This window comes from Xenorhabdus indica (genome assembly GCF_014467235.1).
GTDB classification, from domain to species: Bacteria; Pseudomonadota; Gammaproteobacteria; order Enterobacterales; family Enterobacteriaceae; genus Xenorhabdus; species Xenorhabdus indica.
The window spans coordinates 1-57,671 of the sequence record NZ_NKHP01000014.1 but is presented as its reverse complement, the minus strand read 5'-3'; the positions used below and the strand labels follow the sequence as shown (position 1 = coordinate 57,671).

Annotated in this window: 49 protein-coding genes; 23 read left to right on the top strand and 26 right to left on the bottom strand. The window is 42.1% G+C overall.

Annotated features, from left to right (window positions below; all coding sequences use genetic code 11):
- Window positions 1–18: 18 nt before the first annotated feature.
- Window positions 19–600, bottom strand: coding sequence for a YceI family protein (locus Xind_RS12105; protein ID WP_047680854.1), 582 nt, complete (start codon window positions 598–600; stop codon window positions 19–21).
- 16 nt (window positions 601–616) lie between these two features.
- On the bottom strand, window positions 617–1,177 hold the full coding sequence (locus Xind_RS12100; protein WP_047680852.1) for a cytochrome b: 561 nt from the start codon (window positions 1,175–1,177) through the stop codon (window positions 617–619).
- Window positions 1,178–1,709: 532 nt separating this feature from the next.
- Here Xind_RS12100 and Xind_RS12095 point away from each other — a divergent pair.
- Together Xind_RS12095 and Xind_RS12090 are read left to right on the top strand one after the other, a co-directional pair.
- On the top strand, window positions 1,710–2,339 hold the full coding sequence (locus tag Xind_RS12095) for a glutathione S-transferase family protein (protein WP_187650123.1): 630 nt from the start codon (window positions 1,710–1,712) through the stop codon (window positions 2,337–2,339).
- Between the two features lie 386 nt (window positions 2,340–2,725).
- Window positions 2,726–3,466, top strand: coding sequence for a 4'-phosphopantetheinyl transferase family protein (locus Xind_RS12090; RefSeq protein WP_187650122.1), 741 nt, complete (start codon window positions 2,726–2,728; stop codon window positions 3,464–3,466).
- Between the two features lie 131 nt (window positions 3,467–3,597).
- On the opposite strand, the gene Xind_RS12085 is transcribed toward Xind_RS12090, so the two are convergent.
- Together Xind_RS12085 and Xind_RS12080 are read right to left on the bottom strand one after the other, a co-directional pair.
- Window positions 3,598–4,179 carry a LeuD/DmdB family oxidoreductase small subunit gene (locus tag Xind_RS12085; protein WP_231571388.1) on the bottom strand — a complete coding sequence of 194 codons (582 nt, stop codon included), beginning with the start codon at window positions 4,177–4,179 and terminating at the stop codon, window positions 3,598–3,600.
- Window positions 4,176–5,474: a 3-isopropylmalate dehydratase large subunit gene (locus Xind_RS12080; protein ID WP_187650121.1), complete on the bottom strand. Its 1,299-nt coding sequence runs from the start codon at window positions 5,472–5,474 to the stop codon at window positions 4,176–4,178. The genes Xind_RS12085 and Xind_RS12080 overlap by 4 nt, the downstream gene beginning before the upstream one ends.
- Before the next feature lie 223 nt (window positions 5,475–5,697).
- On the opposite strand from Xind_RS12080, the gene Xind_RS12075 reads away from it, so the two are divergent.
- Window positions 5,698–6,615: a LysR family transcriptional regulator gene (locus Xind_RS12075; protein WP_047680888.1), complete on the top strand. Its 918-nt coding sequence runs from the start codon at window positions 5,698–5,700 to the stop codon at window positions 6,613–6,615.
- A 99-nt stretch (window positions 6,616–6,714) separates the two neighbouring features.
- Here Xind_RS12075 and Xind_RS12070 read toward each other — a convergent pair whose 3' ends face one another.
- The 5 genes from Xind_RS12070 to speA all read right to left on the bottom strand — a co-directional run bounded on the left by Xind_RS12070 (window position 6,715) and on the right by speA (window position 12,425).
- Window positions 6,715–7,494, bottom strand: a complete 780-nt coding sequence (locus Xind_RS12070; RefSeq protein WP_187650120.1) for an L-threonylcarbamoyladenylate synthase — start codon at window positions 7,492–7,494, stop codon at window positions 6,715–6,717.
- 43 nt (window positions 7,495–7,537) lie between these two features.
- Window positions 7,538–8,023 (bottom strand): YbhB/YbcL family Raf kinase inhibitor-like protein, encoded by a 486-nt coding sequence (locus Xind_RS12065; protein ID WP_047680837.1) that lies wholly within the window; start codon window positions 8,021–8,023, stop codon window positions 7,538–7,540.
- A gap of 231 nt (window positions 8,024–8,254) precedes the next feature.
- The gene (speB, locus tag Xind_RS12060; protein WP_187650119.1) at window positions 8,255–9,181 is read right to left on the bottom strand and encodes an agmatinase; all 927 of its coding nucleotides are present in this window, start codon (window positions 9,179–9,181) and stop codon (window positions 8,255–8,257) included.
- Between the two features lie 564 nt (window positions 9,182–9,745).
- Complete coding sequence (locus Xind_RS12055) at window positions 9,746–10,333, bottom strand: GrpB family protein (protein WP_187650118.1); 588 nt, start codon at window positions 10,331–10,333, stop codon at window positions 9,746–9,748.
- 181 nt (window positions 10,334–10,514) lie between these two features.
- Window positions 10,515–12,425 (bottom strand): biosynthetic arginine decarboxylase, encoded by a 1,911-nt coding sequence (gene speA / locus Xind_RS12050; protein WP_187650117.1) that lies wholly within the window; start codon window positions 12,423–12,425, stop codon window positions 10,515–10,517.
- Window positions 12,426–13,108: 683 nt separating this feature from the next.
- Between speA and metK the strand changes: the two genes are divergently transcribed.
- Both metK and Xind_RS12040 read left to right on the top strand, forming a co-directional pair.
- On the top strand, window positions 13,109–14,263 hold the full coding sequence (metK, locus tag Xind_RS12045) for a methionine adenosyltransferase (protein WP_047681271.1): 1,155 nt from the start codon (window positions 13,109–13,111) through the stop codon (window positions 14,261–14,263).
- A gap of 109 nt (window positions 14,264–14,372) precedes the next feature.
- Complete coding sequence (locus Xind_RS12040; protein ID WP_187650116.1) at window positions 14,373–14,882, top strand: SprT family zinc-dependent metalloprotease; 510 nt, start codon at window positions 14,373–14,375, stop codon at window positions 14,880–14,882.
- Between the two features lie 111 nt (window positions 14,883–14,993).
- Here Xind_RS12040 and Xind_RS12035 read toward each other — a convergent pair whose 3' ends face one another.
- Window positions 14,994–15,344 (bottom strand): DUF6694 family lipoprotein, encoded by a 351-nt coding sequence (locus Xind_RS12035; protein WP_047681277.1) that lies wholly within the window; start codon window positions 15,342–15,344, stop codon window positions 14,994–14,996.
- A 402-nt stretch (window positions 15,345–15,746) separates the two neighbouring features.
- On the opposite strand from Xind_RS12035, the gene Xind_RS12030 reads away from it, so the two are divergent.
- Window positions 15,747–17,228, top strand: a complete 1,482-nt coding sequence (locus tag Xind_RS12030) for an aldehyde dehydrogenase family protein (RefSeq protein ID WP_047681280.1) — start codon at window positions 15,747–15,749, stop codon at window positions 17,226–17,228.
- Between the two features lie 84 nt (window positions 17,229–17,312).
- On the opposite strand, the gene Xind_RS12025 is transcribed toward Xind_RS12030, so the two are convergent.
- The 6 genes from Xind_RS12025 to rlmD all read right to left on the bottom strand — a co-directional run bounded on the left by Xind_RS12025 (window position 17,313) and on the right by rlmD (window position 26,708).
- A complete protein-coding gene (locus Xind_RS12025) occupies window positions 17,313–18,698 on the bottom strand; it encodes an SLC13 family permease (RefSeq protein WP_187650115.1) in 1,386 nt (461 codons plus the stop codon).
- A 381-nt stretch (window positions 18,699–19,079) separates the two neighbouring features.
- On the bottom strand, window positions 19,080–20,381 hold the full coding sequence (gene eno / locus Xind_RS12020; protein ID WP_047681285.1) for a phosphopyruvate hydratase: 1,302 nt from the start codon (window positions 20,379–20,381) through the stop codon (window positions 19,080–19,082).
- A gap of 90 nt (window positions 20,382–20,471) precedes the next feature.
- Entirely contained in the window at window positions 20,472–22,103 is a 1,632-nt protein-coding gene (gene pyrG / locus Xind_RS12015; protein ID WP_187650114.1) for a glutamine hydrolyzing CTP synthase, read from the bottom strand.
- 180 nt (window positions 22,104–22,283) lie between these two features.
- Window positions 22,284–23,084 (bottom strand): nucleoside triphosphate pyrophosphohydrolase, encoded by an 801-nt coding sequence (gene mazG, locus Xind_RS12010; protein WP_187650113.1) that lies wholly within the window; start codon window positions 23,082–23,084, stop codon window positions 22,284–22,286.
- Between the two features lie 6 nt (window positions 23,085–23,090).
- Complete coding sequence (gene relA / locus Xind_RS12005; protein WP_047681291.1) at window positions 23,091–25,331, bottom strand: GTP diphosphokinase; 2,241 nt, start codon at window positions 25,329–25,331, stop codon at window positions 23,091–23,093.
- Between the two features lie 9 nt (window positions 25,332–25,340).
- Window positions 25,341–26,708, bottom strand: coding sequence for a 23S rRNA (uracil(1939)-C(5))-methyltransferase RlmD (gene rlmD, locus Xind_RS12000; RefSeq protein WP_187650112.1), 1,368 nt, complete (start codon window positions 26,706–26,708; stop codon window positions 25,341–25,343).
- 53 nt (window positions 26,709–26,761) lie between these two features.
- On the opposite strand from rlmD, the gene Xind_RS11995 reads away from it, so the two are divergent.
- Window positions 26,762–29,110: an ATP-binding protein gene (locus tag Xind_RS11995; RefSeq protein WP_047681296.1), complete on the top strand. Its 2,349-nt coding sequence runs from the start codon at window positions 26,762–26,764 to the stop codon at window positions 29,108–29,110.
- Here the strand turns inward: Xind_RS11995 and dgt are convergent.
- Complete coding sequence (gene dgt / locus Xind_RS11990; protein ID WP_047681299.1) at window positions 29,103–30,638, bottom strand: dGTPase; 1,536 nt, start codon at window positions 30,636–30,638, stop codon at window positions 29,103–29,105. The genes Xind_RS11995 and dgt overlap by 8 nt on opposite strands.
- 137 nt (window positions 30,639–30,775) lie before the next feature.
- Here dgt and mtnN point away from each other — a divergent pair, with 137 nt between their 5' ends.
- Window positions 30,776–31,474: a 5'-methylthioadenosine/S-adenosylhomocysteine nucleosidase gene (gene mtnN, locus Xind_RS11985; protein ID WP_187650111.1), complete on the top strand. Its 699-nt coding sequence runs from the start codon at window positions 30,776–30,778 to the stop codon at window positions 31,472–31,474.
- 318 nt (window positions 31,475–31,792) lie between these two features.
- Here the strand turns inward: mtnN and Xind_RS11980 are convergent, their stop codons facing one another.
- Complete coding sequence (locus tag Xind_RS11980) at window positions 31,793–32,896, bottom strand: hypothetical protein (protein ID WP_047681304.1); 1,104 nt, start codon at window positions 32,894–32,896, stop codon at window positions 31,793–31,795.
- Window positions 32,897–33,533: 637 nt separating this feature from the next.
- On the opposite strand from Xind_RS11980, the gene Xind_RS11975 reads away from it, so the two are divergent.
- The 3 genes from Xind_RS11975 to btuF all read left to right on the top strand — a co-directional run bounded on the left by Xind_RS11975 (window position 33,534) and on the right by btuF (window position 35,561).
- Entirely contained in the window at window positions 33,534–33,842 is a 309-nt protein-coding gene (locus Xind_RS11975) for a hypothetical protein (RefSeq protein ID WP_047681306.1), read from the top strand.
- 84 nt (window positions 33,843–33,926) lie between these two features.
- Window positions 33,927–34,235 carry a hypothetical protein gene (locus tag Xind_RS11970; RefSeq protein WP_047681309.1) on the top strand — a complete coding sequence of 103 codons (309 nt, stop codon included), beginning with the start codon at window positions 33,927–33,929 and terminating at the stop codon, window positions 34,233–34,235.
- A gap of 474 nt (window positions 34,236–34,709) precedes the next feature.
- Window positions 34,710–35,561, top strand: a complete 852-nt coding sequence (gene btuF / locus Xind_RS11965) for a vitamin B12 ABC transporter substrate-binding protein BtuF (RefSeq protein ID WP_081989006.1) — start codon at window positions 34,710–34,712, stop codon at window positions 35,559–35,561.
- A gap of 107 nt (window positions 35,562–35,668) precedes the next feature.
- Here the strand turns inward: btuF and erpA are convergent, their stop codons facing one another.
- Entirely contained in the window at window positions 35,669–36,013 is a 345-nt protein-coding gene (gene erpA / locus Xind_RS11960; protein ID WP_047681311.1) for an iron-sulfur cluster insertion protein ErpA, read from the bottom strand.
- 280 nt (window positions 36,014–36,293) lie between these two features.
- Between erpA and hemL the strand changes: the two genes are divergently transcribed.
- A complete protein-coding gene (gene hemL / locus Xind_RS11955) occupies window positions 36,294–37,577 on the top strand; it encodes a glutamate-1-semialdehyde 2,1-aminomutase (RefSeq protein ID WP_187650110.1) in 1,284 nt (427 codons plus the stop codon).
- Window positions 37,578–37,628: 51 nt separating this feature from the next.
- On the opposite strand, the gene Xind_RS11950 is transcribed toward hemL, so the two are convergent.
- The 3 genes from Xind_RS11950 to hrpB all read right to left on the bottom strand — a co-directional run bounded on the left by Xind_RS11950 (window position 37,629) and on the right by hrpB (window position 43,512).
- Window positions 37,629–38,369: a sulfite exporter TauE/SafE family protein gene (locus Xind_RS11950; RefSeq protein WP_047681316.1), complete on the bottom strand. Its 741-nt coding sequence runs from the start codon at window positions 38,367–38,369 to the stop codon at window positions 37,629–37,631.
- Window positions 38,370–38,512: 143 nt separating this feature from the next.
- The gene (gene mrcB / locus Xind_RS11945; RefSeq protein ID WP_187650109.1) at window positions 38,513–40,978 is read right to left on the bottom strand and encodes a bifunctional glycosyl transferase/transpeptidase; all 2,466 of its coding nucleotides are present in this window, start codon (window positions 40,976–40,978) and stop codon (window positions 38,513–38,515) included.
- Window positions 40,979–41,010: 32 nt separating this feature from the next.
- The gene (gene hrpB, locus Xind_RS11940; RefSeq protein WP_187650108.1) at window positions 41,011–43,512 is read right to left on the bottom strand and encodes an ATP-dependent helicase HrpB; all 2,502 of its coding nucleotides are present in this window, start codon (window positions 43,510–43,512) and stop codon (window positions 41,011–41,013) included.
- A gap of 166 nt (window positions 43,513–43,678) precedes the next feature.
- Here hrpB and sfsA point away from each other — a divergent pair, with 166 nt between their 5' ends.
- The 7 genes from sfsA (at window position 43,679) to panC (ending at window position 49,934) form a co-directional block, all read left to right on the top strand.
- On the top strand, window positions 43,679–44,389 hold the full coding sequence (gene sfsA, locus Xind_RS11935) for a DNA/RNA nuclease SfsA (RefSeq protein WP_047681322.1): 711 nt from the start codon (window positions 43,679–43,681) through the stop codon (window positions 44,387–44,389).
- 194 nt (window positions 44,390–44,583) lie between these two features.
- The gene (gene dksA, locus Xind_RS11930) at window positions 44,584–45,039 is read left to right on the top strand and encodes an RNA polymerase-binding protein DksA (protein ID WP_038269417.1); all 456 of its coding nucleotides are present in this window, start codon (window positions 44,584–44,586) and stop codon (window positions 45,037–45,039) included.
- A gap of 57 nt (window positions 45,040–45,096) precedes the next feature.
- Entirely contained in the window at window positions 45,097–46,011 is a 915-nt protein-coding gene (gluQRS, locus tag Xind_RS11925) for a tRNA glutamyl-Q(34) synthetase GluQRS (RefSeq protein WP_052189523.1), read from the top strand.
- 293 nt (window positions 46,012–46,304) lie between these two features.
- Window positions 46,305–47,663, top strand: a complete 1,359-nt coding sequence (gene pcnB, locus Xind_RS11920; RefSeq protein ID WP_222941791.1) for a polynucleotide adenylyltransferase PcnB — start codon at window positions 46,305–46,307, stop codon at window positions 47,661–47,663.
- A 20-nt stretch (window positions 47,664–47,683) separates the two neighbouring features.
- Entirely contained in the window at window positions 47,684–48,166 is a 483-nt protein-coding gene (gene folK, locus Xind_RS11915; RefSeq protein WP_047681357.1) for a 2-amino-4-hydroxy-6-hydroxymethyldihydropteridine diphosphokinase, read from the top strand.
- 45 nt (window positions 48,167–48,211) lie between these two features.
- Complete coding sequence (gene panB, locus Xind_RS11910; RefSeq protein WP_047681327.1) at window positions 48,212–49,003, top strand: 3-methyl-2-oxobutanoate hydroxymethyltransferase; 792 nt, start codon at window positions 48,212–48,214, stop codon at window positions 49,001–49,003.
- Between the two features lie 73 nt (window positions 49,004–49,076).
- Window positions 49,077–49,934, top strand: coding sequence for a pantoate--beta-alanine ligase (gene panC / locus Xind_RS11905; protein WP_047681330.1), 858 nt, complete (start codon window positions 49,077–49,079; stop codon window positions 49,932–49,934).
- 69 nt (window positions 49,935–50,003) lie between these two features.
- Here panC and Xind_RS22765 read toward each other — a convergent pair whose 3' ends face one another.
- Window positions 50,004–50,132, bottom strand: a complete 129-nt coding sequence (locus Xind_RS22765) for a hypothetical protein (RefSeq protein WP_255347660.1) — start codon at window positions 50,130–50,132, stop codon at window positions 50,004–50,006.
- Window positions 50,129–51,229 (bottom strand): dimethylsulfone monooxygenase SfnG, encoded by a 1,101-nt coding sequence (gene sfnG, locus Xind_RS11900; protein WP_187650107.1) that lies wholly within the window; start codon window positions 51,227–51,229, stop codon window positions 50,129–50,131. The genes Xind_RS22765 and sfnG overlap by 4 nt, the downstream gene beginning before the upstream one ends.
- A gap of 530 nt (window positions 51,230–51,759) precedes the next feature.
- Between sfnG and soxR the strand changes: the two genes are divergently transcribed.
- Together soxR and Xind_RS11890 are read left to right on the top strand one after the other, a co-directional pair.
- Entirely contained in the window at window positions 51,760–52,218 is a 459-nt protein-coding gene (gene soxR / locus Xind_RS11895) for a redox-sensitive transcriptional activator SoxR (protein WP_047681360.1), read from the top strand.
- Window positions 52,219–52,526: 308 nt separating this feature from the next.
- On the top strand, window positions 52,527–53,525 hold the full coding sequence (locus Xind_RS11890) for an MBL fold metallo-hydrolase (RefSeq protein ID WP_187650106.1): 999 nt from the start codon (window positions 52,527–52,529) through the stop codon (window positions 53,523–53,525).
- A gap of 127 nt (window positions 53,526–53,652) precedes the next feature.
- On the opposite strand, the gene budA is transcribed toward Xind_RS11890, so the two are convergent.
- Complete coding sequence (gene budA / locus Xind_RS11885; protein WP_052189525.1) at window positions 53,653–54,285, bottom strand: acetolactate decarboxylase; 633 nt, start codon at window positions 54,283–54,285, stop codon at window positions 53,653–53,655.
- Between the two features lie 341 nt (window positions 54,286–54,626).
- Window positions 54,627–55,202, bottom strand: a complete 576-nt coding sequence (locus Xind_RS11880) for a helix-turn-helix domain-containing protein (RefSeq protein ID WP_047681338.1) — start codon at window positions 55,200–55,202, stop codon at window positions 54,627–54,629.
- A 96-nt stretch (window positions 55,203–55,298) separates the two neighbouring features.
- Between Xind_RS11880 and Xind_RS11875 the strand changes: the two genes are divergently transcribed.
- Window positions 55,299–56,486 carry a benzoate/H(+) symporter BenE family transporter gene (locus Xind_RS11875; protein WP_047681341.1) on the top strand — a complete coding sequence of 396 codons (1,188 nt, stop codon included), beginning with the start codon at window positions 55,299–55,301 and terminating at the stop codon, window positions 56,484–56,486.
- A 255-nt stretch (window positions 56,487–56,741) separates the two neighbouring features.
- Entirely contained in the window at window positions 56,742–56,858 is a 117-nt protein-coding gene (locus tag Xind_RS11870; protein WP_187650105.1) for a site-specific integrase, read from the top strand.
- The last annotated feature ends 813 nt before the right edge of the window (window positions 56,859–57,671 follow it).

The window sequence follows — 57,671 nt, the reverse complement described above, 5'->3', positions numbered from 1 at the left end:
AAATGATTTTAAAAAGTATCAGGCTTTTTCTCGAATACCTTCCAACGAAATATTCAGTTCAACTTCCTGAGATTTGGGCCCTAAATCAGTTTTAATATTAAAATCTTTCAATTTAAGTTTCCCGTTAGCTTCAAAACCTGCGCGATACCCGCCCCACGGATCTTTACCTTCGCCCATTAGTCTTGCTTGCAGCGTTACTGGTTTAGTCACACCATTCAATGTCAGATTACCGATAATTTTGTAGTGCTCTCCCTCTTTCTCCACCTTGGTTGAAGTAAATTTGGCTTCCGGATGTTTTGTGGTATTTAAAAAATCGGCACTGCGTAAGTGTTTATCGCGTTCAGCATGGTTTGTCTCTACGCTATCTGTTTTTATAACGACATTGACCTTATCCGTTGTTGGATTGTTTGCATCGAAAGTAAAATCACCATCAAATTTTTTAAAGCTACCGTAAAGCCAGCTCATACCTAAATGTTGGATACGAAACTCGATAAAGGCGTGCTGGCCAGCAGTATCAATTTTATAGTTAGCAGCGATTGCTGAGCCTGCACTCATAAATAAAGCACCTGCTGTCAGGCCGATTAGCGTCTTTTTCAACATAATGATTCTCCATAATTTATTTTGAGTCGGGAGGGAGTCCAAACATTCTTTTTAACGTACTATCGCGGTCAATAAAATGATGCTTCAGAGCTGCAAGCCCATGTAATAGCGAAAGCACAACGACCAGCCAGGCAAGATAGAGGTGGATAATACCGGCTGTATCTGCTTGTACACCTTGTTTTGCCAGTGTGGCGGGGATATCAAACCATCCAAAAACACTGATAGGCTGACCATCCGCTGTAGAGATAAAATATCCGCTGAATAAAATGCCAAACAAGGCGATATAAAGAGTGAACTGAACCAAGTTTGAACTGATTCGTGTAAGTTGGCTGTAACTACTCAGGGGTTTTGGCGGAGGAGAAATAAATCGCCAGATAACACGAATGGCCATAATAATAAAAATTAAAAAACCGATGCTTTTATGAAGAATGGGAGCTCGATGATACCAGGTATCGTAATAACTTAATGTGACCATCCATAAACCTAGAGCGAACATTCCATAAACAGCAAGCGCAATTAACCAGTGGATTAAAACAGAGATATGACCAAATTGCCTGGAAGTGTTTTTTAACAACATATTGTTTCCTTATTTTTGATCACTTACAAAATACAATCTTTTAACATAGATAGTAAACAGAAATGAAAAAAAATGAACATCATAATAGATGAAAGTTTAGTATTATTTTTGTGAATCTTCACCAAATAATTTGTTTAAGAATATCAAAAATTATCAATAATAAAATTAGCTGGTGTATTTTTGATAGAATAAAAAACAAATGGAATATTTATATTCCTATTCGATATATAAAAAATAAATTAAATTAATTAAAGTTGGGTTGAAAAATTATTTCTTACTTTAGGGATACAGTTAAATAATTAAAGAGTTAGTGCAACTATAACATATAGCACTATTTCATATATGTATAAATTTCATATGCAACTATCGCACATCTAAAAATAACAATATTAATTTATATATTTATTTACTCATATGGTCAGAAATTGTAATGTTACATGTGCAATATTTCATCATCATACCCAATATACTTCTAATTTCAGCCAACAAAGCGGTAAATTGAATTATGCAGGGGCTAACAGAGAGAAATAAAATGTATACATTATGGATAGCGAATAAAAACTACTCTTCCTGGTCACTACGTCCGTGGATTTTACTCAAGGCGCTGAATATTCCTTTCAATGAGCAGTTGAGTTACTTTGAGGATAGCAAAAGTAGCCATGAGAAATTCAAAGCATTCTCGCCTTCTGGTCTTGTTCCTTGTTTAGTGGATGGTGATATTACTGTTTGGGATTCATTGGCTATTGCTGAATATATTGCAGAGGATCATGCGCAGGTCTGGCCAAAAGATCGTATTGCCAGAGCATGGGCAAGGAGTGCTGCGGCAGAAATGCACTCTGGTTTTACGACATTGCGCCAAATGTGCGCCATGAATTGCACAAATACGCTTAAATTAGAAAAAATAACGCCTGAATTACAAAATGATCTTGATCGTCTTGATACACTCTGGACTGAAGGGTTAAGCAAGTTTGGTGGTAAATGGCTGGCGGGAGATTCGTTTACAGCAGTAGATGCCTTTTTTGCTCTAGTGGTTTTCCGTGCCCGGACTTACGGGTTAACATTTTCTGCTACCAGTCAGGTATGGATTGATCGCATGCTTAATCATCCGGCGATGATAGAGTGGGTAGAAGCCGCAGTAAAAGAGCCTATAATAGCATATTAATTATACAGCTGGTTATTTTTGGCAGTGGCAAAATTTTTGACCAGCGTACGTAATAAATAAGCTTTCATAATAACGATACACTCATTATCTTTATCCCGGGTTTTATGAATAAATTTTTTCATCAGGCGTCGTTCACTTCGGGGTACTGGTGCTATGATTGGCATCACTCAGCTCATTTTGGGTTTTTTTTGGTTTGGCGATTAATCAGATCGCAAAAATTGGACTGAGTTCCCTTCAAGTGCTCTGCTATTTTGAAAGCTTATTTATACGATAAAAAAGCACAGTATAAAAAGAGTTAACAAATTAGTGAACTAAAAACCAAGTATGGCAAAATCAGCCGAAGACAATTTACCAATATTTCCAACAAATAATTCCCGCGAAAAATAATGAAAGAAATTACTTTTATCCCTGTACAAATGACCGCCATCAATGAACCTTTTTTCACGGACATACAAAGAGGCCAATTATCTGATCACCCTGAGATTCAAGTTATGCTGACTTATTTTGCTCCCAACGTCTATCAGGATAATTTATTTGATAAATATGGCATTACTTACCCCACACGGTTGCATAACGCTGTTACCAAACGACGGGCAGAATATCTGGCAGCTCGTTACTGCACCCGACAGATATTGAAGACCATGGGGCATCCTGAGTTTCAGGTGGAAACAGCAAAAGATCGTTCCCCTGTCTGGCCTGAAAAAATTTACGGTTCCATCTCTCATTCAACCCATTGCGCTATCGTTTTTGCTGCTTCCAGCGATAAATATCAACTAATAGGCATTGATATCGAAAAGGAAATTAAACAGGACACCATCGACAGTGTTTCAGCCAGTATTATCAATGAAGCTGAGGCTGAATTACTTTCAAAATGCTCACTTTCTTTTATTCAGGCTTTTACGCTCGTTTTTTCCATTAAAGAGAGTCTTTTTAAAGCGCTCTATCCCCATGTAAAGCGATTTTTCGATTTCCATGCAGCAGAGATTATGGAAATTGACGGTATCCATCGCACTATAACCATTAAATTACGACAAACACTATCTGATAAATATCAAGCGGGTTGCCAGTTCCATGGAAATTTCGTTCTGATGCCACAACAACAGATATTGACCTATATTGTGGGATAAAAATAGGGGATGAAAAACTCGAAAGATTTGACGACGCAACTTACCAAGCTGCAACTTGCAAGATGAGATGACAAAATACATGCCAGTTCATAATTTACTGGCATGTTACATCGATATGATTTAGCCCAGTATTACTTAACTCTTCCGGTTGCCCGCGCATAAGAGAACAGCCCACCAGCAGCAACAATATTGGCCAGTTCTCCCACAGGGTCAGTCGGATATTGTTCACCACTTTTCAACACAGTCACCGTCTGGTTTTCAATATCAATCTCAACACTGTCTCCCGTAACTAATTTGTCACACAGACGCTCCTGTGCCGCAACAGGTAACAATTCTCCGGTAGAAACACAATTACGGAAGAAAATACGGGCATAAGATTGCGCTAAAATCGCCTTTACGCCAGAAGCACCTAAAGCAGCCACTGCATGTTCACGGGAAGAGCCACAACCAAAATTCTGCCCTGCCACAATAATCGGATATTTTGCTTTTCCCTTTTCTTCATCAATAAAAGGCAACGATCCTTCCGGTAATCCGCACATCGCCAATGAAGCCAACTGCGCATAGCCTTCAGGCGTAGATGGATTTACTTTGATATACTCTCCGGCCAGAATCTGGTCAGTATCAATATTGTCAGCCAATACATAGACCTGACCACGAATGATATTTTCCTTTTGTTCATTCAAAACAACATCACTCATAGCAACATCACTCATAAAAATTCTCCCGGATTGGTGATCTGACCGGTAATCGCTGCCGCAGCAACAGAATAAGGGGAAGCAAGATAAATATTGGCACGTTTATGCCCCATTCTTCCGATAAAATTACGGTTGGTGGTGGATATCACTGATATTGGATCATTAACACGACCAAAGGTATCCGGCGGGCCACCGCAGCAGGCGGCACATCCAGATTCAGCAGAAAGTTTCACTCCTGCATCGCTTAAGATTTGATAGACAGACATACCATCAATCTGGGTGGTGATAGTTTTATGGAACACTTCTTTTGTTGCCGGCACAGCATAAGTCGGAATTTTGACTTTATGCCCTTTTATAATACGGGCGGCGGCAACAAAATCTTCCAGTTTGCCGCCTGTACAGGAGCCGATATACGCCTGTGAAATCGCAACATTGGCAACCTGCTCAATGGAAACAACATTATCTGGGGAATGGGGTTTGGCAATCTTCGGCTGCATATCAGAAACATCGATATTTAACACCCTTGTATATTGTGCGTCCTCATCGGGGTAAACGATGTCAAAAGGAATATCATTTCTCTCTGCCAGATAATCGAGCGTCGCCTGATTCGGCACCATAATGCCATTTTTAGCGCCACATTCAACGACCATATTGCAAATCGTCATTCGCTCTTCGACAGATAATTCATCAATGACATTTCCACCAAACTCGATAGCCTGATATGTTGCTCCATCCACAGTTAATTCCGCCAATACCGCCAAGATCATATCTTTAGCCAGAACATGAACGGGTTTAGTCCCGATAAAGTTCACACGAATAGAGCTCGGAACTTTGAGCGGAATTTCTCCCGTTCCTATCGCATAAGCGGCATCAGTAATGCCTAACCCAATCGCAAATGTACCAAAAGCCCCCGCAGTCACCGTGTGGGAATCTGTACCCAACAGGACTTCTCCGGGACGGGTATGCCCTCCCTCAGCCAGCCCGATATGACAAACTCCCTTATAATTAGGCGTCCCTACATCATAGAAATATTTAATCTTCTGCTCAGCGGCAAATTCACGCATTACCCGAATATTCTGATTAGCCTGTGGATCAGCGGAATAGACAAAATGATCGGGGATCATAATAAAACGGTCAGGATCCCATATCTTGGCATCCTGACCGAACTCTTTTTTAAATACACTGGCGACACCCGGCGTACAGGGATCGTGAGACATTAAAATATCCACTTTCGCCCAAACCACTTCACCCGGAGTGACATGTTTGCGCCCACTTGCTCGTGCGAGAATTTTTTGAGTTATAGTTTGGTTCATCTCACATTGTCCTCCAAAAAATTTAGACATACTGAAAAAGAAAAAATTGTAATCCTGATAAGATTACTACTCTTTATTCTGGAGAAATGCCATCATATAGCACACTGTTTCTATAATGAAACAATCGTTCGTCACAAGAAAAACTTCCACCAGGAATATTGGTATTTCTTCGCAGAACTTGTGATATGTTATGGTTTTTCGGAATAAATCATCAGATTACTTTATGAATAATATTGAGAATCTTACCTCAATGGTGATCTTTGCCCATGTAGTGGAGACACTGAGTTTTACCGAAACGGCAAAATCATTAAGGCTGTCCAAGTCTTCTGTCAGCCGTGAAATTGCACAGCTAGAAGTCAGATTGGGCACTCAATTACTCAACCGAACCACACGCAAAATCCAGGTGACAGAAGTCGGGATGAATTATTACCAGTACTGCCACCGTATTCTTGATGAAGCCAAAAATGCCGAACGTTTTATCCGCAATTTTCATGAAGAGCCAATGGGTAGCCTGCGCCTGATTGCTCCGGTATCCTTTGGTAGCCAATGTATTGTTCCTGTCCTGAACAATTTTGTCGCCGGGAATATCCATGTCAGTGTTGATCTGGAACTGACAGACAGAATTATTAATATGCAAGATGATCACTGCGATATAGCCGTTGTGATAGGACGTGAAACACCAAATCATCCACTTGTTATGCCTCTGATTGATATCACTTGGGGGCTTTACGCCGCTCCAGACTATATCAAGCAGTTTTCAGCCATCAAGAAACCGGAAGATCTTCCCCGCTATGATTACCTGCTCTTCCGTGGCCCCGCACATACTATTTCTCTGCCGTTTAGAAAAGAAAGGCATAAATTTGATATTGAAGTACGCAGCCGATTTCGCATCAATAACAGCGTAGCATTGATGAGTTCTGCGCTGGCTGGTGCTGGTATTGCCTATCTGCCGGATTACATCACCCATGAATCCGTAGCTGCCGGAAAGTTAATACGACTTCTTCCCGAATGGAACATGGATATCTATCAGTCCTGGATATTGTTTAAATCAGAAGAGACACTCTCTTCACGTGTACGGTTTTTTGCCAACACCTTACAGCATAAGCTGAGACAAGATCTGGAAAATGACAGACAGAAATAAGCCAAGAAAATTTTTACGAGTACAGCACAGTATCCACAATGCTGTACCCGCAACGAATATCACCCTGTCAGACCAACAATGATCAGTAACAGTTATCTATCAATAATAGTTACCGTGACGGTAATCCCAAGTCGTGAAAATATCAGACATCATTACCATAATTTTGTTGACATCCAACCCCTTACGGATCAATACCGGACACGGCGTAATATCACGCTGACCATTTTGTACCGGAACTAATTTGCCGTTTTCATCCACCATTGAAATCATCACACCCTGTTCATAACGGGTTTGTTCAGTTTCATTTGGCTGGATAGATTTAACATAATCATTAGCGGCAATAATCAAATCTGCACGCTCTTCAATACGTTCACCGATACATTCAACCAATCCCCGATTACCTTTACCTGATGGATTAGCTGAACTGGCAAAAGAGAATTTACCGTATTTTTCCCACAATGCTTTCGCCAGAATTTCGCCGGGTTTACCGAATTTAATCACGAAGCAGCTTGTACCACGATTATCCATCATCAATTCTTTGGAACCATCATCGGGAATGCGACTTACAGCTTCTTCTTTCCATGGCAAAATACAACCCAGTAATACATCTGCATCCCAATGTTTTTGATAAAGTTCTTCAATTTCCGGGTTAAGCTGAGCCAGCTCTTTAAGTTGTTCCAGAGATCCACACAGCACTACTCCCGGTTTATTGCGATTACGCTGCTTGGCTTCAAATTTACGTTCCAGCCCCTTCGCATCGGAAGTCATAATGATGTAGCCCACTTTAGTTGGACAAACAATCATTCCACCATCATTAGACAGGATCTCTACCGCTTCCTGCTGTATCCCTTGGTTCCATTGAATTTTTTTACCGCTCATATATTGATACCCTTTAACTTAAAACTGAAGAACGATTAATCCGTTAACGCTGGTAGTAACCGGTAATAGTGGCTGTTGCCAGAGTATTGGCCTGGATCATAAAACGCGCAACCGCGTTTGTTGTTTCTGAATCAATACCCAGTTTCTCTACCGATAAGGCATGCACCGTGAAAATATAGCGATGAGCTTTATCTCCCTCAGGAGGACAAGGCCCGCCAAAGCCGAACACGCCATAATCATTTTTACTTTGGATCACACCAGCTGGCTGCTTATTGCCATCACTCCGTCCCGCATTTGCGGGTAAAGTTTGTATTTCCAGCGGAATATCAAAAACAACCCAATGCCAGAAACCGCTGCCTGTTGGCGCATCCGGATCATAGACCGTAATAGCAAAACTTTTTGTTCCGGCTGGAACATTTGTCCAGGCAAGCTCAGGTGAACGGTTACCACCATTGGCACCAAATTCGTTAAATTCATGCTCTTTGCGCAAGAAGTCATTATTCTTAAATTCAGTTGAAGTGATTATCATGCTTCTCTCCTCATCGAAATGCCTTTTAAAACATCCTAACGCAGTTTTTCTATGCTGCAAGATTAAGCTATGATTTTGCCTGATTGTTTCAATTTAGGAACAATAAGTGAGTTTTGGGGGGATTTTTTATTCATATGGATACTAGATACAGTAACGATCAGTAAAGGGCAGTAAAAAAGAAAAAACCCGTCATTGGACGGGTTTAAAACAGTGCTTATTTAGCTGAATATGTTAAATATGCTTTTTCGAAGCCTGTAAATATAACAATTCCAATCCAATCGTCGCTGCCGCCAGCGCGGTAATTTCTGATTGGTCATAGGCAGGCGCAACTTCCACGACATCCATGCCAACGATATTCAAAGGTTGCAGACCACGCAGGATCTTCAACGCACGATCTGAAGTCAGACCACCGATAACGGGAGTCCCTGTACCGGGGGCAAATGCCGGATCAAGACAATCAATATCGAAAGTCAGATATACAGGCAGATCACCAACAACCGCTTTGATCTGCTCAACAATATCTTCAACGCTACGATCATTAACCTGTCCAGCATCTAATACCGTGAAATCATTATTAGTATCGTGCTCAGTACGAATACCGATTTGTACAGAGTGGGCTGGCTCGATTAGTCCCTCATTTGGTGCATGGTAAAACATCGTACCGTGATCAAACTTGCTGCCATTCGGGTAAGTATCCGTATGAGCATCGAAATGCACTAGTGCCATTTTACCGAAGTGTTTCGCATGAGCACGCAAAAGTGGCAATGTAACAAAGTGATCACCACCAAAAGAAAGCATCTTCTTGCCTGACGCCAGCACTTGCTCGGCATGAGCCTGCAATTTTTCGCTCATATCTTGAGCATCGCCAAAATTAAATACCAGATCACCACAATCTACGATATTCAAGCGTTTACGCAGGCTGAAGTTCCATGGCCAACGGCTACTTTCCCAAGCCAGATTAGTCGATACTTGACGAATGGCTGCTGGCCCATGGCGACTGCCGGCTCGTCCGGATGTTGCCATATCAAAAGGCACACCGGTAATCACCCATTCTGCATCACTGGAATAAGGTTGGAAATTCAACGGGAAACGCAGGAAGCCGAAGGCATTTGAAACCAAGGAGTTATCGATTTGGTTTCCTAAGGAACTAATACTCATGATATTTCCCCAAAAGTCCTGTGTTTAATTAACACAAAGCTTAATTACGCTAACTTCAAAAGAGTCTAAGTTTTAAAATTAAATTTAAAAACAATAAATTACAGCCTAAAGAGAACAGGGATGTCCTTATTCATGCTCTAACAGAAAAAGCACCAAGCACTCTAGCTTGGCAACTACTTCTATAGTATTAGACATATTTTTTTCTTACCACTATTTTGAGAAGAATTACATTAAATAAACGCTACAATGATATGAAAAACAAACGAGGATTTATTCAATCGTGGGATAGCTCTGTTGTTTGAAAATCAACCTAATCCGCACTTTCTGCCCTCATAGCTTCAACAGCCTTAACAGGCTAAGTTATTAACCCTCAATCAGGTATGGAATGTCGGTTAGCATTAAATAGGCGAAATGGGGGGCGATTTACTACTATCACAAGCCACACAGTGTGGCTTGAAAGGTAAAACACTTTATAGGAGGACTATAAAAAAATAAGAATATAAAAGTGTTCTGTCAATCGAAGTCAAAACAGCTTTTTATCCGCACAATAATTATCAAACATTATTACAACAATCCCTTACTTTGAAATATACGTTGATAAATTTCATGTACCACTTGTTCTTTTCTCTTATTATAGTCCATTACCTGTTTAACATCATTTTTAGCAGTTATCTTCGCAGCTATATATCGTTCACAATCTTCAGGATGTTCTCTGAGCCAATCACGAAACCAAATATGTCGGATATGTTCAGGGCAATCAAGGCCAAAAACATGAAGATTAACTCTAGGTTTTGCCAAACGAAGGCATCGATGTTGATAAAAACTTGGTTCACGAACCGTTAAATCATAACCAAGCCGCTCCAATGCCGGTACATATTTTTCTTCTTGAGTTGGATCTTCCACAATGAGATCAATATCAATAACAGGTTTGGCAACCATCCCAGAAACTGCCGTTGACCCAACGTGCTCAATATTTAAGACAACGCTGCCAAGTGTTTTTTTGATAACCGAAGAAAGTTGTTGCCATGTAGCTAACCATTCAGGATTGTATTCTACAACGTCAATCACCTCTTCAGCAGGTTTACCCTGTACCCAAGGGTTTTCATTAGGATCAGGCTCAGGGAAGAAGATAATATCTTTAGTATTTATCACTAACTCGCTCCTTATTTCTTTGTTAAGTTTGCCCGCTATTTTTGTATTCGAATTTATCACAAAAGAAGTTCACAGAAAGAGTGCGACTTCGCATAGTAATTAAATAAAATAGCCATCCCAAATCAAATGATTATCTAAAATCCATGATTAAGAATGACTATTAATGAAGGTTAGTAACTAATCAGAATGACTCATCTTCCAAGTAAGTGTAACCATACAGACCACTTTCAAACTCTTGCAGGAATTGCTCTTGCAAATTTTCACCTAAATCAGTCGATTTCACTTGATCACGAAAACGCGTCAATAGCACTTGTGGCTCCAGTTTCACATATTGAAGCATATTAGCTACCGTATCACCCTCTTCACTCTGCTGATAAGTGACTTCACCGTTTTCTGAAACGTAAACATCAATGGCCGCTGTATCACCAAACAGGTTATGCATATTGCCCAGAATTTCCTGATATGCCCCGACCATGAAGAAACCAATCAATGGAGGGTTTTCCGGATCGTAGGCTGGCATTGGCATTGTTGTTGCCACACCGTCACCATCAACATAATGATCAATAATACCATCAGAGTCACAAGTAATATCCAGCAATACAGCACGACGATCTAATGGCTTATCCAACCCCTCAAGTGGCAGAACCGGGAACAGTTGATCGATTCCCCAGGCATCAGGCATAGACTGGAACAGGGAAAAATTCACATAGAATTTATCCGCCATGCGCTCCTGTAGTTCATCAATGATCGGCCGGTGAGCACGATTACTTGGATCAAGATCCTGTTGAATATGACGGCAGATATTTAAATATAATTCTTCTGCCCAGGCTCTTTCTGAAAGGCTTAATATCCCGTGCGCATATTGGGTATGAACATCGTGCAGGTCAAACTGACTGTCATGCAACCATTCACGCAAAGAACGTTTATAGCCTCCCTCCTGCATCTCCAGCCATGTATCCCATAAACTGGTCAGAGGACGTGCCGCATCTTCTTCAGGTGGCGTTGTATCGGTAAACTCATTACGTTCAACCCCAATAACATTGGAGATCAAAACAGTATGGTGAGCCGTCAATGCCCGACCGGATTCAGTAATCACGGTTGGATGTGGCAGACTATGTTCCTCACAGGCATCACCAATACCCCAAATGACATTGTTCGCATATTCATTCAGGCCGTAGTTGACAGAACATTCTGACTGGGAACGTGTACCTTCATAATCAACACCCAGTCCTCCGCCAACATCAAAACACTGAATGTTAACACCCAGTTTATGCAGCTCGACATAAAAATGGGCGGATTCACGCACGCCTGTTGCCACATCCCGAATATTCGCAAGTTGAGAACCCAGATGGAAATGCAGCAGTTGTAAGCTATCCAGTTTTCCGGCCGTACGGAGGGTTTCAACCAATTGCAGCACTTGTGCCGCTGCCAGACCAAACTTAGATTTCTCACCGCCACTGGACTGCCATTTACCGGCTCCCTGTGAAGCAAGACGCGCCCGTACTCCAAGACGGGGGATGACATTAATGCGCTCCGCTTCTTCCAGTACCATTTCTATTTCGGACATTTTCTCGATAACCAGATACACCTTGTGTCCCAGTTTTTCACCGATCAATGCCAGACGAATATATTCACGATCTTTATAACCATTACAGACGATAACAGTCCGCGTCATGCCTGCATGAGCCAACACGGCCATCAGTTCAGCTTTGGAGCCTGCTTCCAACCCAACAGGTTCGCCAGAATTTGCCAACGATTCGATCACACGGCGCTGCTGGTTTACCTTAATCGGATAAACCAGAAAATAATCACCTTTATAACCATAAGATTCACGTGCACGTTTAAATGCAGTATTAATAGAACGCAAACGGTGTTGCAGGATCTGAGGAAAACAAAACAATGCAGGCAACCGTAACTGTTTTTTCTCTTCCTGAACTTTTCTTACCAGATCGACAAGCTCAACTTGTGCTTCTGGCAAATCAGGATTTGGACAAACACTGACATTACCCAGATCATTGACGTAGTAATAGTTACCGCCCCAATATGCAATATTGTAGGTCTGTCGCATTTTACGTGCGATATTATCATTCATGGCAGTCTCCTTCATGGAGTAGAGGTTTGCCTTCACCTGTAGTCAATAACCCAAGACGCTATTATTGTGCGTATCTTGCGCATTAATAAATGTCAGGGAACAGCTTGCTCTTAAATTATAGAAACGTTTAGAGGGAACTAAACAATATGTATTTACTGTTTGGCAATATGACTTCTGTTAAAAATGACCCGCCTGCCTGAACGATTCAGATAACATCGGGTTGAATTCATATCGATAAGAGAGGAACAAGATGTGGATACATCAATGGCATAATGTGGCTGTTGGCCGTTAACAATCAGCAGATAATGGTTCATAACCCCATTCACTCCACATGGCTTATCATCACGAAAGCCGTTTCTCAATTGAGAAGCAGAACACGCATAAACGCACCCTGCAAACGCCCATAACTTGAAGTGCAAAAACCTATCAGTTACGGGCGCTTTATACCTGTAATCCTGCAAAATTGCAAAACGAAATTTATTTATACTTAACAGATTTCGATAGATTTACTCGATAGATTTTCAAGCTAAAGAAGGACAGAGAAGAAACCCAAAATGTCATACTGTGAAAGATATTTAAAACTAAAAAAACTGGTATATTTGGCGATAGTAACTTAGACTAGCCGTCTAGATGGTAAAACATCCACCCTTAAACCGAAATTATATTTAAGGTAACGAAATATAATGACTACACACCTTTTTACTTCTGAATCCGTTTCAGAAGGTCATCCAGATAAAATTGCTGACCAGATTTCCGACGCCGTTCTTGATGCGATCTTAAAACAAGATCCCAAGGCTCGTGTAGCGTGTGAAACTTATGTGAAAACCGGTATGGTTATGGTTGGTGGTGAAATTACCACCAGTGCTTGGGTTGATATTGAAGAAATTACCCGCAGTACTGTACGCGAAATTGGCTATACCAGCTCAGACATGGGTTTTGATGCTAATTCTTGTGCAGTAATTAGCGCGATTGGCAAACAGTCACCTGATATTAATCAGGGAGTTGACCGTGCTGATCCTCTGGAGCAAGGAGCGGGTGATCAGGGATTGATGTTTGGCTATGCAACCAACGAAACCGACGTATTGATGCCAGCACCTATTACATATGCTCACCGTCTGGTTGAGCGTCAGGCGCATGTACGTAAAAACAAAACGCTGCCGTGGTTGCGTCCCGATGCCAAAAGTCAGGTTACATTCCAATACGACAACGGTAAAATTGTCGGTATTGATGCAGTCGTACTCTCTACTCAGCATTCTGAAGAAATCGGCCAGAAAGAGCTGCATGAAGCCGTTATGGATGAGATCATCAAACCTGTACTACCGGCTGAATGGCTCACTCCGATGACTAAATATTTCATCAATCCAACAGGCCGTTTCGTGATCGGAGGCCCAATGGGTGACTGTGGTCTGACAGGTCGTAAGATCATTGTAGATACCTACGGTGGTATGGCTCGTCACGGTGGTGGAGCGTTCTCAGGTAAAGATCCATCTAAAGTTGACCGTTCTGCGGCTTATGCTGCACGTTACGTGGCTAAAAATATTGTCGCAGCAGGTCTGGCTGATCGCTGTGAGATCCAGGTGTCTTATGCGATTGGTGTTGCTGAACCCACTTCCATCATGGTTGAAACGTTCGGAACTGAAAAAGTGCCAACTTCAACACTGATCCAATTAGTGCGCGAATTCTTTGATCTGCGCCCTTATGGCCTGATCAAGATGTTGGATTTGTTGCATCCAATCTATAGCGATACCGCGGCATACGGCCATTTTGGTCGTGAGCAGTTCCCGTGGGAAGCGACAGATAAGGCCATGATCCTACGTAATGCAGCAGGGTTGAAATAACCTCTGCTACGCTTAAAAAGCCCGCCTATACCAGCGGGCTTTTTAGTATTACCCATAAACCATACATACTCGTTTTCGTTAGCTAAGTTACTATATAATTATTGCTGTTATGAAATTCGTTAAGGTTCCTCTTCCTCTCCAGCAAGCAGTCATGCGTACTTTGCGGCAAAAAATAATTCAGGCAAGTGATTTCCTTGAACAAACCTTTCCCGAACCCAATGTGACCTATCAACAACGAGGTACAATTGCGGGAAGTGCTCGTCTAAAGGATTGGGAAATTCGCCTTAACCCAATTCTCCTCATTGAAAATCAACAATCATTCATTGATGAAGTGATCCCCCACGAACTGGCTCATTTATTGGTTTATCATCAGTTTGGCAAAGTGGCGCCTCATGGCAAGGAGTGGCGTTATATCATGGAAACTGTGTTTAAAGTACCAGCCAATCGAACACACCAATTTTCAGTCCAGTCCGTTTGCAGTAAAACATTCATTTATTCCTGCCACTGCCAACAGCATGAATTAACCATCAGACAACACAATAAAGTGATCAGGGAAAAAAGTTGCTATGTTTGCCGTCAGTGCGGAGAGCGATTAACTCTATTGGAAGATCATAAGTAATGGTAACAAAATGCCCCATAATCAGGGCATTCTGTTTAAGAAATCAGTAGTTATCATTGAGTGCACTCAATAAGGTTTACAACTTGAAAAATGACAGGCAGATGATTGTATTCATTTATTAATGGTACTCGTATTCGACTTAATTCTTTCTGCTTCGCTAATAACCTGATCGGCTGTTTTTCCATTCAGTGATTGATAAAACTTATGTTCCAGCTTTTCCATATCTTCATATTTGATACTTCCATATTTGTTATTTTTAAATAACTCATCAAAATCGATGCTATTAAGCATGACAATATTCAATGAATCATCAAATTTTAATTTTTTATCTTCAGATAAAGTATCTCTTATTTTTTCGATGGATGTTTTTACTGCCATTTCATTTTTACCGTCAATCTTAAGTTGATTATCACATCCGGCCAATGTAAAACCTAACAAACAAATTAATAACAAATTTTTCATAATCATCCCCGCCAATGATTGGTAGTATAATAATAGCAGAGTGCTGAGAAAATAAATCACCTTAACTAAAAAAATTATCATTAAATATAAACGTATTGATAATTTGTTTACTTATTATCTTGTATCATTAAATTGTTTATGGTCATTAAAACTACTCCTCCGATAACATCTTGAAAAAAGACAGCAGAAAAAAAATAGACCACACAGAATATAATCACATACCAATAATAATTATCAAAATTTATTCCATGTGTTTATTATTTTATTATAAAAATCAGTTGTCCCCCTTATTTATTGATACAAGATTTTTATATTTAAATCCGAATTTAAGAATTAATCCAATAATACTCTTTGAACAGATGGTTTAGCATACCCAAAAATCAAAAGTACCTGGAGAATATGATGAAGAAGTTACATGATATCGCAAAAGAACTATTACCTGCTAAGTCTTATAAAATGCTGATTGGCGGTGAATGGGTTGATAGTGTTTCAAAAGAAACAATGAAAAGCTATAACCCGGCAACCGGAGAATTACTCACTGAATATGTGGCAGGAAATGCTCAGGATGTTGAACTTGCTGTTCAGGCAGCCACTAAAGCCTTACCCGCCTGGAGCAAAACTTCAGCGACAGAAAGACAAACCATCCTGTTGAAAATTGCCGACTTATTGGAGGCAGAAGCAGAGCGCTTTATCACCCTTGAAACATTAGATGGTGGTAAGACACAAACTTTATGCCGCAATTTTGACATTCCTTTTGCTATCGATCATTTCCGTTATTTTGCAGGTGTGATCCGTTCTCACTCTGATGCAATGGATGTTATTGATGATGATAATCTGAGTCTGGTGATCAGAGAGCCAATCGGTGTAATCGGGCAAATCATTCCCTGGAACTTCCCACTGCTGATGGCAGCCTGGAAACTTGCTCCTGCCTTAGCGGCGGGTAATACCGTGGTTATCAACCCTGCCAGTCTGACTCCCATGAGTTTGCTGGAATTGGGACGCATCATAAATCAAGTTCTTCCTGCGGGCGTTGTCAATATTGTCACAGGCCGTGGTTCTATTGTCGGTCAAGCAATCCTTGATCATGAAGGTATTGACAAAGTAGCCTTTACCGGCTCAACAGAAGTTGGTTACAACGTTGCAACCGCCGCCGCTAAAAGACTTATTCCCGCCACACTGGAGCTAGGAGGAAAATCAGCCAATATCATTTTCCCTGATGCCAATATGAAAAAAGCTGTCAAGTATGCCGCTAACGCTATTTTACTGAATCAGGGACAGGCTTGTGAATCTGGTGCACGTCTATTCCTGCATAAAGATATCTATGATTCATTCCTGCAATCGTTGAAAACCGTCTTCGAATCCGTTCGAGTCGGTGACCCAATGGATCCTGCAACTGAAATGGGATGTCAGGTCAGTGAAGAGCAAATGAATACTATCCTGGGTTATATTGATCTTGCCAAACAGGAAGGTGCAACCATTCTTACTGGTGGCAAACGCATAACAGGAGCAGGATATGACGATGGGTTCTTTGTTCAGCCAACCATTCTCACTAATGTGACTAATGATATGCGTGTGGCACAAGAAGAAATTTTCGGGCCGGTTCTCTGTGTTATTCCATTCAGTAATGAAGACGAAGTCGTTGAGATGGCTAATGATTCAGAATATGGTCTGGCTGGTGCGGTCTGGACACAGGATATTAATCGCGCTCTGCGTGTCGCTAAAGCTGTTAAGGCTGGCCGTATGTGGATCAATACCTATCATGAACTTCCTGCCCACACACCATTTGGTGGTTATAAAAAATCAGGACTTGGACGAGAAACACATAAAATGGCTTTGGATGCTTATACTCAGGTCAAAAATATCTATATCAGCACCAAAGAATAATCTCTTTAAGAGAAAATCGTCCCGAAAAATACTCGCCACCTTTGAGGTGGCGAGTTCATTTATGGTTTATTTTTTGATAAAAAATTATACCCAGAAGAACCAGGCAATGACAGAAATAATCGCAATACATGCCAGGTTCAGCACAAGACCCACACGTACCATTTCAATCTGCTTGATATAGCCAGTGCCATAAACAATGGCATTCGGTGGTGTAGCTACAGGTAGCATAAATGCACAAGATGCACCAATACCGATAATCATGGTCAACACGATAACCGGCATTCCCAGAGCTTCTGCAACTGTGGCAAAAATAGGGACAAGTAACGCGGCACTGGCTGTATTACTGGTAAATTCGGTCAGGAAGATAATGAATGTAGCAATAGCAACAATAATCACAAACCACGAACTTGAGCCAAATGTTGCAGCCATACCATTCGCCATAACTTCACTTGCACCGGAGTTTTTCAGAACAGCGCTCAGTGTCAGACCACCACCAAACAGCATCAACACGCCCCATTCAGTGTTATTTTGGATCTGTGACCACGTTGATACACCAGTAATACCAATCAAAATAGCTGCACTCACGGCAATGATGGTATCTAAGTCTTTGATACCGCCAAGAGCATCACTGATGAGGGAACTGAAAATCCAGCAAACAACAACCAGCAGGAAAATAAACATGGCGATAACACGTTTACTATTCCATTCCAGATGCTCCAGCTCCAGATCAAATTTATGATTCAGATTCGGACGCAACATGATATACATCAGTATCACCATAACAGGTAACAGGATGATCACCATTGGTACGCCGTACTTCATCCATGTAATGAAATCCATACCTAACTGCGCTGCTGCAATCGCATTAGGTGGGCTACCTACCAGCGTGCCCAAACCACCAATACTGGCGCTATATGCCACACCCAATAACACAAAAACAAATGTATTACGTTCAGTACGAACATCCAGATTAGCCAAAATACCCAGAACCAGTGGCAACATCATCGCTGCGGTCGCTGTATTGCTAATCCACATCGAAAGTAAAGCCGTGATACCAAATATCAGCATGACCGCCACTGATAAACGCCCACGGGCAATCATCAGAAGACGGTTAGCTATCAGTCTGTCCAGACCTTGAATATGCAGTGCTGTCGCCAATGCAAAGCCACCAAAGAACAAAAAGATAATTGGATTTGCAAAAGATTTCAGCGCGTCACCTGTATTCATCAATCCCATTCCAACTGCCAGAATTGGAACACAAAGTGCAGTAATAGTGACGTGAATGGCTTCGGTCAGCCATAACACCCCGATAAATGCCATTAATGCCAAACCTGCATTTGCTTTTTCGCTATAAGGCAAAAACTTCAGCAAAGCAATTAACAAAATGATATCCAGCGCGAGAATAATTAAGCCTCTTTTACTTGAGGGTATTGGCCCAACCGCAGGGGTTAAAGATTCTGAAGCGTCCATGAAGACTCCATGTAACAATGAAACATAACTCCGTAATGTAAAAATAATAATTGATGAATCATTGCCCTAAATGTTAATGAATTACATTACATCTGAAATAATAAGGAGTCTGAACGATAAATAAAATACAAGGAATGCGATTTTGGGATCTGCTACGTGATATTTGCTTATTTATTAATTAAAGGCGTAAAAAAAGAATTCATTTTAAGGAGTTATATCACATTTCTTATTTTACGAATGGTTAAATAATCCTCTATTATGCAACCATTATGCAATAAAGAAAAAAGCACATCGCTAAAATTGTCTTTTTAAGAAAGGCGAAAGAGTATTACTCTTTCGCCAAAATATAAATAATATTTTTTTATTGAAACCAGTCAGCCATTATGCCTGACCTTTCACTTCTCTCAGTCCATTGAAAGGAGCACGATTACCCAATGCTTCTTCAATACGAATCAACTGGTTGTATTTAGCAACACGGTCAGAACGGCTCATAGAACCCGTCTTGATTTGACCTGCCGCAGTACCTACTGCTAAGTCAGCAATGGTTGCGTCTTCAGTTTCACCAGAACGGTGAGAGATAACCGCTGTGTAACCTGCATCTTTTGCCATCTTGATTGCAGCCAACGTCTCAGTCAAAGAGCCGATCTGGTTGAATTTAATCAGGATGGAGTTAGCAATCCCTTTTTCGATACCTTCTTTCAGTATCTTAGTATTGGTTACGAACAGATCGTCACCAACCAACTGGATTTTATCGCCCAGAACTTTAGTCTGGTAAGCAAAACCGTCCCAATCAGATTCATTCAGACCATCTTCAATAGAAACAATTGGATATTCTTTAGTCAGATCTTCCAGGTAGTGAGTGAATTCCTGAGAAGTGAAAGTTTTGCCTTCACCTTTCAGTTCATAGTTACCGGTTTCTTCGTTATAGAATTCAGAAGCGGCACAGTCCATCGCCAGAGTGATATCTTTACCCAGTACATAACCTGCTTTTTCTACGGCTTCTTTGATAGCGGCCAGTGCGGCTGCGTTAGATTCCAAATTTGGTGCATAACCACCTTCATCGCCCACCGCAGTACTCATACCTTTTGCTTTCAGTACTTTTGCCAGATTATGGAAAACTTCAGAACCCATACGTACCGCTTCTTTCAGCGTGCCCGCGCCTACTGGCTGGATCATGAATTCCTGAATATCCACGTTGTTGTCAGCATGTTCACCCCCATTGATGATGTTCATCATTGGCAGAGGCATGGAGAATTTACCTGGAGTACCGTTTAGTTCAGCAATGTGCTCATACAGAGGCATACCTTTTGCCGCTGCCGCCGCTTTGGCGTTCGCAAGGGAAACGGCTAAAATCGCGTTAGCGCCGAAGTTAGATTTGTTCTCAGTACCATCCAACTCGATCATGATCTTATCGATATTGGCCTGATCTTTCGCATCCTGACCAACCAGAGCTTGAGCAATTGGGCCGTTAACCGCCGCAATTGCTTTCAGTACACCTTTACCCATAAAACGGGATTTGTCGCCATCACGCAGTTCCAGCGCTTCGCGAGAACCCGTTGATGCACCTGATGGTGCCGCAGCCAAACCAACAAAGCCGCCTTCCAAATGTACTTCTGCTTCTACCGTTGGATTACCACGGGAGTCGATGATTTCACGGCCGAGCACTTTAACGATTTTGGACATTAGGTTTTCCTCAGTACAAGTTAAATTTTGGGCAATTGATGGTCACACAAAGAATCGAGTAAAGCCCCATCGATCACCCCATATCTTATTTCACTGGCCTTTCTGGTACTTGCGTGCGGCCTCAACAAAACCGGCAAATAACGGATGACCATCGCGAGGCGTTGAAGTAAATTCAGGGTGGAACTGACATGCCACAAACCATGGATGGTTCGGGTTCTCAATGATTTCCACCAATTTATTGTCGATTGAGCGGCCAGCAACACGTAAGCCCGCGTCTTCAATGCGTTTTAACAATAGATTGTTCACTTCGTAACGATGGCGATGACGCTCAATAATATCGTCCTGACCATAAAGTTTACGTACCAGACTGTTTTCAGTCAGATGACACAGTTGGCCACCAACACGCATCGTTCCACCGAGATCGCTCTCTTCACTGCGTACTTCTAAGTTGCCGTTCTCATCACGCCATTCAGTGATCAGACCTACAACTGGTAACTTACATTCAGGCTCAAATTCAGTAGAGTTAGCCCTTTCCATACCTGCAACATTGCGTGCGAATTCAATCAGGGCAACCTGCATACCCAGACAAATTCCCAGATAAGGAACTTTATTTTCACGGGCGTAACGGGCTGTCATAATTTTGCCTTCGATGCCACGACCACCGAAACCACCTGGCACCAGAATCGCATCCAGATTTTTCAATACTTCAACACCACGGGTTTCGACGTCCTGAGAATCAATCAGTTTGATGTTGACGGTCAGACGATTTTTCAATCCACCGTGTTTCAGTGCTTCAATAACTGATTTATACGCATCCGGCAGCTCAATATATTTGCCCACCATACCGATGGTCACTTCGCCTGATGGATTCGCCTCTTCATAAATGACCTGTTCCCATTCAGACAGGTCAGCTTCCTGGCATTCGAGGCTGAATCGTTTACAAATATAATCATCTAAGCCCTGAGATTTCAAGAGGGCAGGAATTTTATAAATAGAATCAACATCTTTCAAGGAGATAACGGCTTTCTCTGGTACGTTGCAGAAAAGTGCAATTTTTGCCCGCTCATTAGCTGGAATAGTGCGATCTGAGCGACAGATCAAAACATCCGGCTGAATACCAATGGAAAGCAGCTCTTTCACAGAATGTTGGGTAGGTTTAGTTTTCACTTCCCCTGCTGCTGCCATATAAGGCACCAGAGTCAAATGCATAAACAGAGTATTTTCGCGACCGACTTCTACCGCCATCTGACGGATAGCTTCAAGGAATGGCAGGGATTCGATATCGCCTACAGTACCGCCAATTTCCACCAGCACAACATCGTAACCTTCCGCGCCACGGATGATACGGTCTTTGATTTCATTAGTGATGTGAGGAATAACCTGAATGGTTGCGCCCAGATAATCGCCGCGGCGTTCTTTGCGCAGAACTTCGGAGTAAACACGACCTGTCGTGAAATTATTGCGACGTGTCATTTTGGTTCGAATGAAACGTTCGTAATGGCCTAAATCGAGATCAGTTTCAGCGCCATCTTCGGTAACGAAAACTTCCCCGTGTTGGGTTGGGCTCATTGTACCTGGATCGACGTTGATATACGGGTCCAGTTTCATAATGGTGACATTGAGTCCACGGGCTTCGAGTATGGACGCCAAAGAGGCTGCGGCAATGCCTTTACCCAGAGAGGATACGACCCCGCCGGTCACAAAAATATAATTAGTTTTCATGCTGAACCTGAAAGTTTAGGTTTAAAAGGATGATGAATATAACAGGACGGGAAAGCAGTATACCCTAACCTTAAATGCGCTACAAACTCTATCTCTTTTATCTATCCAATTGTAGAAATTTCAAATTGTAGCAATTCCCAAATGAAACTAATCACAACATAGATCAAATGTAATTTATCCCTAAATTTGTTGTTTTTTCACCCGTTGCCACATTGCTTCCATTTGGTCCAATGTGGCAGTTTCCAATGACAATCCTTTATCGTGAAGAAGTCTCTCAACATGACGAAAGCGATTTTCAAATTTCTGACAAGCTTTTTGTAACGTCATTTCAGGTTTATGCCCTAAATGACGGGATAAGTTAACGACGGCAAACAGTAAATCACCCAGTTCTTCCCCCACACGCGCATCATTTACAACCGCCTGCTTCGCTTCATCCATCACCTCGTCAATCTCTTCATAAACCTTATCCAGAACGGGCCCGACGGTCTCCCAATCAAAGCCAACAGAAGCACAGCGTTTCTGGATCTTATACGCTTTCATCAATGCAGGCAGGCTGGCAGGGATATCATCCAGCACAGAATGTTGATCTTTTTCCGCTCTTTCCGCAGCTTTGCGTTGTTCCCAACTACCAATGGCTTCTTCGCTGTTGATGCCTGATTGTTGATTGAAGATATGGGGATGCCTGCGTTCCAGCTTATCGCAAACCGCTTCGCAGATATCGTCGAAATCAAACAATTGCTGCTCTTTTCCCATCTGGGCATAAAAGACAATGTGAAACAGTAAATCACCCAACTCTTCTTTCAGGGCATTGGTATCATTGCGCTCAATGGCATCAATGACTTCATAGGTTTCTTCCAATGTGTAAGGAGCAATAGTAGAAGAAGTTTGTACTTTATCCCATGGGCAACCATCTTGGGGATGGCGCAGTTGCGCCATAATCCCTTTAAGACGTTCAATTGAGGTTGTATCTATCTTATCCATATTTTTCTAATCACCGTGCAAACGTCTGGCTTCAATGACATCAGACAGTTGGTTGAGCTTCGCCAGCACTCGTCCCAACACCTGTAAATTATAAATCTCAATGTTCATATCAATCGTAGCCAATTGTTGCTTCACATCACTGCGGCTACTGACACCAAGTACATTGACTTTCTCATTGGCGAGTATCGTGGTGATATCACGCAGTAATCCGCTACGATCATTGGCTATTACCCGCACTACAAGGGAATAACCACTGGAATAACTCTCTCCCCACACAGCATCCACAACCCGTTCTGGTGCGCTGATTTCCAGCTCAGCCAGTTGATCACAGCTTGCTCTGTGGATAGAAATTCCCCGTCCACGTGTAATAAACCCAACGATATCATCTCCCGGAATCGGCTGGCAGCAACGGGCAATATGATGCATCAGATTACCAACCCCCTCTACGACAACCCGGCCATTGTCTTTTTGCGTATTATTGCGCGGAGAGTATGTTTTGTTCTCCAGACTACGGAGTGCCTCACGATCGGCTTCTTCTGCCGTGGTTTTATTGAATTTGTTTTGCAGGAAATTCGCCAGTTGGTGAATACGGATATCGCCCACACCGATACCAGCCAGAACTTCTTCCAACGAATTCACGTTATAGCGGGCAATCAGTTCTTTTTCGGCCTCTTTAAGCGTGATACCTAAATGTGTCAGTTCATTGTCCAACATCTGGCGTCCGGCAATAATGTTCTTATCGCGATCCTGCTTACGGAACCAGTTATGGATCTTCGCCCGCCCACGGCTGGTAGTGACATAGCCAAGGTTCGGATTCAGCCAGTCACGGCTTGGATTGGGGTGTTTCTGGGTGATGATTTCAATCTGATCTCCCATCTGGAGCTGATAACTGAACGGCACAATCCGCCCGCCAATTTTCGCTCCAATGCAGCGATGACCGACATCGCTGTGAATATGATAAGCAAAATCCAGCGGTGTTGAACCAGTCGGTAAATCAATCACATCCCCTTTTGGCGTGAAAACATAAACACGATCATCAAATACCTGACTGCGGACTTCATCCAGCATCTCGCCGGTATCTGCCATTTCTTCCTGCCATGCGATCAGTTTCCGCAACCATGCAATCCGGCTTTCATAACTGCCTGATTTACCGCCACCAATCGCTGTGCCTTCTTTATATTTCCAGTGGGCGGCTACTCCAAGCTCAGCATCATCATGCATCTGACGGGTACGGATTTGGATTTCAAGTGTTTTACCGTTTGGCCCCAGTACCACGGTATGGATTGATTGATAGCCGTTTGGCTTCGGGTTGGCAACATAATCATCAAATTCATCCGGTAGATGGCGATAGTGAGTATGCACTATCCCCAACGCCGCATAACAATCCTGTAACCGTTCAACGACAATACGGACTGCACGTACATCGAACAATTCATCAAAAGAGAGGGATTTTTTCTGCATCTTGCGCCAGATGCTGTAAATATGTTTGGGACGCCCGTAAACATCTGCCGAGATCCCTTCTTTGAGCATATACCGACGCAAGGTCGTGATAAATTTTTCTATATACTGCTCACGATCAATCCTGCGTTCATGTAAAAGATTCGCTATTTTTTTATATTCATCAGGATGCAGGTAACGAAAGCAAAAATCTTCCAGTTCCCATTTTAACTGACCAATACCCAGTCGGTTGGCAAGAGGGGCATAGATATTGGAACACTCTTTTGCGACCAATACCCGTTCATCTTCACTGGCATCTTTTACTTCCCGCAAATAGGCGATCCGTTCTGCCAGTTTAATAACCACACAACGAAAATCTTCTACCATCGCCAGCAACATACGACGTACATTATCCACTTGAGTTGAGCAAGTGGAATCCGTATGTGTCGCTTTCAACTGGCGGATAGCATCCATTTCCAGCACACCGTGCACCAGATCTGTGATGGATTTACCAAAGGTTTCTGTCACTATTTCATTGCTGACTATCTTGGCATCAAGGAAGGGAAAAAGCAGTGCTGCACGCATACTGTCATTATCCATACTCAACGTAGACAGGATTTCTACCATTTCAACACCGCGCCACAACAGTAGCTCTGCATTGGGCTGATCCTGAACCTTCTCGTAACAGTAATGCCATGTTTCAGCTAATTTTTTACTGGAGTGTGGATTGACAATGTTTAAACTCGCGATCCACCTATCGACAGCAAATTCACCTGCTGGTGTGAGATGAGCACTTCTTACCGCAACCATAATTTCTCCCTACTCGATGGTCATCAGCTCACGGCAGTACAGTGCCATGGACTCCAGATGACCGGTGTGCGGAAACATATCCAGCATCCGCACACTAACAAGATGATAACCGGCCTCTAGCAAAACTTTGCTATCCCGTGCCAAAGTTGTGGGATTACAAGAAACGTAAACCACTTTTTCAGGGGCCAGTTTTACTATATGTGACATGACGCCCGCAGCACCAGCACGGGCAGGATCCAACAACACTTTATTGAACCCCTGCGCTGCCCAAGGCTGCTGATGAATATCTGATTCCAGATTTTCATGGAAAAAACTGACGTTATTAAGTCCATTTAACCGAGCATTATATTGTCCACTTGCAACCAATGCCGCAACGCCTTCCACACCGACAACTGCCTGTACTTTAGTGGCTATCGGCAGCGTAAAGTTCCCCATTCCGCAGAAAAGATCTAATACCCGATCTTCTGGCTGTAAGTCCAGCCACGACAAGGCCTGAGCCACCATTTGTTGATTAACTTCATCATTAATCTGAATAAAATCCCGTGGACTGAAAACCAGCTTCAAACCATCCACCTGATACCACGGCTCAGATTGTCCTTCCGCTGAATGTTCAGGAGACAACGTTCCAAGAGACAACAGCTCAAGGGATTTTTCATCACCAGCCAGATAAATCGCGACCTTATACTGCTCAGAAAAAATGCGCAGTGTCTCTCTGTCTTCATGCTTTATGGGGTCAAGATGACGTAAAACAACTAATGGGCTATTATTCGCCAGAATTAATTCAACATGTCCCAGTCGCTTAACGGCTTTCAGGCTGTTTAAACACAGAGATAATGGCTGTAACAATTTTTCCAGTTCAGGGTGCATTACCGGACAATGTTTGACATCCACCAAATCGTTGGTTTGGCTCTGACGAAAGCCCATCAATAAATTACGCTGTTTGACTTGATATTGCAGGCCGAGCCTTGCCCGACGCCGATACCCATATTCCGGGCTGTGGATAATGGGCTGAGCACTGATACTGACCCCTGTTTCCCGCTGGATCAGATGTTCAAGCACACCGGCTTTAGTTTTAGCTTGTAATTCAGCCGCAACATGTTGCTGTTGACAGCCTCCACACACCTTGAAATGCGGGCAACGCGGTTCCACACGAAATGGGCTGTCTGATAACCGTTTTACTACCTTAGCTTTAGCAAACTGGCGTTTTTCTTCTGTCAGTTGAATTTGTGCCTGCTCACCGGGCAATAGCCCCTGGATAAAAATCGTTTTTCCCTGATGACGGGCAATACCCTGCCCTTGAGCATCAAGATTATCTGCGGTAACTGAAATAATACCTGGGTTTACGGAGCGGCGGTTTGGAGAGTAAAATTGCACCATGATTCTGACTGACTTTGAAAAATTGAGTTTTGATTTTCCCACAATGGACGCTTATGACCAAATATAGCCTACGCACCCGTATGATGAGCCTGATTTTGGTTCCTGTTCTACTGGTCGGAACGCTTGTGAGTATATCATTTATCTCATACCGCTATTATGAGTTGAAGAGCCTGATAGTTCGTAGTGGTATCAGCATTATTGAGCCTTTATCCATTGCCAGTGAGGTGGGGATAAATCTGGATAACAGTAAGCGCGTAAAATCATTGATAAATAGCCTTCATCACCGCAATTCCGAAGTCGTTATGGCTATTGCGATTTTCGATGAACATCATAAATTATTCGAAATTTCCAATGATAAATATGATGTCGATCTACTGCGCCTCAGACCAAATGATCCCATACCGACAACACTGACTAAAGAAGAAGATAGTAATAGTATCGTCCTGAAAATGCCGATTATCTCGGAAACCAATTCTGCTCATGAGGAGCGCAATCCTATCAACAATGCAACTCCTATCGGTTATATTGCCATTGATCTGGATTTACGGGCTGCCCAGCTTCAGCAATACAAAGAAATCGCAACTTCTATCATCCTGCTGATCCTTTGCCTTGGAGGCACTGCGCTATCTGCCCACATTTTGGTATGTAAGGTGACAGAACCCCTGGATTGTATGGTGAAAGCGGTTAACCGTATCCGTCAGGGGCAGTTAGACACGCGAGTCACAGGTGCCATGCCGGGAGAATTATCTGCGCTCCAGAACGGGATCAATACGGTGGCAAAATCCTTGTCAAAGTATAAAGATGAGATGCAACTGCATATCGATCAAGCCACTTCTGACCTGCAAATTACGATGGAGCAGTTAGAAATCCAAAATGTTGAATTGACTATTGCCAAGAAACGGGCACAAGAAGCTGTCAGGATAAAAACAGAATTTCTGGCGAATATGTCCCACGAATTACGCACGCCACTCAACGGCGTCATTGGGTTTACCCGTCAGATGTTGAAAACACCAATAACATCTCAACAGGCTGAATATCTTTATGTCATTGAGCGTTCTGCTAATAATCTACTGAAAATTATCAATGACATTCTGGATTTTTCACGTCTGGAGTCCAATAAACTGATACTGGATCAGGTTCCCTTTCTGCTGCGTGACACCGTCAACGAAGTTATCGAATTACTGACACCTTCTGCCAATGTGAAAAATCTCCCTCTGTATCATTACATTGATGACAAGTTGCCAAATCTGATGATTGGTGATCCCATCCGCTTGCAGCAAATACTCACTAACTTAATTGGCAATGCCATAAAATTCACGGACAAAGGCAGTGTTACGCTGGAAATCAAACTGCGTCAACAGAGACACCATATGGTACACATTGATTTTACCGTGACCGATACCGGCATTGGTATTAAATCAGAATATCGCCCTATTCTGTTTCAGGCATTCAATCAGGCTGATGCGAGTATTACCCGCCATTATGGTGGTACTGGGTTAGGATTGAGTATCACCAAAAAGCTGGTGAATGAAATGAACGGAGAAATCGATTTTACCAGCGAGCCCACTAAAGGGACGGTATTTTATTTTGATATCTGGCTGGAAAAAGAAGATATCCTGTTGGGCTTTTTGCCAGAACGTTTGCCTCAGACTCCCGCGTTCCCCCGTTTGTCTATGACAGTCATGGCGGTAGATGATAACCCGGCCAATTTGAAATTAATTGGCGCACTCTTAAATGAACAAGTGGAAAATACCATTTTATGCAGTAGTGGTATGGAAGCCCTGCAAGTAGCGGAGAAACACCCATTAGATCTCATTCTGATGGATATTCAAATGGCGGATATGGATGGCATTCAAACTTCAGAACAGATCCACCGAATACCTGAGCATAAACAGACACCGATTATTGCTGTCACTGCTTTTCTCTGTGATGAAACTCGCAATAGAGACCATTCACCTTTTACCGACTGTCTGTCTAAACCATTGGATGAAGTTCGCTTAAAAGCCCTGCTGAATCAATACAGCCCGACAAAAAAGCCACAAGCTATCGATTGGCGACTGGCATTACAACAAACTGCGGGTAAAGAATCATTGGCGCGGGAAATGTTAGAGATGTTCGTGCAGCCTCTGCCAGAAATGAAGGCCATGATTGAGCAAGCTTTAACTTCAGAAGGTGAATCTCACCGCAAACAATTTGCCCATCACGTTCATAAATTACATGGTAGCTGCTGCTACAACGGTGTCCCCAAACTAAAAGCGATTTGTGAACTCATTGAGAAACAGTTGAAACAGGGGACTCCTCTGGCCGATTTAGAGCCGGAATTGCTGGAGTTCATTGATGAGATAAACCACGTTATTGCGGCAGCTCCTGAGATATTAAGAACTGCCAAAGAACTTACTTAGATACCATAAACTTACGATATTCCTCGTAAGCATAATGGTCTGTCATGCCACTGATGTAGTCCTGAATGAGACGAGCACGATAGTAAAATTCGAGCACATCTTTCTCAGCTTCATCAGTAGTGACGATCCCCTCTACAGCCTCGTTATAAGCCAGCCGATGTTTGGCGGAAAGTTTGTGCAACAGGCGCGTTTCAATAAAATATTTTTTGTGGAAATTATTTCGGTGTAATTCCAGAAAATCCTGTCGTGATAATTCCAGCAATGGGCTATATACATTCAATAAGCCAGTAATAATTCGGTAGCCCTGCAACTCCAACTCTTCCACTTCCGGGTGATTAAATACCCGCTTCCGCGTAACGCTTTTTAATGTACTCAATAAACGATGCTCTTCGCCGTTAGCTTCCAGCAAAGCATGATTGAAAGTTCCTGCGTAAATTTCAGGCAGATGATCAATAAAACGTTGAGCCGTATAGGGAACCAGCCGCCCGGTAATAAATACGCGCAGATACATAAAAAACTGTTCATGAATATTACGGCGGGCTTCATTATTGGTTGTTTTTTTATAAGCCTGAGTAACTGTCAATTCAAACAGATCACCTTTTCTGTAACCGCCATTTTCCTCCCACTCCTGTTTTAAATACCCCACCAATTGCTCAACATTGAAAATCCCCTTTTCAACAGCATCATCCAGATCTGCGATACAATAAGAGATATCATCTGCGGCCTCCATAATATATGTCAGTGGAAAACGGCAGAATTCCCCTAATTGCAGCTCTTTTTTTAATTCACCGATAAAACTGTCTTCTGACCAGTAATAACCTTTTTTCTTCATCAGATAACTGAATTCTGCCGGAGATTCTTCAAGGCGGTAAGCCGGGCAAGTGTATTTCAGAATACAACCAATTTGGGCATAAGTCAGATTCAGTTTAAGCAGGCTGTGCGCCAATCGGATGGCCTGAGCATTACCTTCAAACTGGCATAGATCCATACGTAATTGACGACGGAACCGATCTTTTTTCTCTTCACCACATAAACGTAACGCTGCGACCTGACATTTATCTTGTCGATTGGCATGGTCAGTGGACTCAGGTAAAAATTCAGGATCGAGCCGACGGGAAAACCAATCCTTAATTGCCGCCTCACCAAAATGACCAAATGGGGGATTGCCGATATCGTGCATCAAACAGGCCATCTCAATCAGGCTTTCAAAAGCAATCAAACGCTCATTCAGACCATATTTTTCCAATAAATTCTTTTTTGCCAATTCTGCAATAATCGTTTTTGAGATATAACGACCAATCTGCTGGACTTCCAATGAATGGGTTAATCGGCTACGCACGGAGGCATTACGTTCCAATGGAAACACTTGTGTTTTCTGCTGCAAGCGCCGAATAGCTGCCGAATTGATGATACGCCCGCGATCACTTTCAAACTGACGATTTACCTGCTCCTCGTCAGCAGAATGCATGGAAGTGTGTCTGTATTTACGCTGGAAATTCAATTTTTGCTTGAAATCAATCTTAGGCATCAATCCCCCCATACCGAATAATACGATTATTTATAGCCGGAATCTCCGGCAAACGGTTATTCAATGATACACTTCGGTTTAAATCAGGCCTATTCCGGTAGGCACAACCCATTAATAACAAAAGTGAGTATGACACAATGAAAGTAGGTGTAATAGGTGCAATGGAACAAGAAGTGACTTTGTTACGCGACCAGATTGATGGTCTGCAAACATTGTCACGGGGTGGCTGTGAGATCTATACCGGTAAGCTGAATGGTGTTGACGTCGCTTTGCTGAAATCCGGTATCGGTAAAGTCTCTGCCGCACTGGGAACCACCTTGTTGATTGAACACTGCCAGCCAGATATTGTGATTAATACTGGTTCTGCAGGCGGTCTTGATCCTAAACTGAAAGTAGGCGATATCGTAGTGTCTGAAGAAGTACGTTACCACGATGCGGATCTCACTGCCTTTGGTTATGAACCGGGTCAAATGGCACAATGCCCTCCTGCTTTTATTGCTGATCATCAATTAATTTCTTTAGCCGAAAAATGTATCCAGTTCCTTAATCTGAACGCAATTCGTGGCCTGGTGTGTAGTGGCGATGCTTTTATCAATGGCTCAGAGCCATTAGCGCGTATCCGGGCTACTTTCCCGACAGTCGCTGCGGTTGAAATGGAAGCCGCAGCCATTGGCCACGTTTGTCACCAATATAAAGTACCTTTCGTTGTGGTTCGCGCTATCTCTGACGTTGCGGATCAGGAATCTCACATCAGCTTTGATGAGTTTCTGGTTGTTGCTGCACGTGAATCCACCCGAATGATCAATGCCATGCTGACTGAACTCAGTAAACAGTAACCGATTAGAGCCTAATGGAATAGGCTCTAATACGACTGAAAGCTCTACCAACTCAGATGACAAATAATACTTGTCCTCTTTTCTACCTATTGTTTTTTCCACCTATTTTAATGTATTCGTGAAAGTCACTGGCAAAATCTGGTCGTATCGAAACCAATCATGAAAGTCACTATCATGATAGCTAAAAAAGCTGTTTTTCTTTCTTACTATGCCTATGCGCCCTATGTACGTACCAAATTTATTTTCATAAATCATCTTTCTCTTCTTTCAGAACAAAGCAGTCATGTTCTGTTCTGCCCTGAATTCAATTATGGCTGATTAATAAAGAATACTTCCCTCCAAAAAACATGAAGCGTTCCGATCAATCAAACATTCACAGTTCTCACCCATTACACCAAGTGCAGTCAACCACATTTCTTCGAGTCGTGCTCTTGCCATATTAGCCCCTTTTTCCCGCGCAAGGAGTGACATTATATAAGTCGTTCCAGAAACGGTATAACCAGCTAGTTTTAACCGAGCACACTTTTCTGCCAGTAAATCTGGACTTTCCCTCATTTCGCTTAATGTCTTACGAATGAAATCATGTTGTGTAGCCATTTCTGCAACAATTTTGGAATTCAGGAAAGAATTTCTGGATACTTCATTTTTAATGAGATAATCAAGGGAAGACATCAAGTGATAACTTTCCATTGGCTTGATAACTGAGACATCTGTGCCATGCCATATATCCATTAATGACCAAAGATCCATTTCCTCTACATTACCAGGTTGTATCTTTTGTCCAGTATTATGACCTATGCTGTCAAGGTAAACATATGCTATGCTTGTTTCACTATTTTGTGAGAACGAAAATATTTTTGTATTATTTCCCCCTTCGACAATTCCTTTTTTTGTTAATTTAACTTCTTCCAGAATACGTCCTAAAGTAATTACTCCATACACATGGTTACGAGATAATATGTATCCAACACGCTCTAATAAAGTGTAAGTCTTTTCTCTATCAAAAGATTTATGATCGCGTAAAATCCCCCACTGACCATCTGATGTTAAAGCTAAACCGAAAGGATCGACAATAAGCTTTATCGGTAAATGTTTTATTTCCTGCTGTATCAGCGAAAGTATCGTTTCAAACGTTGTCATGCTCTCATTAATATCATTGAGATCTCCGGCATGAGAGATAAAACGCAGGGATATGTACTGTATGCCCAGATGACTCACACGTATAATTTCATCTACAGCCTTTTTCCATCCATAAGTAAAATAACCTGGTAATCCTTTTGCTGGCTTTAGTGCATTTCTATCTAAATCTAAGCTAACATCAATAGTTTGAGAAAGAAAATCCGGGGTTATTTTGTGAATACTTTCAGAAAATATCCGACGGGAAAAATGGGGCTCCAGTAAAGCATATTCAATACTAACCATAATATATTCCTGTTTGTTTAGCCAAAACCTCTACCTTTGGAAAATATTTTTAATTTAAATAGAAATTAGTTTCAACTTTTTTAAGAACATATTAAATAATACATTAATTATATTTTGATAAACTAATCAAAGAAAAATGAAAAACATACTTTACAAAAAAACCACTTTATTACGAACGTTAATTATGAGGAAATCTCCAGTAATTGGCAAATATTAAATATCATATAAAAAAGATAATAAAAATTATCTTAGATCAAGACAATTAAATTCTTTATTAAATCTATATAGGGATAGAGTAACGTATTAACATTACTAGACAATACTGAATTTATAGCATCTGACACCTTTGCTGAAAGCATTTTATTTCTGATGTTCATTATTTAACACTTATCGATCTGTTACTATTGTTATATTATTACTATTGTATATATTAGCCCGTCTGATTGCTTTTATTGCTACCTGTTAGGTTTACCTGGGTAAGGGAGAGAGGTATCAATGTATTACTTATGTAATAAATATTAAGGTGATAAGTTCATGCTATTTGAATGAAGTTTCTATATATTGGTGTTTCTATCATTTTTTCATGATAAGACTCTTTTTATTTCTCTAATATATATGATATTGATAGAGGTTCGATATGAATAAAGATACAATGGATTATAATGTCCCTGATGAACCATATTATGGACCATTTACAGTAGATGGAAATGTTATTTATATAGATGTTGCAGCACCTAATATAGATAATGTATATGTTACTATAGAGAATCTAGATACAAGAAAAGCCATTTATGATGCTCAATTAGTCGATGGTATAAATGGGGTAGTTGGATCTAAATTACTTTCAGTTTTAGAAATGGCTTTTGTATATGATAAGAAAGTGAGAGTGATGGGGTATGCCGATAAGAGAGGTAACTTTATAGAATCGGTAGTTATATATAAATGATAAACTAGAGTTAACTAACTGCTTTTTTACATAAAAAATAAATTTTAATCTTGTTAAAAGATATAATATGTAGAGGAATTAAAAATGAATAAAAATGAAAAAGATTCTAATAATTTTGAAGAGCAAAAAAGTTCAGTTAGTGGGTATGTTGCTTCCATTCATGTTGCATCTCCTGTTGCAAGTAATATATCTGTTAAAATAGTTGATGCATATAACAATACATTACTTGAGGATGGTCTACTAACCTATGGAATAAATTCAAGCCCTGGTGAACAATTATTAAAAATTTTAGAATTAGCTTTAGTACATAATAAAATAGTGAAGGTAACGAAACATATACATGAAGGAACAGATTATATAGATCATATAGCGTTGATCAGAGATTTAAGTTAATAAAAACATCTAATAAAGTAATCCTCTGAGTCACGGGGATTATTTTTTTAAAACCAGCAAACGGGGCTATATCGATACAATTACCCTGTTTACGATTTCCACAACACCCTAAAATTCGTTATCTGGTAGTTACCAAACGAAACAGGAAACTGCCAGACTATGTTTGAACCGTTACATGTATTCCTATGCGTTTAACCAAAACCTCTACCTTTGAAAAATATTTTTTAATTTAATATCTAATTAACTTAAAAATAGGTTCTGTGTTAGATAGTTAGATTACTTATTAAAAATAGTATTTATGCCTGATGAAATCCCCTATACCCTATGAATCTCAGTATTCAGTGGTTGCACCTCGAAATCTATAGTCATTTTCTTTATTTGTAACATTGATTACAGCAATATGGCTATTGCCATCGATGAGAACATCTGCTTACAGAACAATTAGAACTGTAACACTAACATGGAGCATAAATAATGAAATCATTTTGGAAAAATGCCTCTCATCACTCTACCTCGATAACATTTTCATTTCTTCTATACAGCTTTTTATACATTTTCAGTACCCCACTTTATGCGGCGGCATCCCGTGTTATCAGCCTTGCTCCTTCCACAACTGAGCTTGCCTATGCGGCAGGAATGGGTGACCAGCTTGTCGCAGTCAGTGCTTACTCCGATTATCCTGAAGCTGCGAAAAAACTGGAGCAAGTCGCAGACTGGCAAGGCATCAATGTTGAAAGGATCATTGCCCTGAAACCTGATTTAATTCTGGCATGGCGAGGGGGTAATCCCCAAAGACCACTGGAACAACTCGCGGCGTTAGGCATTCCGATTTTTTATTCTGATGTGAAAAAAGTAGAAGATGTTGCAACAGATTTAGAGCGCCTGGCAGCCTACAGCCCACAGCCTGATATAGCCAAAAAATCTGCTGCGGATATCCGGCAAAAATTTAACCAACTAAAACAGACTTATGCCGGCTCAAATCCTAAACCCGCATTTATACAATTTGGCATGAATCCGATTTTTACCTCATCCCGCCATTCTATTCAAAGTGAAATTGTTTCCGTATGCGGAGGAAGAAATATATTTGCCGATAGCTCAGTTCCGTGGCCTCAGGTTAATCGTGAGCAAGTTCTTGTCCGTAAGCCAGAAGTCATTGTGATGGGTGGAACCGAAGAGCAAAAACAGAAAGTCGCAGAATTTTGGCAGCCACAATTAAACGCCAGAATTATTATTCTTAACGATGATTGGTTCAGCCGAGCCGGGCCGAGGATTATTTTGGCAACAGAGCAATTATGTCAACAGTTAAACGATGTTGAACGGAGGTAAGCGATAAACAATAGAGCAAGGGTAATGACAATAAACATGAGGGCAATGAAAACATTGCCCTCATGTTTTGGATTTGATGAATAAAATTTGATGAATAAATAGTGAAATCAGATGCTAAAAGAAGAACCACAACCGCAAGTGGTTTTTGCATTCGGGTTGGTGACAATAAAGCGAGAACCTTCCAATCCTTCGGTATAATCGACGCTACCACCTACCAGATATTGCAGGCTCATCGGGTCAACTACCAGCTCAACACCTTGTTTCTGAATTGTTAGATCACCTTCGTTGATTTGGTCATCGAAAGTGAAACCATACTGGAAACCGCTACAACCACCACCTGTAATATAGACCCGCAAACGCAGGTTCGGGTTATCTTCATCTGCAACCAATACCTTAACTTTGTTGGCTGCGGCATCAGTAAACTGCAAAGGTAGTGCAGCATCATCGCTCATATTTTTACTCCAGTCGGGTTTTCCGGTAAAAGTTCTCGGAAAGTTGTTGTATACCCAATAGAAAAGGTATAAACCTTCTGATCAGTTAACGGTGATTATCTAATACCTGACTGATTCGTTCAAGTTTTTGCCATATATACCCTATGGATTTCAGGATGCAGGGTATACACGATGTTCCCCCACTCTATTCCTATGATTTAGTCTTATGATTTGGCTTACCTATTGGGGTCATTTAAAATGGCGGCTTCATATACCCATCGTCTTTCAGGAGCATTTATTAATGAGCCAGTCCGAAACACTTTACTCTCAGGCAAAACATGTCATCCCCGGTGGTGTTAACTCTCCGGTACGTGCTTTTAACGGCGTTGGCGGTACACCTGTTTTTATCCAACGTGCCGATGGTGCCTATCTTTATGATGTCGATGGTAACACCTATATCGATTATGTTGGTTCGTGGGGGCCGATGGTTCTCGGACATAACCATCCTGCCATTCGTAATGCCGTCATTGAAGCCGCTGGACATGGCCTAAGCTTTGGTGCTCCAACGGCTGCCGAAGTAGAAATGGCCAAACTAGTAACAGAACTCGTTCCCTCTATGGATATGGTTCGCATGGTGAATTCAGGTACAGAAGCGACCATGAGCGCCATTCGTCTGGCACGAGGCTATACTCAGCGCGATAAGATCATCAAATTCGAAGGTTGCTATCACGGTCACGCAGACTGTTTGCTGGTAAAAGCAGGCTCTGGCGCTCTGACCATCGGGCAACCCAATTCGCCGGGAGTGCCTGCCGATTTTGCCAAACATACTCTGACCTGTATCTACAATGATCTGGATTCAGTACGTGCCGCCTTCGAAAAATACCCGGAAGAAATTGCCTGTATTATCGTCGAACCTGTCGCCGGAAATATGAACTGTATTCCTCCACAGCCGGAATTTTTACCGGGACTGCGTAAACTGTGTGATGAATTCGGTGCTTTGCTGATTATTGATGAAGTTATGACCGGGTTCCGTGTTGCTTTAGGTGGAGCGCAAGAATATTACAGTGTTGAACCAGATCTCACCTCTCTTGGAAAAATCATCGGGGGTGGCATGCCTGTAGGTGCGTTTGGTGGCCGTCAGGAAATCATGGAAAAACTGGCACCAACCGGCCCGGTTTATCAAGCCGGAACGCTTTCCGGTAACCCTATCGCGATGGCTGCCGGTCTGGCTTGCCTGAAAGAAGTTGCCCAGGTTGGTGTTCATCAGCGTCTGAGTGAACTGACTGACAAATTAGCATCTGGCCTGAAAAATGCGGCATCAGAAGCGGGCATTCCTCTGGTGATTAATCATGTTGGCGGTATGTTTGGTATTTTCTTTACTGACGCAGAAAGCGTTACCTGCTATCAAGATGTGATGAAATGTGATGTTGAACGCTTTAAGAAATTCTTCCATCTAATGCTGAATGAAGGCGTCTATCTGGCTCCATCCGCATTTGAAGCGGGCTTTATGTCCATCGCTCACTCAGATGAAGATATCCAGCGTACCGTTAATGCAGCAGCTCATTGTTTTGCTAAATTGAAGTAATCTGCTTCCTCCATAACACGACAATAATATTGTGGTGTTATGGATTATTGCTTACACCAAACCCCGTACCGCCTGAATTGCAGACATTACTGCCAATACACCTAACAGAATGAGCATCAACCAGCGGAAATGCTGCGCACTAATTCGTGTTCTCAGGCGAGTACCAATAAAGAGAAAAAGGACAGATAACCCTATGAGTAACAGTACAGGCCACAAATAATCCGAAGAAAATAATTCGAATGCCTCATTACGCAATACCACCAATTGGCTGAATTTTCCGAGCAAAAAACAGAGATTCGCTGCCCGTGCAATTTCGTGAAGATCATTGCTCATCGCCAGCAGACACATGATCAATATGGGTGACATAGCATTTGTCGCTCCGCCAATGACACCCGCCACCAAACCAAATAGCGCCAAAATAATCGGACTTGCAGGTAAACGAAAATTATCACTGCGTACATTATTAATAATGTAAAACCCAATGAATCCACTCAGCAGTAATTGAAGATAGGCAGGATTAATCAGAAATAAAAGTTTCGCCCCAATAAAACTACCTAATAATGAAAAGAGCGCCAGTAAACTGTATTTATGTAATATTGGGCCAATTTTTCCACCTGAAATCACACTTAACACATTAACCAACAATGTTGGCCATAATGCTAAGACTACTGCTTCTTTCAAAGGCATAAATAAACTTAATGCGGTTGTACTGGCAATAGGAAAACCAATACCACTGATACCATGTAATAATGCAGCGGTAATAAATAGCAGGGATAGGATAATAATATTCATAGCTTAGCTTCCACTAAGTATCACCTCGCCCAATTATCAACCTTAGATCTATTTTTCGACAAAACAACATCACCATGCTCATTTTTCCAATTCCCCACTTCTCAAGAGTGGGGAATTGCATTTTAACACTGCTCAATTACAGGTTATTGCCCAAACATCTCACGCAACCAGCTCGGTGCCTCTTCTTTACCTTCCTCAATTGGCGGCTGCACAGATTGCTGACATAACGCTTGTGGGTTATCCGTCCAAACCGGTAACATTCTGATACCATTTCCAGCACAGTTAAAGGCGCCATCTTCATTAACTGTCATATCAACAATACCTTCTGGTGGACGGTTATTCAGAGCCAATGGTGTTTCATTTGCCAGATAACGTTCGTAAATCTTCAATGCTCCTGTTGCTCCCGTCAGTTTGGTCGGGCCGTTGTTATCAAGACCAGTCCAGACAATCGCCACTTCCTTACCATCAATCCCGGCAAACCAGGTGTCACGCAGATCATTGGTCGTTCCCGTTTTCCCCGCCAGATTATATTTGCCATATTTTCCGGTCAGTGAACGGCCCGTTCCCCGCGCAACAACTTGCTGCATACCATATAACGTCAAATAAGCGGCTTGGGCAGGTACAGCTCTTTCCGCCTGTGGATAACTTTGGTAAACCACGGTGCCATCCTCAGCAATGATAGAACGCAGTGCGGAGAGTTTAGCCCGATTTCCTCCACTGGCAATGGTCTGAAACTCCTGAGCCATTTCCATCGGAGTCAGGTTGATAGCTCCCAACAACATTGCAGGTACTTTCTGGATTTCTTTAGCCGGAATGCCCAGTAACACTAAGGTATTAGCAATATGATCCAACCCCACATCCAGCCCCAAATTGACTGTCGGGATGTTGATTGAACGTGCCAACGCATCTATCAACATCACTCGTTCGCTGAAATTACGGCTAAAGTTCCTCGGTTCCCATGGTTTACCACCAGCCTGAGGGATTGAGATAGGTTCATCCGCCAGCCAAGTGTTCAGACGATATTTATCGGGTTCACTCAATGCAGTCAGATAAGTTGCCGGCTTGGCAAGCGAGCCGATTAAGCGACGAGCATCCATCGCACGGTTAAAACCCGCATATTGTGGCTGCGAGCCACCAACCATCGCCCGGACTTCGCCACTGAAACGGTCAACAACGACCATCGCCCCCTCTAAATTAGGCACATTACGCGACTTGCGCAGATCAGCAATACCTTGTTCTATTGCTTTCTCCGCTGCATCCTGTGCAACCGGATCTAATGTAGTAAAGATTTTTACACCGGATAAATCATTAACTTTATCACCTAGCTTTTGCTGTAATTCCTGACGCACCATCTGCATAAATGCAGGCTGTGGTGTTATTACATCACTTTTGGGTTTTACACCGAGTGGACGAGCGCTTAGCAAATCATATAGCTCCTGATCAATCACTTTTCGATTCTGGAGGATCTTCAATACAACATTACGGCGTTTCAGTGCGGTTTTAGGATTACGCCACGGGTTATACCACGAAGCCCCTTTAACCATCCCTACCAATAATGCTTGCTGATCCAGACTCAGTTCATCAATCGGACGACCGAAATAATAAAGACTCGCTAATGGGAAACCGCGGATCTGCTCATCACCACTTTGCCCTAAGTTAACTTCATTCAGGTAGAGTTCAAGAATGCGATCCTTGCTGTAGCGTGCATCCAGCAATAATGCCATTAAGGCTTCATTGGCTTTACGGCTTAAGGTACGTTCATTAGTCAGAAATAAATTTTTAACTAACTGCTGAGTTAAGGTACTTCCCCCCTGAACTGCACGGCCTGCCAGCAGGTTTTCCAGCGCTGCACGAACAATCGAAAGGGGTCTGATGCCGTCATGCTCGTAGAAATAACGATCTTCCGTTTCTAATAATGTCTGAACCAGTAAATCAGGAAAGCCGGAACGCGGAACAAACAGGCGCTGCTCACCATTCGCAGATTGCATCATCGTGATCAGTTTTGGATCAAGACGGAAGAAACCAAACTGACGCTGGTTTTCCATATTTTCAATGCTGGCCAAGTGATTGTCATTGAAAGTTAAACGAGCCTGAATTTGCCCCTCCTTACCATCAGGAAAATCAAAAGGCCGACGCAACATTTCAATACCATTGCCCCTGACCACAAACTCACCTGCGCGGGTTATTTTAGTCACCTGCCGATACTGCATACCTTCCAATAACCGAACCATTTCAGCCTTACTGTAATTCATGCCCGGCTCAAGGTTTACCATACGGCCATATACCGCAGCAGGAAGATCCCAAACTTTGCCATCAATGCGATGGCGAATTTTGTTATCCAAATAAAAACCATATATAACAATGAGTACTGTCAACACAATAAAGATTTTCAATAGCAGCAGCCAGACCCATTTTCCCCGCCTTTTTATCTGCGAGGATTTGTTCCCTTTTTTCGTCATGACTCCATCCTCATCGTCGTTATCATTTTCGCCTTCAAAATCATCATAGTCATAATCATCCCGCCGATGACGTTTATTCGCCTGACGCCCACGACGATGTCCCGATTTTTTACCCTTACGTCCGATTGGCTGACGATCATCATCAGACATACCGAATTCTCCAATTAAATGTTTTTAAACGATCAAATATATTTTTTCACGCGCCTTGTCGGTGCTGTGTTAGCAGGATCATCTGGCCATAAGTGCTTGGGATAACGCCCTTTCATCTCTTTTTGTACCTCTCGATAAGCTCCCCGCCAAAATGCCGCGAGATCTTGGGTGATCTGCAATGGACGATGAGCCGGAGACAACAACTCAACAACGACAGGAATTCGCCCTTTCGCCAAAACCGGATTTTGCTGCTCGCCGTACATTTCCTGCATTCTGACTGATAATACGGGTGGCTTATCGTAGAAATATTCAATGCTGATCCGGCTTCCAGTTGGCACAGTGTAATTAGTAGGCAATTCATTATCCAGTATTTGCCGCTGCTGCCAATCAAGAAGAGTCACAAGAGCTGATGACAGCTCAATTTGTCGCAATCTCTTCAAATCTTGCACATGTTCCATTTCCAATGCGGGTTGCAGCCACTGTTCAAGAGAATCCAATAAAGCATCATCATCAACAGCAGGCCATTCAATTTCCGGCAGCCATTCTGCGGCCCGTTGCAAACGAATTCGCAACTGCGATGCTTCCTGTGACCAAGCCAGAGCTGCCAGTCCCTCCTGTCGAACCCAATTCAGCAGGGCTTCCTGCCATTCAGTCGCAGAAGGTTTTGCCAAAGGCTGTGCTTTAACCGTCAAACGTCCACATTTCAGCCGCTTCCATGCACGCAGCGTTCCCTTATTATCATCCCATTCAATCACTGTCTGTTCTGTAAACAAAGCAGGATATTGCCTGATTATTTGTTCAATATTCAACGGACAGGCAAGCAGAATGCGTGCATCCGGTGTTTTGCTACCTTGCTGCAATGCCGGTGCTATCAGCCATGTTTCACCTGAAAGCGACTCTTCCCGCTCCAGTACAGCACCCAAGCCAATAGCAAGTTGAAAACGCCCAAAATTGTCACGATTTTTCGCAATTCGGTCAGGAAAACCCTGTACCAATAACTCAGGCACATACTCCAGATTAATGTGGTTAGTCTCCGCAACAGTATTATCTGCCAGGCTTCTGACCAGGCTTCTGAATAATTGTTTTGCCCGTTGCTGCCAATGAGGCTGATTGGAGGTAAGACAATGGATGAGATCCGGTTGCCCCCATCGTGGCGGCTCCTCAAGGATCGCAACCAGTTTCGCTGCTGTTGCCAGGGCTTCCCCTGCCGATGCTTTCTCCACACATGATCCTTTACTTGAACACCATTCTCTTGCCAGACATAAAATAGCGGCCAAACGAGGCTCGCAACCGGATTCGGTCATTCGCCAACCACGGGCTGTTAATTGTTGCTTGTCATCCAGTGCTCCCAATCGAGTAAGTAGAGATTGGGCAACAGCCAGGGCAGCTTGTGGTGGATTGTCTAACCAATGTAATTGGCCACTGTCACGACATCCCCACTGCAATAAAGAAAGCAGCAAGTTACTCAAATCTGAATGCAGAATTTCCGGTTCACTGTGCTCTGTAGCACGCTCAGCCTGCTCTTGACTAAATAAATGCCAACATACGCCAGCTTCCAACCTGCCCGCCCGACCCGCTCGTTGAATCATTGATGCCTGACTGATGCGTTGGGTAATCAAACGGGTTAAACCGCTCTTTGGTTCAAATCGGCTGGTACGTTCCAGACCACTATCCACCACCAGACGAATTCCCTCAATCGTCAGACTGGTTTCTGCAATATTAGTCGCCAGTACCACCTTACGCATTCCTGCCGGAGCAGGCGCTATTGCTTTGCGCTGTTCTGCTAGTGATAAAGCACCGTATAGTGGGCACAATAATGTCTCGTTATTAACCTTGCCCTCCAACTGAGCCAATACACGCTGAATTTCACCCGCACCAGGTAAAAATAGCAGTAAGGAGCCTGTCTCTTGCTGTAATAAGCGTAATACTGTGGAAGCCACTGTTTGTTCAAAAGGCAGATGAGCAGGAAGTGGATGGTAACTTCTCACCACTGGATAACTACGGCCTTCTGATACAACCACAGGTGCTTCAGGTAACAGACAAGAAAGGCGCTGATTATCCAGCGTGGCTGACATAACCAGAATACGTAAATCGTCGCGCAGCCCTTCCTGCACATCCAGCAACAGAGCCAGCGCAAGATCGGCCTGTAAGCTGCGTTCGTGAAATTCATCAAGAATGACAAGAGAGACATCACTCAATTCAGGATCTTGTTGCAGCATCCGGGTCAAGATCCCCTCAGTCACTATTTCAAGGCGTGTGGAGGCACTGACTTTAGTCTCCGAACGCATTCGGTAACCTACTGTCATACCTACTGGTTCATTCAATTGCTCTGCCAGACGTTCAGCAACACTACGCGCTGCAAGACGTCGTGGTTCCAACATAATAATGCGTCCACTAAACCGGGTATTATTCAGGATTGCCAGCGGTAATCCGGTTGATTTTCCTGCGCCTGTCGGAGCATGTAATAAAACCTGTTTTGAGGTCTCCAACTGCGTTATGACAGAGTCTACAACGTCATAAATAGGTAATAACAAAGGCTCACCATAGCAATTAACTTTCAAGGGCTGTCATTGTAGCATTGGTGATTTTAATTTCAGTTCACGTTTAATTTCATCTTCATGTTTAATTTTAGTTCATGCTCAAGTGACTTCATGCATATGACTTAATGATAGTGAACCTGTTAGTTATAAAGGAAAGTTTATGGAATTTTCTCCACCATTGAAGCCTGCGACATTAATTCGTCGCTATAAACGTTTTCTGGCAGATGTCCTCACTCCAGAAGGTGAAACGCTCACCATACACTGTGCCAATACCGGCGCGATGACAGGCTGTGCAACTCCCGGAGATACCGTGTGGTATTCCACATCAGACAATCCTAAGCGTAAATATCCCAATAGCTGGGAGCTGACACAAACTCAAAACGGGCATTGGATTTGCGTGAATACACTGCGAGCTAATGATCTGGTTTATCAATCTATTGAAAAAAATCTAATTTCAGAATTATCCGGCTACGAAAAAATCAACCGCGAAGTGAGCTATGGAAAAGAGAAAAGCAGGATAGATTTATTGTTAGAGTCAAAACAAAAAGTTAATTGCTATATTGAAATAAAATCGGTCACCTTATTGCAAGACAATAAAGGATATTTCCCTGATGCTGTGACAATTCGTGGGCAAAAACATTTACGTGAACTATCATTGATAGCGCAACAGGGACAACGTGCTGTCCTGTGCTTTGCTGTTTTACATTCCGGTATCAGTCAAGTGATGGCAGCAAAACATATTGACCACGATTATGCTTTTCTTTTGGAACAAGCATGCAATTTAGGGGTCGAAGTAATTTGTTACGGGGCCAGCATGACAGAAAACAGGATGGTTCTAAGTCACAAATTGCCTTTTGTATCAATAGGATGATTTGTAAACAGATCATGCTAATGAGGTAAGTTTTGCAACATATTTAGGCAGTAAACACGGCTGCCTTCACACCATTGCAAAACTAATGGTAGGAATAATTGCCAACCTCGCAGTCATCTGCTATTTATAGCGGCCTATTTTTTCCCCCTACTGTTGGGGGGGCGTTTGATAGTGCGTGTGTAAGGAGAAGCATTATGCAAGAAGGGCAAAAACGTAAAACCTCGTCCTTGAGCATTCTCGCCATCGCTGGGGTAGAACCTTACCAGGAAAAGCCAGGCGAAGAATACATGAACGATGCCCAGTTAACGCATTTCAAGCTGATTCTGGAAGCATGGCGCAATCAACTCAGGGATGAAGTAGACCGTACTGTATCTCATATGCAAGATGAGGCAGCGAACTTCCCTGATCCGGTTGACCGTGCGGCGCAAGAAGAAGAATTCAGTCTTGAATTACGTAATCGGGATCGTGAACGTAAGTTGATCAAGAAGATCGAAAAAACGCTGAAGAAAGTCGAAGATGATGACTTCGGCTATTGTGAATCCTGTGGGGTTGAAATCGGCATTCGTCGTTTAGAAGCTCGCCCTACAGCTGATTTATGTATTGACTGTAAAACGTTAGCTGAAATTCGCGAAAAGCAAATGGCTGGCTAACTGATGGGTTGAATACGGCGCTGAAAGGCGCCGTATACTCCCTTAACTGACCCTGACATGACTCAATCCGAATACTTTCCATTGGATAAACATCCTCCGTTGTATATTGGGCGTTTTGCGCCATCCCCATCTGGCGATCTCCATTTTGGTTCTCTGGTGACAGCACTGGGCAGTTACTTACAGGCGCGTGCTTACCAAGGAAAATGGCTGATGCGGATTGATGACATCGATCCTCCGCGAGAAGTTTCCGGCTCAGCAGATAGGATATTACAGGCATTAGAGCACTACGGCCTTCACTGGGACGGAGAAGTACTGTACCAATCCCAACGTCACGACGCTTACCGGGAGATACTTGAGCAGCTACTACAACAGGGGAACAGTTATTACTGTAACTGTACCCGCCAGCGCATTCAGCATTTGGGCGGATTTTATGATGGTTTCTGCCAGCATTTACACCTGCCAACCCGTAATGCCGCCATTCGCCTGCAACAACAGTATCCCGTTTATAGTTTTTACGACAAATTACAGGGAAATATCACCGTATCTGCAAAAATGGCTGAAGAAGATTTCATTATCCATCGCAAAGATGGTTTATTTGCCTATAATCTTGTCGTTGTTATTGACGATAACTATCAAGGCATCACTGAAATTGTCAGAGGAGCAGATTTGATCGAACCTACCGTTCGCCAAATATCCTTATATCGGTATCTGAATTTTAAAACGCCAGATTATGTACATTTGCCTCTTGTATTAAATAAAGAGGGCAATAAACTTTCCAAGCAAAATCATGCAAAACCGATCCCTCTTGATGATCCACGTCCATTGCTTATTGATGCGTTATCATTTTTAAACCAACCAACCATCGCAGGCTGGCAAGATCTCACCACAGATCAATTATTAAAACAGGCTATCATTGGTTGGAATATAAATCATGTTCCGCCCCAAAACATAATCAATAGACAATTTAAATAAAGTGTTGCTATTGGCACTGCAAGCATTCTCAAAGAATGTCCAGTAAGTTATGATTAGCGGCTGTTTTTTTGTTTTAATTTGATTCGTCACTATCGAGGTGTACCATTTTTAACCGAGTAGCAACTTTCTGCCGTAATTTGCTGATCCGCGAAACCAAGATAAAACGCGAAACACAGGCAGCCAGTGAAAGGCCAGTCACCATATCTGACCATTCTGCTCAAACAGAGAGCAGCACTCTGCCTAAACATAGCAGAGTGAATCGCATATCTTCATCAAATGCCGAAAACATCAAAATGAAGAAAACATCTGGAAAGGCAAAACATTCTGCCCCCCTGATCACCGTGATCCCGCGGGAACAGCACCCTATTTCACGCAAAGATATCAGTGAAAATGCATTGAAGGTTCTATACCGCCTGAATAAATCTGGCTTCGAGGCTTATTTGGTAGGCGGCGGTGTACGTGACTTATTACTGCACAAAAAACCGAAAGATTTTGACATTGCTACCAACGCAACACCAGAGCAAGTACGTAAATTATTCCGTAACTGCCGCCTTGTTGGTCGCCGTTTTCGCCTTGCCCACATTATGTTTGGGCCAGATGTGATTGAAGTTGCCACATTCCGTGGATCACATGAACAGACTGAATGCAATGACCGCAATCAGTCACACAAAGCTCAAAGTGGAATGTTACTGCGTGACAATATCTTTGGTTCAGTGGAAGAAGACGCCATCCGCCGCGATTTCACTATCAATAGCCTCTATTACGGTATTGAAGATTTCGCCCTACGGGATTATGTCGGTGGAATGGCCGATCTGGAAGAAGGGATTATTCGCCTGATTGGTGATCCGGAAACTCGCTATCGCGAAGATCCAGTACGGATGCTGCGGGCCATCCGTTTCGCCAGCAAGCTAAACATGACTATCAATGAGACCACTGCCGAACCTATCCCACGTCTTGCGTTTCTGCTAAGAGAGATTCCTCCCGCCCGTCTATTCGATGAATCCCTGAAACTACTACAGGCAGGGCACGGTTACAGTACTTATAAGTTACTGCGTGAATACCAGCTATTTGAGCCATTATTCCCGCTAATCCAACGTGGATTCACCCAACACGGTGATTCAGCGATGGAAAAACTGTTGCAGCAGGTATTAAAAAATACCGATTATCGTCTCCAGCATGACAAGCGGGTCAATCCTGCTTTCTTATTTGCGGCAATATTATGGTATCCACTGATTGAACATGCGGAAAAACTGACGCAGGAAAGTGGCTTACAGTATTACGATGCCTTTGCTCTGGCGATGAATGATATTCTTGATGAACAGTGCCGTTCAATTGCCATTCCGAAACGCCATACCACAACTATGCGTGATATTTGGCTATTGCAGCTTCGCCTGCCGCGCCGTCAGGGGAAACGAGCAAATAAATTGATGGAGCACCCAAAATTCCGGGCTGCTTTTGATTTACTGGAATTGCGTGCCAGCGTTGAACCACGTCATGAACTGAAAGAACTAGTGCACTGGTGGACAAAATTCCAACAATCAACACCTTCACAACAGCGGGGCATGATCTCTGAACTTGGCTGTGAGCCTGTTCGTCGCAGAACACGCCATCACCGGGGTGGTTATAATCGCCCTCGCCATAACAGGAATTAACTGGAATCATGTCTAATACTATGACCAGGGTTTACATCGCTATTGGCAGTAATCAGGCTGATCCTTTGCAGCAAGTTGATAATGCACTTGCTGCCCTGAAAACAATCCCTGAAACAACTTTTATTGCACGTTCCTCATTTTATCGCACTAAACCGTTGGGACCACAGGATCAGCCAGACTATCTCAATCTGGCTGTTGCATTGGATACTCACTTACTACCAGAAACCTTGCTTGATCACACTCAGGCGATAGAGCTGGCTCAAGGACGTGTCCGCAAAGATGAGCGTTGGGGGCCGAGAACACTTGATCTGGATATCATGTTATTCGGTGACCAAACAATTAATACTGAACGTCTGACTATTCCCCACTACGGTTTAAAACAACGCGAATTTATGCTTTATCCGCTTGCAGAAATTGCACCGGATCTCGTGTTTCCTGATAAAGAAACATTGGCAGAACGATTAAAACATGTTCCAGAAAATGGCCTGACGTTTTGGTTGTAGCACAGTACGCAAAAAATAAAGGGTATAACTATTCAGGAGGTAATAATGAAACCAATATCTCTGGCTGACCTGAGCCAGTTAAAAAAAGAGAAACGTAAGTTTGCTACAATTACGGCTTACGATGCTAGCTTCGCTCACCTGTTTGCTGCCCAAGGTATCAATGTCATGCTTATTGGCGATTCACTCGGCATGACTGTGCAAGGGTTTGATTCTACCTTACCGGTTACAGTAGAAGATATTGCCTACCATACCCGAAGCGTCCGCGCTGGTGCTCCCCATGCTTTTCTGATCGCCGATATGCCTTTCATGAGTTATGCCACTCCAGAGCAAGGCTGCAATAATGCCGCTATTTTAATGCGTTCAGGCGCTAATATGGTCAAAATTGAAGGTGGAAGCTGGCTGTGTGAGACAGTAAAAATGCTGACCGCCCGATCCGTTCCCGTTTGCGGGCATCTGGGGCTGACACCACAAGCCGTTAACATATTAGGGGGCTATAAAGTACAAGGGCGTGATGAGCCCACAGCTCAACAATTAATTAACGATGCTATTGCCTTAGAAAAAGCCGGGATGCAGTTATTAGTGCTGGAATGTGTACCAGCAGAACTCGCACGGAAAGTGACTGAAGCGCTGGAAATCCCGGTTATTGGCATTGGTGCGGGCAATCAAACTGATGGTCAGATCCTCGTCATGCATGATGCTTTGGGCATTACCGCAAAACCACCAAAATTTGCCAAAGATTTTCTCAAAGAAACCGGCAACATCAGGGATGCCATCAACCTGTATATTGAACAGGTGGAAAACGGCACATACCCCGATCAAGCACATTCATTCAATTAATCTATACCCTATGGATTTCAAGAAAGATGACGGGTATACACAGCATGACGGCCAATTATAAAGGAGTAGAGCAATGCTGATTATAGAAACAATCCCCATTTTACGCCGTGAAATCCGTCGTTGGCGTCAGGCCGGAAAACGAATTGCCTTTGTGCCTACAATGGGCAATCTGCACGATGGTCATATGGCTCTGGTTGATACTGCCAAAGCCCAAGCTGACGTAGTCATTGTGAGTATTTTTGTCAATCCAATGCAATTTGATCGCGAAGATGACTTAGTCAACTACCCGCGAACCCTACAGGAAGATTGTGAAAAACTGAGTCGCCGCAATGTTGAGATGGTTTTTGCACCTAATGTCAACGAAATGTATCCGAATGGCTTAAACGGCAAACAGACTTTTGTTGAAGTACCTGAACTCTCTTATATGCTTGAAGGTGCAAGCCGGCCGGGGCATTTCCGTGGAGTCACCACGGTTGTCAGCAAACTGTTCAATCTGATCCAGCCTGATCTGGTTTACTTCGGTGAAAAAGATTTTCAGCAGTTGCAGGTTATCCGCAAGATGATTGCTGACATGGCTTATGATATCACTCTGGTTTCCATACCTATTGTCCGCGATAAAAATGGGCTGGCACTCAGTTCACGCAACAATCTTCTGTCTCCAGAAGAAAAAAAAGTAGCACCTCTGCTAAACCAAGTCATGCAATGTGCGGCTGAAAGGTTGAAAAATGGCGAACGGGATATTGAACAATTGCTTGAAATAATGTCCACTCATCTACGAGAAGAAGGTTTTATGCCGGATGAGATATTTATTCGTGATGCAGAAAATTTGCAACCTTTAACATCACAGAGCAAAAAGGCTGTGATCCTGATGGCGGCATGGTTAGGAAAAACACGCCTGATTGATAATCAGCAGATTGGCTTAACGGCTTGATTTTATGTTGGGGATGTGAACCACTATATGATCCACATCCCCGTGAAAAAACAGCAATCATACATATCGTTATCCAAAATCCGCACTTTTGTGTTTGGCAATATCCATGCCGATCACGATATTATCAGACATAAGGTTAGCCTCTTTGTCAGAGACATAGAAGGTATCGCCACAGATCACCACCCGTAGTTTCTTCATGCTCTTAACTCTGATGTTAACTGTTGTTCAAGTACCCGGACACGAGGGATAACCTCTCGTCCAAAGAATTCAACCTCCTCCTGACAATGGAGGAATCCTAGCAACAATAGATCTACGCCTACTTTCTTATAGTCGATAATCCGTTCAGCTATTTGTTGCGGTGTACCAATCAGCCTCGGTTTAAAACCATCATTATACTGCACCAAATCATCAAAGCTGGATTTCGCCCAGTTCCCTTCTTTTTCCGGTGAAGCCAAGCCCGCATTCTGTGTCTCATGCTGAAAACCTTTCACTGCATCCACATCAGCGTGATCAATAATCTCTTGCAGCACCTGCCGCGCTTGTTGCTCACTGTCTCTGGCAATCACAAACGCATTCATACCAATTTTTACTGAGTGCCCGTTTTGCCGGGATTTAACCTGAATATCGTCGATTTGTTGACGCACACCTTCTGTACTATTACCGTTAGTGAAGTACCAGTCAGAAACCCGTGCAGCCATGTCCCGCGCGGCACGTGAGCTACCTCCCTGAAAAATTTCCGGCTGTGGATGAAGAGGTTTCGGTTTTAAGCTGTAATTCCGAAAACGATAAAAATCTCCGGCAAAAGTGAACTGTTCTTCCTGCCAGATCCCCCGCAGACAGCGAATAAATTCCTCAGAGCGTAAATAGCGCTCTTCATGATCGAGCCAGGGTTCACCAATGGCCTTAAACTCACCGCGAAACCAGCCACTGACAATATTCACGGCAATACGAGCACCGGAAAGGTGGCTGATGGTAGCTATCTGCTTGGCAGCCAGGGCAGGATTCCAGGGACCGGGCAGCAACGCGGCAATGACTTTCAATTTTTCAGTCGCCGCCAGCAAATCCTGAGAAAAAGTTACTGATTCGTGCTGATTTTCGGCGCCATATCCGGCAGTAAAACGGATTTGTGTCAAGGCATAATCAAATCCGGCGTGTTCGGCGATCTGTGCTAACCGCCGATTATATCGTGCATCCCACTGAGTGCGCTGAGGAATTTTACTGACTACCAGACCGCCGGAAACATTGGGCACCCAATAAGCAAATTGTAATGGATAGGGATAATATGCTGTTGTCATGATTGGCTCTATGAAGCGTCCCGTTTGCAAAACAATGCCGTCGCTTATACAAACAATACCATTGCCTCAGCAACCTTTCAGCCTTCATCCTTTGGTAACACGTTAATCTTTATCAGTACCTTCACTAACTGGCACTGACGTAATCTTTTTGGTGTTCCTGTTTGGTCAGGCGCTCTGCACCACCAACGCTCTCACCAAAAGGCCCTGTATTAACAGAACAATTGTTGGACTATGACTATTTGTTGTCTGCAACGGATATACCTGCAACAGTGGCATAACTCATTACCTGACGAGCAGGCACATCAAGAGCATCTTCAGAAAAACTGCCAAAATCAAAATAGAGGGGAGGCTATTTTTCTGAACCGATGGAAACAATAACGCAGACCCTTCCACCTGTAAATATTTACCTTGCTGATTCACTTTTTCACCTGTCAATAGACGCGAATGTCGAATCAACAAGAATATTTTTCTAATTGACAGAAATATCAGGTATGACTATAAAACCTCAAATTAACTTGAGATCAACTGAAATGGCGAAAGATAAAGACATTGATTTTAATAGAGCTTTAACCATCGGAGAAGTAGCAAAACGTAGTGGAGTTGCTATATCAACACTTCATTTTTATGAGTCAAAAGGGTTAATCAAAAGCTCACGTAACCAGGGAAATCAGCGTCGTTTTCCTGCCATTGTTCTGCGTTATATCGCGATTATCAAAGTTGCACAAAGTACAGGTATTCCTTTGAAAGAAATACAGAAAATATTGAGTCAATTTCCACCCAACAGCAAACTAACGGCAGAACAATGGCGTATGCTCTCTTCACAATGGCGGGATATGCTGGATCAACGTATCACAAAGCTAACCCAGTTACGCGATAATCTGGACAGTTGCATCGGTTGTGGATGCCTTTCACTGACAGAGTGCCCGCTACGCAACCCAAATGATATATTGGGAGAAAAAGGAGCAGGGCCAAGGATTTTATTGCAATAAGAATAAGCCACTATCTCAACATTAATTTAAATTAATCTGACAACCTCATTTTATGAGATTACAAAAAAATGAATAAAGACTGTTTCTGAGAATTACTTATTAAAATTTATTTAATCCTTTTTAAGGGAAGCAGATGTTTTTTTGACACCATAATATCGTGTTATCTATTTTTTTATCTTATATCATTCAATCAATTATTAACTTATCAACATTTAATCTGTATCCATCCTATTTTTCATTAATTAATTTATTTTTCATAACACTGATAAATTATAGTTATTTTATTCCCTTAATTTCTGGAGTATTTAATGAAAAATATTTTTAAGAAATCATATCTAGCTATTACATTGACACTCGCAGGAGTGATGGCAACTTCTACAATGTCCACCGCTTCGACAACATTTGCTGAACAACCTGCAAATCAGGTTCCTGGTTATTATCATCATCTCGTTGGTGATTTCACGGTTACCGCTGTTTATGATGGACACATCGATCTTTCCCCTTCTTTACTCAAAGGTCTTGATGAAAAAAATATTCAGGCACTGATCGCACGAATGTTCCAGATTGAAAATAAAGAGGGCATTCAGACAGCGATAAATGCTTATCTTGTCAATACCAAAGAAGGGTTGGTATTAATTGATGCAGGCAGTAGCCACTGCTTTGGATACACAGCGGGAAATATTATTAATAATATCCGTTCTGCGGGTTATCAACCAGAAGAAGTAAAAGCCATATTACTGACACATATGCACCCAGACCATGCTTGTGGCATTACTTCACCGGAGGGTAAAGCCATATTCCCGAATGCGACTGTATATATTTCTGAGGAAGAAAATAATTTCAGGTTGAACCCTCAGCTTGTAGCTTCAACTTCAGAAAAAAATCAGTCATTCGCTAACATGGTTCAAAAAGCTGTAGCACCGTATATTGCTGCAAAGGCATTTCATACTTTTAAAAGTGGAGAAGAGGTTATTTCCGGCATCAAAGCAATATCCACTTTTGGCCATACACCCGGTCATACTTCATACCTGGTACATTCAGGCAAAAGTCATATGTTGATTTTGGGTGATATTGTACATTTTCATGCAGTACAACTGACACACCCCGAAGTTTCTATTGAATTCGATGTAGATAACAATAAAGCCATTGAAGCACGTAAATCTATTTTTGAAGAAGCCTCACATCAACAATGGTTAATTGGCGGTGCCCACTTACCCTTTCCGGGTATTGGACATATTCGTAAAGAAAAACAGGGATATAAATGGGTTCCGGTAGAATATTCAAGTGTCTTAAAAACAAGTAACTGATATCCAGAGCAGGGATTGAAGTTACTCTTTCCCTGCCTTAAATGAGAATAAAAAATATCATTTTTCTACAGGCTCCTGATCATTCTTCAGCTTTTCTAATAATATGAGGTCGGCATTAAGATATACACTATTTATCTGGCAGATGGATTTTTATATCTTGTTTTAACTCGTAACTTAAAAGACCATTATGTAATTCAAAATCAATAACGTGCCCGCCATTTGTCCGGGTGTCATCGATAAAATGAATGTGAAACTCTGCAACAGAAACACCGTGAAAGATATCTGGTGTCCAAAACCCAACCATCACACCGCAGATATCATGTAATGTCTCTTCGGATTGTTTTGTAACTGCTTCAATAAAGGGTTTTTCCTGGCAATTCATACGACGAAACCGGATATTTTTAAAATTACCTTCAATCTTTATCGCAACAAAAATATTATCAATATTTACCTGAGTGGATAATTCGGAATAAAGAGATTTTTTGTTGATATTCGCAACAGGAAACTGCTCATTAGGATTGAAATATGTCAACTGTGCGAATGGCAACTGCTCGTGAGCATAGAAACGGCGCACATTCCCCTCTCCCTGAATTTCAAAAAAAGTATCATCCAGTGCAATCATTTCACCTGCGAGTGCATGTAAGTAGCCAATACCAAATGAGCCACCTTGACTGATTTCCGATATTGTAAACATTCCATCAAAAACACCAGACATCAAAGCATGTATAGTGGAATACTGATGTATTATTCGGCTATTCATATGCCCTCTCTCTTGCTACTTGCTATATACCCGTCGTCTTTCAAGTTGCATCTTGAAATCCATAAAATATATATGCTGTAATTTTAAATCTGATTGGGTAGATATAGATATATATCAGATGAATATTTCAGATTTTTTACCATATTATAAATTAATATCGCCAGCAGTTAGTCGTTGTCAAGGAAATTATATTTCCTGCTTATATCAAGCATTAACAATTTTGTTTATTTTATTTTCACACTTTAGTTTTTTTAATAAATGAGATAACGTTAAGATATGGCGATTTAAATCGCCATATTAACATCTGTATGAGCAATCTGTACGCCAACTCTTTCAGGTAATTATGTAGGTAATGAGTGATGTGGGTAATGAATGAGGTTATGGATAACGACAATATCATCACCTGAATTAGCATAAGCATGGTTACAACTGGCATGAAAACGCATTGATTCACCTGCTGAAATTTTATGCCAGGTGTCATTAATACGCAGATCTAACACTCCACTGAGCACAATAACATGCTCCACCATCCCAATTTCATGAGGAGAAGATTCACTTGAAGCCCCCGGTAACAATTCTATTTTGAATAAATCGATGAAAAATTCATCATCAAAGGGGATCAGTGGTGTTACTCGCATACCTGAATTGTTTTGTTCAAAGATTGGTAATTCATTAAATCGATGTAATACAGGCTGAAGCTGAGGCTCTGTGCCCTCCAAAAAGGTTGAAAAGGCGACATTAAAACCTGTTGCAATTTTCCACAGTGTAGAAATCGTCGGGCTTGATTGACCGCGTTCAATTTGCCCAAGCATCGCCTTACTAACTCCCGTCAGTTTAGCCGCCTGACTGAGACTTACCCCTCGATAAGCTCTTAATGACTTAAATTTTTCGGCAATTTTCGGTGTGATATCACTCATTGGTGCCTTCTCAAAATAAATACATTGGGTTGAATGCTAAAACAGACGGTGATATTCTCACCATCGTCCGTTATAACATCCGATAGGTAATATCGTATGCCTAAGCAATCATTTTTTAGAGATTTTTCACCAGCAACGCTTGTTACAGGTTTTGTTGCGGTATTAGTTAGTTATGCTAGTTCAGTTGCAATAATTCTCCAAGCATTGACAACGATTGGTGTCGAATCATCACAAATTGGTGCCTGGCTAGTTACGCTCGGTATTGGGATGGGAATCTCAACAATTGCGTTATCACTTTATTACCGCACTCCCATTTTAACGGCCTGGTCAACACCGGGAATTGCATTGTTGGCGACACATTTTCCGAATACTTCTGTCAATGAAGCCATTGGTATTTTCATCTTCGCTTCAACATTAATGTTGATATGCGGTATCACTGGGCTATTTGCCAAACTGATGAACTACATCCCGCATTCCATCGCGGCCGCAATGCTTGCCGGAATATTACTCCGCTTCGGTTTGGATGCCTTTGCAATACTACAATCCAACTTTTGGCTTTGTGGCATCATGCTACTTATTTACTTAATTTTCCGCCGCTACTTTCCGTTATACGCAATAATTTCAACACTTGCGGCAGGGGTTATTCTCTGTATCCTCAGCGGCAATTTAAATTTGGCAGGTGAAAGCATCATGTTCTCCATGCCTAAATTTGTCATGCCACAATTTAGCGCAACCACACTTATTGGTGTAGGCATTCCATTTTTTATCGTCACGATGGCATCCCAAAATGCACCGGGGATTGCTACTCTACAGGCGGCGGGATATCCATCTCGCACATCAAAATTACTTATTTGGACATCATTAGTAACCATTATTCTGACACCTTTTGGGGGATTCAGTATTTGCATTGCCGCAATTTCAGCAGCCATTTGCATGGGAAATGATGTCCACCCAGATCGGGATAAACGGTATATTGCCGCTGTGAGTGCTGGTTTTTTCTATGTACTGGCAGGCATTTTTGGTGGAGCCATCTTCTATTTATTTAACGCTTTTCCAACTCCATTTATAAAGATTTTGGCCGGATTAGCCCTCCTTGGTACTTTTACAAATAGTTTAAATCTGGCAATCAAAAATGAATCTACAAGGGATGCCGCCATTATTTGTTTTCTAATCACAGCATCAGGAGCAAATTTACTGGGGATCAGCTCAGCATTTTGGGGATTGGTTGGCGGGATTATTGCACATTTGATATTTAAAAAACGGACAGTGATAACATCCTCTTAATCCCGATAACTTACCTCCGACTAATTTGGATGAAACACCCACTAAAGATCTCCATATCCTAGCAGTTTACCTGTATGGTTGCATGGTTGCGGAGAACAATATGAATCATAGATATTTCCGACATAGGTAGAAATCTTGGATTTTGTGGACGGCGAGGATTGATATCTTCGATAATGCATTGGGCTTGAGCAACGGTGATTACCACGTAATTCCATTGTGTGAATCTGCAAGTGAAATATTAGATTTACAGGAGAGATGGGGATCAGTTCTGAGATGAGAGATAGGTTGCAAAACCATAAAAAACCCGGCGTCTCAACCAAACACTATGATCGCTATGACGACCTGAAAGAAAAACAGGAAATTATAGAATAATGGGAAAGTAAATGACTATCACTGTTAGAGCAGAAAACGGCCCTTTGAAATCCAGTCAGTTGTCTAATAAATCTGAGTTATTTGGATTGACTTAATCCTTATATTGCTCAATTAGCCAAATATTAATTCGGCTATTTCCATTTAGGACTGATCTCATCGCAATATTTACTTTTATTTGAATGAATGGCTGATATTTATATATTCAATGAAAATATTTCATTCATTACTACACTCTTTTTTATCAAAAAAAGACAGAAAATAAAAAATCTCATATCTAAAAATAACTTTTTTGTGATCGAGTTCATGAAATTAAAATGATCATACTTTTGTCAAAACCGTTGCCTAATTTTTTATTTTTACTTCATTATGTTACGAAAAAAACTCCTTTTATGGATAAATATCAAGCAGTTCGATACACTAGTTATATACGCCATCTCAGAATATTATTCTTCAACAGCAATCATTTTAACTTTTTACGCTGTTATTGCTGAATGCCATTTTTTATTTTACTTGATTTAGTTTGGTCTTTACTCATTCGTTATTTATTATTCCCCTCATTTTATTCACCACGAATTAACCGATATATTTAGAAAGCAAAGTCCCTTCAAATTATCGTAAAACAGCATATTGCGTCCTTAATTAACCAATTTGTCGGAGACAATGTGAGTTAGATTTAAATCTTGTGCCTGAATGTTATGGCCTGCGTTGTTATCAGGCGGGATAGCCTATTTCATAACATTCCATCATCTCAGGGAGACAGAATATGTCAGTGAAAAAGCACCTCACAAAATTAAAGAAAGGAAACGCGCTGTT

What these genes read in the sequence shown, in the direction of transcription:
- eno (WP_047681285.1), bottom strand. Translation starts at nt 20,381, where the DNA reads ATGTCCAAAATCGTTAAAGTGCTCGGCCGTGAAATCATCGACTCCCGT.
- speA (WP_187650117.1), bottom strand. Translation starts at nt 12,425, where the DNA reads ATGAATGATAATATCGCACGTAAAATGCGACAGACCTACAATATTGCA.
- Xind_RS12075 (WP_047680888.1), top strand. Translation starts at nt 5,698, where the DNA reads ATGAATAATATTGAGAATCTTACCTCAATGGTGATCTTTGCCCATGTA.
- speB (WP_187650119.1), bottom strand. Translation starts at nt 9,181, where the DNA reads ATGAGTATTAGTTCCTTAGGAAACCAAATCGATAACTCCTTGGTTTCA.
- mtnN (WP_187650111.1), top strand. Translation starts at nt 30,776, where the DNA reads ATGAAAGTAGGTGTAATAGGTGCAATGGAACAAGAAGTGACTTTGTTA.
- Xind_RS11995 (WP_047681296.1), top strand. Translation starts at nt 26,762, where the DNA reads ATGACCAAATATAGCCTACGCACCCGTATGATGAGCCTGATTTTGGTT.
- Xind_RS11950 (WP_047681316.1), bottom strand. Translation starts at nt 38,369, where the DNA reads ATGAATATTATTATCCTATCCCTGCTATTTATTACCGCTGCATTATTA.
- erpA (WP_047681311.1), bottom strand. Translation starts at nt 36,013, where the DNA reads ATGAGCGATGATGCTGCACTACCTTTGCAGTTTACTGATGCCGCAGCC.
- panC (WP_047681330.1), top strand. Translation starts at nt 49,077, where the DNA reads ATGCTGATTATAGAAACAATCCCCATTTTACGCCGTGAAATCCGTCGT.
- Xind_RS12025 (WP_187650115.1), bottom strand. Translation starts at nt 18,698, where the DNA reads ATGGACGCTTCAGAATCTTTAACCCCTGCGGTTGGGCCAATACCCTCA.
- sfsA (WP_047681322.1), top strand. Translation starts at nt 43,679, where the DNA reads ATGGAATTTTCTCCACCATTGAAGCCTGCGACATTAATTCGTCGCTAT.
- Xind_RS11980 (WP_047681304.1), bottom strand. Translation starts at nt 32,896, where the DNA reads ATGGTTAGTATTGAATATGCTTTACTGGAGCCCCATTTTTCCCGTCGG.
- btuF (WP_081989006.1), top strand. Translation starts at nt 34,710, where the DNA reads ATGAAATCATTTTGGAAAAATGCCTCTCATCACTCTACCTCGATAACA.
- dksA (WP_038269417.1), top strand. Translation starts at nt 44,584, where the DNA reads ATGCAAGAAGGGCAAAAACGTAAAACCTCGTCCTTGAGCATTCTCGCC.
- gluQRS (WP_052189523.1), top strand. Translation starts at nt 45,097, where the DNA reads ATGACTCAATCCGAATACTTTCCATTGGATAAACATCCTCCGTTGTAT.
- metK (WP_047681271.1), top strand. Translation starts at nt 13,109, where the DNA reads ATGACTACACACCTTTTTACTTCTGAATCCGTTTCAGAAGGTCATCCA.
- Xind_RS12100 (WP_047680852.1), bottom strand. Translation starts at nt 1,177, where the DNA reads ATGTTGTTAAAAAACACTTCCAGGCAATTTGGTCATATCTCTGTTTTA.
- mrcB (WP_187650109.1), bottom strand. Translation starts at nt 40,978, where the DNA reads ATGTCTGATGATGATCGTCAGCCAATCGGACGTAAGGGTAAAAAATCG.
- hemL (WP_187650110.1), top strand. Translation starts at nt 36,294, where the DNA reads ATGAGCCAGTCCGAAACACTTTACTCTCAGGCAAAACATGTCATCCCC.
- sfnG (WP_187650107.1), bottom strand. Translation starts at nt 51,229, where the DNA reads ATGACAACAGCATATTATCCCTATCCATTACAATTTGCTTATTGGGTG.
- Xind_RS12085 (WP_231571388.1), bottom strand. Translation starts at nt 4,179, where the DNA reads ATGAGTGATGTTGCTATGAGTGATGTTGTTTTGAATGAACAAAAGGAA.
- Xind_RS12030 (WP_047681280.1), top strand. Translation starts at nt 15,747, where the DNA reads ATGAAGAAGTTACATGATATCGCAAAAGAACTATTACCTGCTAAGTCT.
- Xind_RS12035 (WP_047681277.1), bottom strand. Translation starts at nt 15,344, where the DNA reads ATGAAAAATTTGTTATTAATTTGTTTGTTAGGTTTTACATTGGCCGGA.
- mazG (WP_187650113.1), bottom strand. Translation starts at nt 23,084, where the DNA reads ATGGATAAGATAGATACAACCTCAATTGAACGTCTTAAAGGGATTATG.
- Xind_RS12070 (WP_187650120.1), bottom strand. Translation starts at nt 7,494, where the DNA reads ATGAGCGGTAAAAAAATTCAATGGAACCAAGGGATACAGCAGGAAGCG.
- Xind_RS12105 (WP_047680854.1), bottom strand. Translation starts at nt 600, where the DNA reads ATGTTGAAAAAGACGCTAATCGGCCTGACAGCAGGTGCTTTATTTATG.
- Xind_RS12080 (WP_187650121.1), bottom strand. Translation starts at nt 5,474, where the DNA reads ATGAACCAAACTATAACTCAAAAAATTCTCGCACGAGCAAGTGGGCGC.
- Xind_RS12065 (WP_047680837.1), bottom strand. Translation starts at nt 8,023, where the DNA reads ATGATAATCACTTCAACTGAATTTAAGAATAATGACTTCTTGCGCAAA.
- Xind_RS11970 (WP_047681309.1), top strand. Translation starts at nt 33,927, where the DNA reads ATGAATAAAAATGAAAAAGATTCTAATAATTTTGAAGAGCAAAAAAGT.
- Xind_RS22765 (WP_255347660.1), bottom strand. Translation starts at nt 50,132, where the DNA reads ATGAAGAAACTACGGGTGGTGATCTGTGGCGATACCTTCTATGTCTCT.
- panB (WP_047681327.1), top strand. Translation starts at nt 48,212, where the DNA reads ATGAAACCAATATCTCTGGCTGACCTGAGCCAGTTAAAAAAAGAGAAA.
- Xind_RS11975 (WP_047681306.1), top strand. Translation starts at nt 33,534, where the DNA reads ATGAATAAAGATACAATGGATTATAATGTCCCTGATGAACCATATTAT.
- Xind_RS12090 (WP_187650122.1), top strand. Translation starts at nt 2,726, where the DNA reads ATGAAAGAAATTACTTTTATCCCTGTACAAATGACCGCCATCAATGAA.
- Xind_RS11890 (WP_187650106.1), top strand. Translation starts at nt 52,527, where the DNA reads ATGAAAAATATTTTTAAGAAATCATATCTAGCTATTACATTGACACTC.
- Xind_RS11875 (WP_047681341.1), top strand. Translation starts at nt 55,299, where the DNA reads ATGCCTAAGCAATCATTTTTTAGAGATTTTTCACCAGCAACGCTTGTT.
- budA (WP_052189525.1), bottom strand. Translation starts at nt 54,285, where the DNA reads ATGAATAGCCGAATAATACATCAGTATTCCACTATACATGCTTTGATG.
- Xind_RS12040 (WP_187650116.1), top strand. Translation starts at nt 14,373, where the DNA reads ATGAAATTCGTTAAGGTTCCTCTTCCTCTCCAGCAAGCAGTCATGCGT.
- pcnB (WP_222941791.1), top strand. Translation starts at nt 46,305, where the DNA reads ATGAAGAAAACATCTGGAAAGGCAAAACATTCTGCCCCCCTGATCACC.
- pyrG (WP_187650114.1), bottom strand. Translation starts at nt 22,103, where the DNA reads ATGAAAACTAATTATATTTTTGTGACCGGCGGGGTCGTATCCTCTCTG.
- relA (WP_047681291.1), bottom strand. Translation starts at nt 25,331, where the DNA reads ATGGTTGCGGTAAGAAGTGCTCATCTCACACCAGCAGGTGAATTTGCT.
- Xind_RS11880 (WP_047681338.1), bottom strand. Translation starts at nt 55,202, where the DNA reads ATGAGTGATATCACACCGAAAATTGCCGAAAAATTTAAGTCATTAAGA.
- soxR (WP_047681360.1), top strand. Translation starts at nt 51,760, where the DNA reads ATGGCGAAAGATAAAGACATTGATTTTAATAGAGCTTTAACCATCGGA.
- rlmD (WP_187650112.1), bottom strand. Translation starts at nt 26,708, where the DNA reads ATGGTGCAATTTTACTCTCCAAACCGCCGCTCCGTAAACCCAGGTATT.
- dgt (WP_047681299.1), bottom strand. Translation starts at nt 30,638, where the DNA reads ATGCCTAAGATTGATTTCAAGCAAAAATTGAATTTCCAGCGTAAATAC.
- folK (WP_047681357.1), top strand. Translation starts at nt 47,684, where the DNA reads ATGACCAGGGTTTACATCGCTATTGGCAGTAATCAGGCTGATCCTTTG.
- Xind_RS11870 (WP_187650105.1), top strand. Translation starts at nt 56,742, where the DNA reads ATGGGGATCAGTTCTGAGATGAGAGATAGGTTGCAAAACCATAAAAAA.
- Xind_RS12095 (WP_187650123.1), top strand. Translation starts at nt 1,710, where the DNA reads ATGTATACATTATGGATAGCGAATAAAAACTACTCTTCCTGGTCACTA.